Source organism: Desulfobotulus sapovorans DSM 2055 (assembly GCF_059569355.1).
This window is the reverse complement of the sequence record NZ_JCANVJ010000011.1, coordinates 25,677-82,434: the sequence shown is the minus strand read 5'-3', so window position 1 is coordinate 82,434 and position 56,758 is coordinate 25,677. Positions and strand designations below refer to the sequence as shown.

The following is a 56,758-nucleotide window of genomic DNA, read 5'->3' as shown; positions in this document are numbered from 1 at the left end:
GCCAGACGGCCAAGCTGCTGGCAGGCGGTGCGCAGGACAAAGGTGCCCAGGGCGGTCATGAGGCCGGACTGTTCCGCAAGGGGGATGAAACGATCCGGCGGGACAAAGCCGCCATCGGCCGTGCGCCAGCGGAGCAGGGCTTCCATCCCGCTGACCTCGCCGCTGCGGAGATGGATTTTGGGCTGGTACACCAGGAAAAGGTGCTGGGTGTCAAAGGCTTCCCGCAGGCGGATGAGGAGCTGCATCCGCTCTCGCGCGTCCTGGCCCATGGCTTCGGAAAAATACATGGTCGCCCCCCGCTGACGCACCTTGGCCTGCTTGAGGGCCACATGGGCATCCTTGAGCAGCCGCGCGCCGGAACCCCGATGAAGGGTGAGCCGCACAAGTCCGATGGTGGCGGAAATCCGGACACTCTGGCCCAGGGCCTCGAAGCTTTCCGAAAAGATACGGTGCAGATGTTCAGGCTCTACTTCACTGGAGGGGCCGAGCAGGGCGAAGATGTCGCTGCCCAGTCGGGCGATGAGGCTTTGGGGCATCTCCCGTCCCAGTCTCCGGGAAATGGCATGGAGAATGGCATCACCCATTTCATGGCCCAGGGTGTCGTTGATGGCGGAAAAATCGTCTATATCCAGAAGGGCCAGTGTCATGCTGGCCTTTTCCAGAGCCGGATCCTCCAGCACCTCAAGAAGACGGTTCAGGTTGGGAATGCGCAGCATGGGATCCAGATAGGCCTGATCCACCAGCCGTCCATAGAGGATGACATTTTCAAACCCCACAGCGATACTGGCGCAGAAGGCTTCCAGAAGATGCCGCTCCATCTCCTCCAGGGGACGGCGGATATCCAGGAAGGCGGCCAGCCCCCGATCCGCTTCGGTGCCAAAATACAGGAGCAATCCCGGGGTGAAGATATTGCGGCGTTCGTTGAGGCAGCACTCCAGGGCGGCCTGTACCTGGGGGAGGCCCAGCTGATCCAGTGGCTGGTGGACAAGATGCCGGAAGTTTCCGGCAGCCGCAATCACCCGTGCCGGTTCTTGGGTATTTTCATGGCCTTCCCTGGCGCAGATCAGTCCTTCGGGTGCCATCTGAAGCAGGGCGCAGAGCTGGGCCACCACGCCTTCGGCAAAGAGTTGCATTCCATTGAGTTTGTACAGTTCTGTACTGGCTTTTACTACCATTTCAAGGCCGCGTCGCATGTCTTCATGGGTACGCATCTGGAGGTAGGCCCGCACAGCCGTGGTAAGGCTTGTGAAAAGCCGCACCTGGGTCAGCTCGGATTTGGTTTTGTAATCGTTGATGTCATAGTTCCGGATGGTTTCCATCTCCGGCGCATAACCGGGTTGTCCCGTGCGCAGAATGATGCGCAGATCCCTGCGCTGTATCTTTTCCCGTACATGACGTACCACCTGAAGCCCCGCATCCTCGGATTCCATGACCACATCCAGAAGCATCACGGCAAGATCCGGGGTGCTTTCCACAATCCTTAAGGCTTCTCTGCCCGAAAAGGCATGGAACAGCGCGAGGGGACGGCCCTCCACGGGGAGATCCCGAAGCACCAGTTCCGTGGCCCGGTGGACATCCGGATCATCATCCACAACCAGTATTTTCCACGGATCCATCCCCGTAACCGGAGATGGCAGGGCCATATCCTCCTCCACAAAGAGAAGATCATCATCTGCGTCGGGAATCTGCGGGTCTGTCATGGCGACCTCCTCGAGTCGGGATCATGCGGACGGGGCGGATAGGAAAGGGACAACTATATCAGATTCCGGTGGTGGATGCCATGGCCCGGGGCACCTTGAGGGGCAGTGTCAGAATCAGGGTGCTGCCCAGACCCGGCTGGCTTTCCATCTGCACTTCTCCCCCTAAAAGCTCCGTAACCAGGGAGTAGACGATATGAAGCCCCAGGCCCGAGCCTCCCTTCCCCATTCGCGTGGTAAAAAAAGGGTCGAAGATCCGTGGAAGGTTTTCAGGATCAATGCCCCGCCCGTTGTCCCGAACCTCGATGCGTACATGGCTGGCGCCAACCGGTCGCCCCGTAATCCGCACGATTCCGCCATCCCGGCCTTCAAAGCCATGGAGAACCGCATTGTTGACCACGTTTATCAGTACCTGGGTGAGGGGGCCGGGATAGCTGTCCATGCACAGACCGGGACTGACATCCTCTTCCAGATCCACATGGCTGCGCCGCAGCGTGGGACTCAGGGTGAGTCGCAGCTCATGAAGCACTTCCGCCAGCTCAAAGGATCTCCACTGGTAGCTGGACTGATCCACAGCCACCTGTTTGAACCCCGCGATCAGCTCCGCCGCCCGTTGCAGGTTCCGCTCAATCACCTCGCTGGATTCATGAAGACGGGCAATGAACTGCTCCAGAGCGGAACGTTTCAGTCCCTGGGATGCGGCCATGCCAAACTCTTTTCCCAGGGTTTTGAGGGTGCTGGCCACCATCACGGCATTGCCGATGGGGGTATTCAGTTCATGGGCCACACCCGCCACCAGTGCTCCCAGACTGGCGAGTTTTTCGGAACGGATCAACTCTTTCTGTGTGTGTTTCAGATCTTCTATGGCCTGCTCAAGATCCCGTGTCCGCTCCGCAACACGGATTTCCAGCCCCGCGTTGAGTTCCTCCAGCGCTTTCTGGGCCATGCGTTGTTCCGTAACGTCATAAAAGCTGATCATGAGATCCTGTCCCACCATGGCCCCGCCGATCATGAGGTTGCGGCGGACATCATTTTTGCACCGGATTTTCAGTTCTGTGGCCTTCAGCTCCGAGCCTGTCTTCTTGAGATCCCTTATCCCCATCCTCCAGAGATTCCGGACATGGGCGCGATAGTCCGGATCCGGGTAGGCCTGCTCCCACCAGTTTTCGATGTGGGGGATGTCTTCCAGCGTATACCCGAGAATCTGGGTCCAGCGGCGGTTGAGGGAAAGAATCCGGCCATCGGCTTCAATGAGGCAGAGGGGCACGGGCGCCCGCTCAAAAAGCTGACGGAAACGCTGCTCGCTTTTCTGAAGATCGATACCGGCCTGATGGGTGCGGGTGATATCCCGCAGCACCGTGACAAAGCGCTTGCGCATGGAGCCATCGGCAAGCCGGACGGTTTTCGCCGGGTTGATGGTGATTTCAGCGATGAAAGGCTCTCCATCCTCTTTCACATGCTGCCACAGAAAATTCTGGGATCTGCCCGCCATGGCTTCGGCCATGATGCGGTCGGCTTTTTCCATGGAATTTTCACCATCCTGCTGCATTTCAGGCGAGAGCAGGCCAGGATGCTGGCCAATAAGTGTCTCCTTTGTCCGCCCGTAAAGGCGGAGTGCTGCGGGATTGCAGGCAGTGATGCACCCCTCTTCCAGCAGCAGCATGGCGTCGTTGGCGCTCTCCACCATTTCCCGGAATACGAGGAGTTCCGTTTCCGCCTGAAGACGGGCTGCGTCCAGCTCCCGCTGGGCAGTGAGGTCGTGGTAGCTTGAGATGAGAAGTTCCTGCCCCCCCACTTCACTCAAACGGCCGGAAACTGCCGCGATGCGGGAACTCCCGTCAGCGTGTAAAAAAGCCGCCTCCGTGCGGCATACGCCTCCGTCCTCAAGCACAGCCCGCATGAAATTTTGTTGGGTCCCGCCATCCTTCCAGAAAAGGCCCTTTTCATAAAAAAGCTCTCTGAGATTTTCTTCAGCATACCCGAAAAGGCTGCGCCATGCAGGATTGCAGAAGGTTTTAAGCGGTTTTCTTTCCGGACTGAGCAGGGTGCAGGACATGGGAACGGGTGCCTGCTGGAAAAGAATGAAAAGTTCCTCCCGGTTTTGCAGAAAAACCCTGAGTGTTTCCGGGATTTCTGTCATGGATGTTTTCCTGTCGGCGGGCGGGATTTCAGGATGCATGAGCTGCCCCTCCTTTTTTTCAGGCCTTCCCTGCTGTTAAGCGCCTCTCCGGATGGCGATCATTTCCCCGAGAATGCTCACGGCAATTTCCCCCGGTGTCTGCGCCCCAATGGCAAGGCCCACGGGGCAGTGTACTCTGGACAGGGCCTCCTCCCCGAAACCTTCCGCCCGAAGCCTGGCAAAAAGGGCCTCGCGCTTGCGGCGGCTGCCCACCATGCCGATGTAGCGGGCTTCGGTGTTTAAGGCCTGTTCCAGCACAAGGTGGTCATGGCTGTGGCCATAGGTGGCAATGAGAATCCAGGTGGAAGGGGTGACGGAAAGCCCCTCCATGCAGCCCTCAAAACTTTCGATGCTGTGGACGGGAACATTTTCAGGAAAGGAGATGCTCCCAAGGTAGTCTTTGCGGTCATCGAAGATGCCGGGGTCAAAGCCTGCGGCAAGGGCCATGGGGCAGAGGGCCTGGGCGATGTGACCGGCTCCGAAGATCAGGAGACTGGCCTGGGGTTCAAGGCGGATGCAAAAACTTTCCGATGAAGGCGGACTTTCTTCCCTTAAGAAAAAGGCGGGGCCTTCCAGTATGCGGATGCGGCAGGGAAAAACCCTGGAGCTTTTTTCCATCGTCTCTCTTTCATGGGAAAAAGAAACCTGAAAGCCGGTGGCACGCCTTTTCCCCAGATCCTTCACAAGGTTTTCCATAAGGGAAAGCTCCGGGCCTGCCCCTTGTTTCAGGGGCAGAAGAAGGAGAGACGCACTGCCGCCACAGGGCATTCCTGCCATCTCCGGTGTCAGGCGGGCTTCCATGTGGCGGGCTTTTCCTTCTTCCATTGCTTGTCTGGCCTGGGCCATGGCCTCCAGCTCCAGCGCACCGCCGCCCACACTGCCCTGTGTCTTGCCATCCCCTTTTACCAGCATAAGGGCCTTTTCATCGCCGGGCACAGAGCCTGTATGGGAGATGACGGCCACAAGGCAGGCGGGGTCTTTATTTTTAAGGATTTCCATGCAGGCACTGAGAATTTCCATGGCCGTCATGACCGCTCTCCTTTGTCATCAGAATCCCGGTACAGAATCAGCCTTTGCAGGAGGCTGGCGCTCACCTTTTTTCTGTAGTCCGCACTGGCCCGGATATCGCTGATGGGCTGTACCGCTTTTTGGGCGTAAAAGGCCGCTTCCTTGAGGCTTTCTTCCCCAAGGGGTTTTCCCATGAGGGCGGCTTCGGCTTCGGAAGAGCGGATGACCTTCGGCCCCACGCTGCCCCAGGCCAGACGGGCTTCCGTCACAAGGCCCTGTTCCATGCGGATGAGGGCGGCAAGGCTTGCCACGGCTATGGCCATGGCGTTGCGGTTGCCCACCTTCTCAAAGTGCTGGATGGGGGCGTTTTGGGGGATGGGAATGCGGATGCGGTGCAGAAGCTCACCGGGTAACAGTGCCGTACGGCCCGGGCCTGCGATGAAGGCTTCCATGGAAAGGGTGCGCAGGCCCGTTTTCGAAAGAAGATCCAGACGGGCTTCCAGCAGGAAGAGGGCGGGCAGGGTGTCGCCTGCCGGAGAAGCGGTGCAGAGATTGCCTCCGAGGGTGGCCATGTTCCGGAGGGCTGGCCCGCCCACGGATGCGGCTCCCTGACAGAGCAGGGGCAGATGCTGGCGGGTCAGGGGATGGCTTGCCACTTCCCTCAGGGTGCAGGCGGCCCCAATGGAGATCTCCTCTCCTTCTCTTAGGATATCTCCCATGCCCTCCATGCGTTCAAGGCCGATGAGGGGGGGCAGGGCTTTTTGTTTCTGACGCAGGGCCACCAGAAGATCCGTGCCGCCCGCCATGAACCGGGCTTCGGGATACGCCTTTGCCATGGAAAGGAGCATTTCCTCTGTATGGGGAAAGAGAACGGGGTTCATGGCATCTCCTTTGGGGCTGTGAGTTTTTTTGCCGTATCTTCCACGGCATCGAGGATTTTCACATACCCTGTGCACCGGCAGAGGTTCCCCGAAAGGCCTTTGCGGATGTCTTCCCGATCCGCTTCGGGATGCTTTCGCAGGAGGGCCAGAGCCGTCATTTCCATGCCGGGAATGCAGTAGCCGCACTGCACGGCTCCCTTTTCTTCAAAGGAGGTGATGAGCTTTTCTCCCACAGGATCTTTTTCAAGGCTTTCCACGGTTTCTATGTTGCGGCCTTCTAACTGGGCCGCCAGCATGAGGCAGGAGAGCATGGGAAGGCCGTCCACAAGCAGGGTGCAGGCCCCGCACTCACCGGTTCCGCAGCCTTCCTTGGTGCCTGTGAGCTGAAGGTCTTCCCGGAGAAGATCCACCACCCTGCGGCCGGGGGCGATGGGCAGGGAAAGGGGACTGCCGTTCAGAAAGAAGGAGATGGGGGCGTTTTCAGGGGGTGTTGACATGGGAAGATCTCCGGGAAAAGGTTTTTATCGCGTATGTCTGTGGCAGGGAGGTCTCGCTGGATTGCTCCCGGTCTTTTTTTTAAAAAGGACAGCGGCCAGACCCTTTCATTTGATATACACGATAAAGTTCTGATTGCTTTTCCAGTCAACGACCACATTGTTTCTGGTTACGCCCTCCTTGAAGGAGACTCCGAAAGTGGCTTTGTATGCGGGAGGTGCTCCCAGCTCATACACATCGTAATATTTCTGGGAAAAATATCCGGCGGCAGTGCTGTTATTCTGAAAAAGCAGGCTTCCCAGAGCAAGGCAGGTGAGGGTGTACAGAATGAAGGCAATGGGTTTCATGGTCGTTTCTCCTTTTTTTTTGTGTCTGTTTCGTTCCGGATCTTTATCGCTGAAGGGGGCGGACACGTTTGTTTCTATGGCACACAGATCATGCGCTTAAGGTCTGAAAAGCCAGCCTTTCATCCCCCCAGCGGTTAGCGATCACACCACAATGGCTGAATCCTTTTTTTATCAGGAGTCTTTGCATGGCGATGTTGTCTCTATGGGTATCCGCCCGGATATTGCCGTGGCGGTTTAAACACCAGTTGAGGACAGCGGAACCGATGCCTCTGCCATGTTCCAGAACGGCCAGGCGGTGAAGGGTGGCATAGGGATGGGGATTGAGCCAGTTTCCGCTGATCATTTCAGCGTATGTCGGATCCTCTCCCTTCATCAGTGCAAAGCAGCCAAGCAGCCGGTTTCCATCTGTGCAGGAAAAGTGATGCTGCTTTTCAATGTCCATGATCACCACGTTCCTGTCCGGGTAGCCATTGGTCCACTGATGCGGATTGCCATTTTTCAGCATATGCCTTCGGGCGGATTCGTATACGCCAAGGATTTCCAAAAGATCTTCCGGATGGGTTTTTCTGATTTCCATGTCAAACTTTCAGGATGTATGGGAGTGATGATACGGCACGGCAGTGTCACAGGGTTTCAATGCTTTCCACGATGCCTTTCCCCCTGAGTGCATAATCGCGTGTAGGCGCGTGTAGGCGCGTGTAGGCGCGTGTAGACCGCGTGTAGACGTGCATAACCCGCATCTATTCAGGGGGCTGTCGTGGATTGCAGCCCTCATCGGTTTTCCAGACTCCCCAGCACGGCTTCGGCCAGGATGGGCGCTTTGTGGATGCGTCTGCATCCCGCATCCCGCAGGGCATTGGCAATGGCGGGCAGGGGGCCGTTCATGGCCACCTCACCGATGCCCTTCATGCCAAAGGGCCCGCTTTCCTCTTCCTCCACAGGAGGGGCAAGGGAGAGGATGTCCGGCAGATCAAGGCTCCCCGGCATGAGATAGGTGGTAAAATCCCTGGTCTTCACAACCCCTTTTTCTGTGATGAAGTCCTCGTACAGGGCATAGCCGATGCCCTGGGCCACACCGCCCTGCACCTGCTGATCGAACATGGACGGATTGAGCACGGCCCCGCCGTCGGTGAGGGCGAGGTAATCCTTCACCTGCACCCTGCCCGTGAGGGTGTCCACCTCCACCCGCGCAAGGTGGGCGCCGTAGCCGAAAATCACATGGGGAAAGCCGATGAAAAAGCCCCTGGACGTATCCGGAACCTCCCGGCACACCGGCGCGATGAACTGGCCGAGGCAGATCCTTTCCTCAAGGCTCATGAAGGAAGCGAGCTGTTCCAGGGAAACCGAACGACCGGAGGGTTCATGCCGCACCCGTCCCGGTTCCAGCACAAGCCCTTCATCATTCTGAAGAAAGAGGATGAGCCCCGCCCGGTTGATGAGGCGGCCTGCCAGCTCTTCGCAGGCGCTGATGAGGGCTTTTCCGAAGGTGTAGGTGGTGCGTCCTGCGGAGGAGGAACCGGAAGGATAGGCGCTGCGGGTATCGGGCTGGCGCACGCTGAGGGCCTCGGCACTCTGGCGGAGGATGTGGCCTGCAATCTGCAAAAAGGCACTGCTGTTGCCCTGCCCCATGTCCGTTACGGCGTTGTGGACAATGAAGTGCCCCTTGCTGTCCATCTCGATTTTGGCGATGGCCGCGTCCCGTACCCCGCCTCCGTAGCCTGCGGCATTGAAGACGGCGGCAAGTCCGGTTCCCCGGATGCAAAAGGGCGGGGCTTCCCTTTGCCATTGCCTGCGGGTCTGCCAGAGGGGATGGTTCCGGATGCCTTCAAGGCAGGCGGCAAGGCTGGTGGAGGATTCCAGCAGTACGCCTGCGCCGTTGGTGTCTCCCCGGTGAAGGACATTCCGGAGGCGCAGCTCCAGGGGATCCTGCTTCAGTTTTTCCGCCAGCATGTCCATCATGGATTCAAAGGCAAAACTCACCTGACAGACCCCAAAGGCCCGCATGGCCCCCCCTGTGGGTGTATGGGTATGGACGCAGAAGCCTTCGGTGAGGTTGTGGGGGATGCGGTAGGGGCCTGCGGCGTGTTCCATGCCCAGTTCCATGACCTCGGGCCCCAGATGGGCGTAGGCACCGGTGTCATACCAGAGCCTTGCATGAAGGCTGTGCAGGCTGCCGTCGGCCAGCGCTCCCAGACGGTAGTGCATGCGGCAGGCATGGCGCTTGTAGCCCGCCACAAAGCTTTCCTCCCTTTCCCAGACCATTTTCACGGAACGGCCGGGACAGTGCAGGGCCGCAAGGCCCAAGAGACACTGCACGGTGGCCCCGTCTTTTCCGCCAAATCCTCCGCCCAAGGAGGGGGCATGGATATGCACCTGCATGAAGGGAATCCCCAGGGCGTGGCTGATTTCAAAACGATCCCTGAAGGGCGACTGGGTGGAAACCTCCATGCGGAGGGTGCCGTCTTCCAGCAGACAGGCCGTACCGGCTTCCGTTTCCAGAAAACCGTGGGCCTGCACGGGCGTTTCGAACCAGCCTTCCACCACGGCGGCGCAGGCATCAAAATCGGGTTCCCCTTTTTGAATGGTGGCTTTTGCCAGCATATTGCCCGGTTTGTCTTCGTGCACCAGAGGGGTATTTTCCGCCATGGCCTCATCCAGATCAAAGACACCGGGAGAGGGTTCGGCATGGATGCGGATACATGCCATGGCGCTGCGGAGGGCCTCTTTGTTTTCAGCAATGAGGAGGGCCAGGGGATCTCCGCAGTAGCGGATATGGTTCTCCACAAGAACGGGCATGTCCTTATGGATGATGCCCTGACGGTTGGAGCCCGGCACATCCTTTGCCGTGAGAATGGCCACGATACCGGGAATCTGTCGGGCTTCTTCCAGATCAAGACTGAGAAGCCGTCCGCAGGGAAGGCCCGAGCGCAGGGCCTGGGCCAGAAGCAGGTTTTTTGGGAAAAGATCCGCCGCATAGGGTTCTTTGCCGCAGGCTTTGGCTCTGGCATCGCCTCTGGGAAGCGGATGGCCGATGGTCATGGGGGAGCGGGATGGGGGGGCAGTTACGTTGTCGGGTATTTGGGCGGCCATGGTTTCTCCGAAAAAAGGGCTGGAAGGGGGAGGCTGTGGGCTGCGTTGTGATGCTGGAAGATATAGGGGGTTTGGAGGGGTTTGTCCAGCAGGGAGGCGGGTTTTGGGATAAGGGTATAAAAATTAAGCGCAGGGCAGGGGGTGAAAACAAGGGGAGATTCAGCGGGGGGATCCGTTCAAAAAAAAATCACTTCTGTGAAATATCAGAAACCACCGGATGCGGTACCTGCGTTGTTGGTATTTTTTGCAGACAGACAGCTCTTCTGACAGGCTTTGGGGATCAGAACGGAATACGGCGTGTCTGCGTCATGCCGTATTCCCCTGAAATATAGGGTTTCTGCCTGTCTGAGCAGATTCAGGTATCAATGGAATGATTCTTGCTGTCTTTCAAAGGTTTGAAAAGATATTTTTTGCAGTGCTCGGACTTCAGATCAGGTGACAGGAGGAATGCTGGATATGCTGATATTCTGTGATACTTGCGGGAAGGTGAATTTTCTTAAAAAAGAAAGAGTTCCTGAAGGTAGTTCCCGAACCCCATGTGTACACTGCGGAGCTGAAATACGGATCCCGGAATCCTTCAAAAGCGAACCTGAGACGGCTGCCCAGAGAAACAGCAGGGCAACACCGGATACCATGTCTTTCCGAAGGGAAGCCTCAGGGTCGTATTCCAGCCGTCATACCCTCACATTTCGGCTTCTTATGCCTTTCTTCCTGATTCTGATCTGTGTTGCTGTCAGCATTGCCTATTCCTATTACAGAGCTATCCCTGCAATTGTTGAGGATCAGATCAATCAGCGGGCTTTTGCCATTTCCCGGTCTTTCAGTGCTGCCGTGGCTCAGCCCCTTTTACTGAAAAATTATCTTGCAGTGAACCAGGCGGCATCTGCACATACGGATCTGCCCGGTGTTGCCTATATGGTTGTCCAGAACCATGACAGGGCCATTGTTACTGGTATCTTTGGTCAGTTGAGCCGTTTTGATGAGGATTTTGCCAGGGGGGTCACAGCGGGCGGTTTTCCACCAGGACTGGTTCAACTGAATCCCATCGCAGAAAATGAATCCATTTCTGCCAGAAACATTCTTGTCGGAAAGCGCAGGATTCATGATGTGGCCATGCGTATGCGGATTGGTGGAGGCACTGTACATGTAGGACTGTTCATGGAGGATGCCGAAAATGCCGTGCGTCAGAGTCTGCGTCCTCTGATGGTGATTCTGTCGGTTCTGTTTGTTGCAGGCGGTGCTGCGCTTTGGTGGATAACGGCCAGTATTGCAACTCCCATCAAAAATTTGACCCGTGTTGCCCATGCCATTGCCATAGGCGAACTGGACATCCCCGTCCATGTCCGGGGGAAGGGAGAGATTGCGGATCTCGGTCAGGCCATTGAAACGATGCGTATTTCCGTACGATCCGCCATCCTCCGGTTGCGAAGCCGGCAGGTGGGTAAAAATGCATGATCCAGGGAGGAAGACAACCAAGATGAGACATTTTTTACCATTCATCGTCTTTGTACAGCTGCTTTTTACTCCGTTTCAGCCCGCAGGGGCGGAAACCTATCAGATGGCCATGCTGCCCCTTCACGCGCCTGAAGAGGTGCTGAAACGGATCACGCCCCTCGCAGGCTATCTGTCAGCCCAGACTGGCATGGACATCCGTACGGCGATTCACAGGAACTACGGTGACTATGAAAACCGGGCTTTATCCGGAGACATTGCCCTGGGCTATCAGAATCCTTCCGTTTATATCCGGATTTCCCATGTCCATGAAGCTCTGGTCATTGCAGAGGATGCCATCGGAGGTACGCGGTTCCGTGGGCTGATTATCACTACGGCGGACAGCCCCATTCAAAACCTCGCGGATCTGAAGGGAAAACGGATCAGCATCGTCGGACGGACTTCCGCAGGCGGTTACCTTTCTCCCAGTCTGACACTCAGGAAGGCAGGGATGGATCCGGAAAAAGACTGTCGGATTATTGAGGTTACGGACAATACACAGGAAAACGTTATTTTTTCCGTCCATATCGGTGATGCGGACGCCGGTTTTATTCGGGAATCCGCTCTGGATATGGCCAATACCTACATTCCGCCAGGCCGTATAAGGGTGCTTGCTGAAGGAGAGTGGATTCCCAATTACTGCCTTTCTGTCCGCAGGGATCTGCCAGACACTGCAAAACAGACCATAAGGAAAGCGCTTCTCGCTCTGGAGCCGGGTGACCCCGTACTTCAAAGTTTGCACATCCTGCGCTGGCACCCTGCGGCAGATGCCGATTTTGACGGAATCCGATGATCAAGTCAGCACAACCTTCAAAGGATCTGAGGGCAGGCCCAGGGACTCACCTGCGGTTCTCTGCCCTCAGAGATTCTTGAACATGATGAAGGTATCCACATATCCCAGCACAGGATGACGGTAGCCCCCGGGAACGGTTCCCAGGATGCTGTAGCCCAGTTTCAGCCACAGTCTGACGGCCACCTCGTTGGAAGAAACCACCGCATTGAACTGCATCCCCCGGAATCCTTTTGCCCTGGCCATCTCCTGGGAATGGAGGCAGAGAGCTCTGGCAACGCCCTTCCCCCTTGCCTGAGGTGCCACCATGTAGCCGCAGTTGCAGATATGGGAGCCGGGACCTGCTGCGTTGGGCTTGAGGTAATAGGTGCCAAGGATTTCTTCCCCTTCCGCAGCCACATAGCTGGCCAGAGGCAGGGTACACCAGAGGGTATGGGCCTCTTCCATGTCCATATCCGGGTTCAGGGCGTAGGTTTCCCGATCCTTGAGTATTTTCTGAAATACGGGCCAGAAGATTTCAAAATCTTCTTTTGTCATGTCTCGGATCTGCACGTTTTTTCTCCATGAAATTTTTTTTTCAGGCGGCACGGACGGTCTGACCCAGGCCGGGTTCTTAAAGGTATCCCTTTTCTTTCAGCACCTCTTCCAGTGCCGCGGCAAAGCCTTCCATGAGGGGTTTTTCCCTTAAGGTGATGCGGATGTGGTTGGGATAGCGGAAGCCCGTCATGGTGCGCACCATATAGCCTTTGCGGATCAGTTTGCGGTAGGCCAGCTGATCGTTGAAGGGCAGGCCTGCAATCAGATAGTTGCCTTCCCCTGCAATGACAAAAAGCCCCATCCCCTCCAGTCTGCTTTTCAGCCAGTCCTTGGATTCTTTTACCATGAGCCTTGTTCTTGCGATGTGTTCCTGGTCACCAAAGGCGGCCATGGCCGCTTTCTGGGCCGCACTGTTGATGGAATACACGATGCGGGTGCGGCAGATGTCAAAGACCGGGTCTTGCTGGCCGATGAGGTATCCGATGCGCAGGCCTGCAAGGCCATACATCTTGGAAAAAGTCCGGAAGATGAGAAGATTCGGATGCTCATTCAGAAGGGTGAGGGCATCCGGGAAGCTTTCATCGTCCACAAATTCGCAGTAGGCCTCGTCCACCACCACCATGGCCCGGCCATCCACCGCCTCCAGAAATTTTTGCAGCGTTTCTTTGTCCCAGAAGGTGCCTGTGGGGTTGTTGGGATTGCAGATGAAAAAAATCTTGGTGCGTTCATCCATGAAGGCCAGCAGGGCCTCCGGGTCAAAGCCGTGATCTTTCATGGGCGTGAGCCGTGCTTCCACACCGGAAAATTCCGCCACCCACTCATACACGGCAAAAGTTTTGTCTGCGGTGATGATGTTGTCGCCTGCCTCGCAGTAGGCGGAAATGACAAACTGGATAATCTCGTTGGCCCCGTTGCCGCAAAGGATCTGATCCGGGGAAATGCCCAGTTTTTCGGCCATGTGGCAGCGCAGGTCAAAGGCGTCACCGCTGGGATAGATGGCCATGTCTTTTGGGTTGAGAGCCTTGATGGCTTCCATGGCCGCAGGGGGCGGGCCGAAGGGGTTTTCATTGTTGTTGAGGCGATGGAGAACGGGAATACCGTAGGCCGCCATGAGATAGGAATCGGGTCTGGAGGGGATATAGGGATCAATCTCCCGTATGAATTCAGGCACCAGCATGGAGGGATGCGTTTTCATACGAGTTCTCCTTCCTGCCCCATCCGGGCTTCGAGAAGGAGAAGATCCCCGAGGCTGCCGCCTCCGGGAAGAAGCAGGGCGGGAGAAAAGCCTTTCCGGGAGAGGAGGGGCAGGAGAGAGGCCTCTTCTGCCCTTGCAAGATCAAGATGCATGTCACACAAAAAGACCCCTTCCTCCCGGAGCCAGCTTAAGTGGGCTTCAAGGTTGGCTTCCATGTCTTCTCCGGCCATAAGAAGGCGCATGCGGCATTTTTTTTCTTTTCTGTTGAGGGAGCTTGAAAAGACGCTGGGGCCTCTGGCTTCACAAAGGGGGTTTTCCATCAGGATTTTTTTTCTGGGAAGATCCTGCCGGGTTACGGCGGTGTCAATGAAGGCGGCGATGTCGGTCGTATAATAGAGAAGGCCGCCCGCATCATCGGAAAGGGGAAAATGCCAGGCCGTTTTTGTGCCGGGTCGGGCATGGCCTCCCGCAGGGATATAGTATTTTTCGGGAAAGCAGTCTTCATCAAAAATTCTTGTCAGCACACCGGAAAAGGGTTTGCGGCCCACCCGTTCAAAACAGTGGCAGGCCAGGTCCTCTGCCATGCGTTTCCTTTCCCTTGTCGTGAACACAAAGGGGCCATAGCCCCGGAGAAGGCGGCCGGTTTCAGGGATGCAGAAGGCGGCTCCTGCCACCTCACCGGATTCTGTTTCCGCCAGGGCTCCGAAGAGCAGCCCCTTTGCCGTCAGGGCGGCAAGCCTTGCCGGATGAAAGGTTTTTGCATCCGGGCCGAGGCCTTTGATGTGATGAAAAAGCCGCTGTCCGCAGGCCGCCATGGTTTCCGGTGTGGGCCGGATGAGGCGGTAGAAACGGTGATCCGCAAGGGGAGGCGGAAGGGGGACGGGCTGGTCAAAGACCTTTTCCACGGAAAAGAGAAGGTGCAGCCGTCCCCCCGTATCCTTTTCCAGGGAAAAAACATCCACCCAGCGGCTTGCCAGAGCCAGCCCCAGACCGGAGGCATCCCTTTCCAGATCCGGTCGCCAGGCGAGGTTGAAGGCGGCAAGATCCATCCCCTGATGCGGACAGACCAGAGCCAGGGTGACACGGTCTGCCCTTTCCTCAAGCTGTATGGAGACACCGGTTCCCTGGGGCAGGGCAGCAAGGACTTCTTCGGCGGCAAGCTGCATCTTCTGACAGATTCTGGAGGAAAGGGAGTGATCCAGACTCCGGGATGCGATAAAGGCCATGACTTCAGGAAGATGTCGGGTTCCGGCCTGGGTGTGAAGGTTGGGGATGCTGTTCATGGGGACTCCGTATGGGGTTTTCAGGCTCTGTATCGCAGCAGAATCAGGGCCGCGTTATCCTGGTCGGGCAGGTCTCTGGTCTGTATGGTCTGAAGGATAAGGCGGACGGTGTTTTCCAGATCATGGCCCTCCTGCCGGATGAGGGCGGCAATATCGCCTTTCCGGCGGTCACTGAGGGTCTGGATACCATCTGTGGCAAGAAGCAGGAAGTCGTCCGCTTCAAGGTTTCCGGAACGGAGATCAATGTCATCAATATCGCCGCCTGTCACCGCACTGGTGATCTGGTGGCGGGCGGGATGTGTTTTGATTTCTCCCCAGTGCATCCGGCCATCGCTGGCCATTCTTTTCAGTTCTTCCATATAGGAGTGATTGGCATTGATGCGTTCCAGTATCTCCGAATGGAAGCGGTACAGGGGGCTGTCCCCCACACTGATAAAGCTGAAAGCTCCGGTGGCTTCATGAATCAGCAGCCCGATGAAGGTGGTTCCCATGCCCATGAGGTGGGCCTGTTCCTGCAAAATGGTGCAGAGGGCCCTGTTGGCTTTTTCAAGGGCCTGAAGCAGCATCTGTTTCGGGTCTGTGATGTCGGGCTGGCTTTTAACGTATTCGAGAAAAACCCGGATAGCAGTCTGGCTGGCCAGACGCCCTCCCTTTTCCCCTCCCATGCCGTCTGCAATAAGGTGGAGCTGGAAGCCATCGTGTCGTATCATGCAGGCCAGACTGTCCTGCTGTTCCGGACGTTTACCGATACTTTTTCCTGAAGCGAACTGGATCATGGGCCGTTTTCCTGACCGGGGGTAGGGTTTTCATCCTCTTTAAACAGCATCTTCTTTTATAAAGGTTTCCTGACAGGTGGCTGTGTCCATTTCCACCATCAGGCTGTCGGCCAGATCATGGTTCAGGGGCAGCGTTTTACCCTCCCCGGAGTGGAAAGTCCAGAGTTCTCCGGCCGCGTCTCTGGAGCTGAGGAGGAGGGTTTCCCCGATCCGGAGCTGATGGGCAAGGGAGGGGGGAACTTCCCGCAGAATGGCTTTCTGTCCGGGCCTGAGGAGGCTGGCACTGAAAAGGGTTCCGGGCTGATGGAGGCAGGGATCCTGAGGAATTTCACTGCCGTGGGGATCGGTCATGGGGTGGCCCAGAAGATCGTCCAGCCTTCTGAGGGTTTCCGGGTCTTTCAGGTGTTCCAGCTCATGGGCCTTGGGATGGATCTGTTCTTCATCCAGGCCTGCGTGGGCAAGGTAGGATTCCCAGATCCTGTGGGAACGGCGGATGCTTAAGGCGGCTTTGCGTCCCTTTTCCGTAAGCCGCACACTGCCAGGATCCTGACGGATGAGATCTTTTTCTTCCAGAAGACGCAATGCCTGGCCCAGGCGCACCCTGGAACCCGCCGTATCCAGAAGTTTTGCCGGAGCAATCCCCCCAGGGTCTTTTCGAAAGATATCTGCGAGAATGTCCTCGGTGATGTCCTCGGGCAGATGACGGAGTTTTTGGACATAGCGGGTGAGGATGCCGTGCTGTGGGGCCACCATGAGCACCAGCACAAACTGGAAGGTGAGAAAGAGCATGATGGCTCCGCCGCCCGCCACATCCAGGGCATAGGCGAGAAAGAGCCCGCAGACCGCACCGCTTGCGGCAAAGAGGGCTGAGAGCAGCATCATGCGATCCAGCCTGTCCGTGAGCAGGTAGGCCGTGGCCGCAGGTGTGATGAGCAGTCCCACCACAAGAATCACCCCCACCATCCCCACACCCACCACCACCACAAGGCTGACGCAGAGGGTAAGGGCCCCATGGACAAGCCCTACGGGAATGCCGATGGCCGCAGCCATTACCGGATCAAAGGCCGCGGCCTGAAAATGCCGGAAAAAAAGCAGGATGAGGGTCAGCACCCCGGCAGAGACCAGGGCGGCAAGGAGGATATCCCCATCGGAGATGGCCAGCACATCGCCCATGATGAAATGCATGAGGTCGATGTGGATGTACTCCCGGAAAAGGGAAACCATGACAACGCCTAAGGCGAAAACGCCGGTGTACATGATGCCGATGGCCGTGTCTTCCTTGATGCGGGATACGGAAGAGACAAAATGGATGAGTCCCACGGTGAGGACAGCGGCAATGAGGGCACCGAAGAGCATGGCAGGGGCGTGGGCTTCCACACCGAAAACCAGCTTCATGGCGAGGTAGCCTGCGGCCACCCCTGCGATCATGGCATGGGAGATGGCATCCCCGAGAAAGCTCATTTTTCGTAAAATCACAAGGCAGCCCGTCACTCCGCAGACCAAGGCCACAAGAATGGATGCGATGAGGGCCTTGATGAAAAAGGGCTGGGCCAGGGGGCCGGACAGGGTATCGGCGGCAAAGGGCATCATGGGCTTTCCTTCTGGAGGGTTCCTTCCGGGGCTTTCCGTATGCGGGCAAAGCCCTGCATCTGTCCCTCATAGACTTCAGAGAGCAGGGCTTCGGTGAGCACCTCTTCCGGCGGGCCAAAGGCCACAAGGCGCTGTTTGATGAGGGCGATGTGGTCGAAATAGTCCGGCGCTGTGGCCAGATCGTGGTGCACCACCACCAGGGTGAGGCCCTGTTGCCGCGCCTCCCGCAAAACATCCAGAATGGCCCTTTCCGTCACCGCATCCACACCGGCAAAGGGCTCGTCAAGGAGGAGAATCCGCGCTCCCTGACAGAGGGCTCTGGCCATGAACACCCGCTGCTGCTGACCGCCGGAAAGGGCTCCGATCTGCCGTGTGGAAAAGGCTTCCATGCGCACGGCCTGAAGGGCTTTTGCGGCGGCATCCCGGTCTTTTTTGCCGGGGTTGCGGTACCAGGGGATGCTGCCATAGCGGCCCATGAGGGCCACTTCTTCCACGGTGATGGGAAAATCCCAGTCCACACTGCTGCGCTGGGGGACATAGGCCACACGGCCCTTTGCTTTTTCCGAAGGCAGGCCGAGAATTTCCACGGAGCCGACATCCTTTTTCACAAAGCCCATGAGAGCCTTGATGAAGGTGGATTTTCCGGCACCGTTGGGGCCAAGAACCCCTACCAGAGCCCCCTCAGGGATGTTGAGGCTCACATCCAGAAGGGCCGGACGGAGGTTGTAGCTGACGGTGAGGTGGCGGGTGCGGATGGCGGGTGTGTCAGAAACCATGCTCGGCCTCGCTTTCGGAGGAATGGTGAAACTGGAGATCGATAAGGCCGTCCTGGCTCCATTGGGAAAGATCCTGCCGCAGAAGGCCATTTTCAAACACCCGCACCCGCAGGGCCTGGGGCCGCAGGGGGGACTCACCGGCAGAGGCCCGTATCCTGTATTCCACCGAGGCCGCAGCGATCCGGCTTTCAAGGAAAAGGGGGGTGTCTTCGGCCTTCAGTTCGGAGAGGCTTTTTCGCAGTACACCGTTTTCATAGATCTGTAAGCCTGAATCCTGGGAAGGATTCAGGGTAAAGGGGTCGGCTGCCATATCAAAACTGCTTGTGATTTCAAGGCGAAGAGTGCGAAAAGCCGGTGCAGGGTTCAGATCTGTCCGGGGCACCGGGGCGGGGGGGGAACCGGAGAGGACAAACCAGCCGCAGCCCGCCGTGAAGATCCAGACCAGAAGGATGAGCAGAAAACGGTTCACGCTGTTCCCTTTCTTAACGCAGGGCGTCCACGATGGTGAGGGTGTTTTCCCGCATCATGCCGATATAGCTTTCCCCGGCACTGCCCGGAGGCCCCATGGCATCGGAATAGAGGGTGCCGCCCACGCGGATGCCCGTCTGGGCTGCGATTTCCCGGATCTGCCTCGGATTGACACTGGTTTCCACAAAAATGGCCCTGGCTCCCATGGCCCGGATGCTCTCCATCACCTGACGGAGTCTTTCCGGCGTGCTGCCCGCCCCCACCTCAGCGCCCGTGGACCAGCCCACAGGGGCGAGGCTTAAGTAGCTGTTCTGAGGATTGAAACGGTATTCCCGGCAGAAATAGTTGAAGGCATCGTGGCTTGTGACAAGGAGCCGCCCTTCCTCAGGAATCCGGGCCACCTGGGCCCGTATCCAGGCATCCAGTACCCGGAGCTGTTGCAGATAGAGATCCGCCCTGGCCCGGTATCCAGGATCACCTTCGGGGTCGGCTGTGGAAAGGGCGCTCAGGATATTGCGTACATAGACGGCGGCATTTTTGGGAGAAAACCAGGCATGGGGATCGGCCATGGTGTCTCCGTTTTCGGAGATTTCCAGGGGGGGGATGCCCTCCGTGCAGGTGACAAGGGGTTTGCCGGAGGCTCTGGCCAGGGTGGCCATCCAGTTTTTGCCTTCCAGCATCAGACCGTTTTGCAAAATGAGATCCGCCTGGGCCACGCGCTCCGCATCTCTTGGTGTGGGCGTGTAGGTGTGGGGATCGGCCCCCGGTGCCAGGATGGAGAGAACCTCCCAGCGGTCGCCGGTGATGTTTTTGGCAAAGTCCGCAATCTGGGTGGTGGAGGCCACCATGCGGCGGGGGCCTTCGGCATGGGCGGTGATGGCAAAAAGGCTGAGGATAAAAAGGAAAAACAGCCTTTTTTTTGAAAAAACAGACATGGACACCGTCCTTGTTTTTCAGGTTTCATCCAGCACGGCGATAATTTCTCCAAGGCTTGTCTGAATGGCGGCGATGACATCATGGGTGTGGATGCTTTCCAGGCTGTTCGACTGGATATCCACAAGGGTGCTGGCCGGAAGGCGATCCCGGAAGCGCAGCCCCACCTGACGGGCCGTCTCGCGGGTGGTGTCTTCGGCAAACTGGGGTCGGGTATGGGCTTTGAGCACCACCTCGGCCTCGTCCGTGCGTTTCAGGAGATCCGAGGTTACGTGCAGGCTGGCGTTGAGGCAGTCAAAGAGCTCGGAAAAGGAGGGGGTGCTGCCGCTGCGTTCCATGGCAAGCCGGGTGAAGGAGCGCTGGGAATGGGTGATGAGGGGCATCTCCGTGTCCGTTTCAAAGAGCACCCGGTTGTAGGCCTGGGTGCAGGGGCAGGCGGTGATGTGGTGAACCCCTGCGGAAATCCGGACGGAATTCTGGGTTCCGGTGCCTGAAGCCGAAGCCTTGGCTTTGGCGGAAACGTCCAGGGTGTCCACGGAAATTTTCCGGCTGGCCGGGGTCTTCTGGAGGATGGGGAGCTTGCCCCAGAGGTGGACTTCGGCCTGATCGCCCTCCTGGGTTTCCAGCACGCCTTCGGCCAGGGCCAGGGTGTAATCTCCGATATCCGCGAACTCCTTTTCCAGAAGGGCGCTGATGACGGCCTCAATGCGGGACATGTGGATGCCCTTGACCCGTCCGGGCAGGTTTACCCGGATGTCGGCGTTAAAGGGGGTGAGTCCGCTCTGAAGCCGCACCCAGACGGTTTTGTTGCCAATGCCCACGCCGTCGATGGGCAGCCTGAAGTCCGGAGCCTCTTCGGGGATGTCCGTGCAGGTGGCCAGCACACGGATATGGTCTTCGTCGCAGATCATGGGGCCATCTGCCCCGCTTCTTTGGCAGCAGTATAGAAGTCCTGGATGCTTTTCCATGGGTCGCCTTTTTCAGAAGTAAGGGTTTTCAGGAACCGGATATGGGCCTGATCCTCCGGCCCTGCACCGGGAAGGGTTTCAAGCTTGCGGGCCACGGCATCCAGCATGGAGAGGATGCGCAGGGAGATGTGGCTGTCCGCACAGAGGCTCTGGCCGTGAAGGGTGCGCTCCACCGTGATTTCAGGAATGAAGCATAGGTCGGAGCGGGCCGAGAGTTCAAGGAAAAAAATCCAGTCTTCACCCCACCCCAGGTCAGGAAATCCCCCTGCCTCAAAAAAGAGGTCTCTGCGAACCGCCAGGGCCGAGGGCACCATGTCGCACCATTGCTTCAGACGGGCCAGGGTGTTCTGTCCCAGATCCACATCCGTATCCGGAATGGTGAAATCCTTTCCGTCCACCCTGTTGTGGTTGTAGGCCCGGCTGCACGCAAAGCCTGCGCCTTTGAGAAAGCAGGGGGCAAGGCGTTTTACGTGATCCGGTCGCCAGAGGTCATCGGAATCGAGGAAAAAGAGGATCTCGCTCTCCGCTGCCCCTGCGCCTGCATTGCGGGCCGGGCCGGGGCCGATGCCTTCGGTACGGAGAATCCGCACTTCGGGAAAGTCACGGGTCAGAAGATCTGCCGTACCGTCCGAAGAGCCGTCATCCACCACCAGAATTTCAGGGGTGCAGAAAAGGGCGGGATCGGGATGCTGTTCCCGGATGCTTCGGAGGGCGGTGGGCAGGAGGTCTTTTCTGTTTTTTGAGGGCAGGATGCAGCTGATCTTGAGGGGGGGCTGGAAATTTGGAGAGGTCATGGGCTGTCTTTCCTGGGTTGGGTGTTTTTTTAAAGAGAAAGAGAGCAGGGGAGGCTCCGGGAGAGGGGGACTGTCCGGAGAGAACTAAGGGGGAATCTGGATGTGTTTTTAAAATTTGATGCCTGTCCGGATTCTACCCCTGACCAGCGCTGGAGCATGGGAAGGACAGCTGAAGCAGGGCGGCAAGCAGATTTCTGTTGGTCGTCCCCGGAGTTTCCGGATCGCAGGAATGCCTGTTGTGATGGGGATGTAAATACCGCATTTCCCATGGAGAGTGCAATGCAAGAATTCTTCTGAACGGGACGGGCACGGGATAAGAAGCAGGATTCCTGATGCTGCTCATCCCGGTTTGTCAGAAACCTGTGTTTTCCAGGGCGCGGCATCGTGTTAGGATGCCGGGTTGCCATGATGTCATGGGTTTCATGGTGCGGAGGATGAACCTTTTGACATGGGGCAGGGTATGGTGCGTTTATGGCTGGATCGGCGACGGTTTTATGTGTTTGAGGAAGAATGGGTGATTGATGCACCCCTTGCAGCGGTGTGGAAGGGGATGGTGCATGTGGAAAACTGGCCGGACTGGTGGGAAGGACTGCTTTCTGCCGATTCTCAGGATGCCCTGCCTCCGGGTATGGCTGGAAAATGCTACAGGACGCTCTGGAAGGGGGCTTTGCCTTACTGTCTGAATGTGGATGCCAGGATCCGGGACGTGGGGCAGGAGACCTTTATTCTGGCGGACATTGGCGGTGACATTGAGGGGATCTGCATCTGTCGCATAGAGGGCAGTCCCTGGGGAACCCGTGGTTTCTTTTCCCTGCATGTCCGGACAAACCGTTTCTGGATGAGCTTTTTTTCCCTGTTTTTTAAACGCTACCTCAGTGAGAATCATCAGCGGATCATGGCCAGAGGGATGCGGGGGTTCACGCGCTGCCTGGCAAATGGAGCAGGGGCATGAGACATCTGGGCTGGGTCTGGGGCACTCTTTTTTTCTGCCTCCTTGGGGCTGCGGATTTTTCTGTTGCGGGGCAATCGCCCATAGACGGTATGCTGAACCGTTTTGAGGCCCTGACAAATTATACCACCCTTCTTGATTCAGAAGGGGAGGGCGGCCGTAACCGTATTCTCTACACCTACCAGAAACCGGGTTTTATCCGGATGGATTTTCTTGAACCCCACAGGGGGGCACGCCTCATCTACAATCCGGAGGAAAAGCGGGTAAGCCTCCGGCCCTTTTCGTCGGATTTTTTTCACCTGCGCCTTTCCCCTGAAAACAGGCTGATCACAGATCCCAGGGGGCATACGGTGGACAGATCCGATATCGGCTCTTTGCTCCGATCCGTGAAAGCGATTGCGGATCAGGGAACTGTCACCCTTCTGGAGCCGGAGAGGGTGGAGGATCTGCTCTGTCCGGGCGTGGAGGTGGAGGGCGTGGAAATCCTCTATCGGGTGTGGGTGCACCCGGAGCTTGGCCTGCCTGTGAAGGTGGAAAAAAGGTTTGGAAACGGTGACAGGGAAAGGGTTTTTCTGCGTGACCTCGCGGTGGATGTGCCTCTGGACGCCGCTGTGTTTACCCCCTGAACCCTGTGGCGGGAAGTTTTTTTGGGCCTTAACCGATCTTCAGAATCTTTTTCAGGATCAGTCTTTCCATGAGGGCCTTGCGTCTTCCATGTTCTGCCCGGAAGGTCTCCAGCTTTTTTTCAAAATCCTCCGTCCGTTTCTGGCTGGCATAGGCCTCCTTCAGATCCAGGAGATGCTGGCAGGCCAGATCATAGGCGCTGGCATATCCTTTTTTGGCTTCTTTATGGGCGGAGTCCCATACCTTTGAATAATCTTTGGCAAGGTTTTCGAGGAAGGCATCCCGTTTTTTTCTTTCCTGGTTGGCCTTTTCCTTTTTCTTCCGGGCTTCTGCCTCCAGTCGAATCTGTTTTGCCTCCTCAAGGCGTTTTAAAATTTCTTTCAGGGGTCGGGGAGACAAGGGTTTCTCCTGGGGTCTGGATTGGGAGATCCAGGCCCTGTAGGTCTGTTTCAGCGTCCGTTCCACCTTTGCGCCCTGATCACAGAGAAGAAGCCGAAGGTATTCCCGCATTTTCTTTTCAGATAGGGTGTTGAGCCAGTCTTCCAGTGGTTTTTCGTCTCCATGGCTTTCTGTGAGGGGCGGAACGCCCATACCCGCTGCGTTGACAAGATCTTCCTCAAGATTCAGAAAATCGGTCAGAGCCTGCTGGGCCGGGGTGAGCTGCCCCAGCCCCCGCAGCGCCATGGGTTCGGTATCCGTATCTTCCGCATCCTCAAGATATACACCCCGCAGCCAGCCGATATACAGGGAACGCAGATCCCCCCGCAGAAGCTCTTCCCGGATGGGAGCCAGCAGCGCCATCCAGTTTTCCCCTTCAATACTCTGAAAGAAGTCGTAATCCTCTTCTTCCGTGAAAGACCAGGTGAGCAGCCAGTGCTCCGGAAGTTTTTCCATTTCAAGACAGTCATGGACGGCAAAGGCTTCAAGATCTTCCGCTTTGATGCCTTCGGCGGGGAGTTTCAGCATAAAAACCATGGTTCCCCAGTTGGTAAGATATATATGGGCATCAAAGTAATGTTCCATGAGATCTTTGGGGTCAGCCTTGAGAGCACTCCAGTTGTATTCGTTGACAAAGCTCACAGCCGTGATGCGGGCGCGGCTGGAAATTCGCCGGAGTTCTTCCATTTGCTGAGAGGTGAGGGACTGATCCATGGCCAGAAATTCGTAATACTGGTATTCGCTCAAGGGATTGTCTCCGTATTTTTGGGGTCATTGACAGCCATTGCCGGAAAAGGGAGCGGTCTTCTTCCTATAGTCTGCCATCTTCCATTCGCCACTGTCGGCCTTTTTCCGTCAGTCTGTACTGTTGCAGGCGACTGTTGGGCTTGTGGGGAAGGGTCATTTCAATCAGCCCGTCCGTAAGGGCCGGTTTCAGGTAGCGCTCCCTGAAAGATTTCCGATCCTGAAGGCCGAGGATTTTCTGAAGGATATCCCTGCCCATCTCGTGATCGAGTGCCCGGAGAAGATCCGCGATCTGGGGGCTGACTTGGGGGCTGACCTGGGGGCTGACCTGGGGGCTGACTTGGGGGGTGGTGTCGGTTAGAGCTTCCTGAATCATGGTCAGCATGAAGGTGATGAAGGGGGCGGAATCGGTTTTATAGGTGCTTTCCTGAAGGGCTTCATAATAGGCGGCCTGGTGGGCGTACACGAGACTTTCCACGGGAAGATCCGCAAACAGGGGGTTCCAGCGGGCCAGAATCAGGCTTTGCCAGAGTCTTCCCATGCGTCCGTTACCGTCGGTAAAGGGGTGGATAAATTCGAATTCATAGTGAAAAACGGAACTGGCAATGAGGGGGTGGGTATGACCTGCCTTCAGCCAGAAAAAGAGGTCGGCCATGAGCCGGGGTACCCGTTCCGCAGGAGGAGCCATGTGTACCAGGGTATCCCCCGCCATTACGCCTGCTCCGCTGCTTCTGTACATCCCGGCCTCGTCCATAAGTCCGGACATGAGGATGCCGTGTGCCTCCAGAAGATCCTTTTCCGTTTCCGGATGCCAGGTAGGAAAGCGGTCGTAGGCAGCCAGGGCGTTTTTCACCTCCTGAACCTCGCGGGGCGGGGCGATGACCCGCCTGCCGTCAAGGATGGCCGTTATCTGGGCTTCACTCAGGGTGTTGCCTTCAATGGCCAGAGAACCGTGTATGGTGCGGATGCGCTGGATACGGCGCAGGCGCAGGGCTTTGGCCTGATCCGTGAGTACGGTCAGTCGCCCTGTGGTCTCACAGATCAGGGCAACCCGGTTCAGGATTTCGGGGGTGAGGGAGTAGGGGGGCTGGTAGGGGGATTTTATCATACCGTTCTCACAGATATTTTTTCATCTTCTTTTGGGTGGCCCAGATGCGGAAGCGGGTGGCGATCAGACTTTTGACACGGTAACCAGCTGCAATGACAACATCCAGATTGTAGTGGGTCAGCTTGCGCGAAACCTGTCTTGCCCCCTCCTGGCGAACTACCGAGAAATCCTCGGTAGTTGAAACCGGGTCGAGTTCCCCCTCCTCGAAGATGTTTTTCAGATGCAGGGAAATATTGTCTGTAGAGCATTGAAAAAGCTGCGCCATGTCTCCCTGGGTCATCCACAAGGTTTCCCGTTCGAGACGCACGTCCAGCTTGATACGCCCGTCCTCGTACTGGTACAGAAGGATTTCACCTTTTTTGGGATCGTCTTGCATGGTTTCGATTTCCCTGGGTTCTGACATTCTGAGAAAAGGACTTACCCCTTTTCCGCATCCATCCCGGAAAACACCCGTGCCGCTCCCGTCACATCGCCTTCCCGCCGTTTCCGGATGTAGTCCGATACAAGGGGCAGAAGGGCATCCAGATATGCTCCCGTATCCTCTTCCGTTGCTGTTGTGCGGGTCTGGGAGAAAAGGCATTTGCGTTCACCGCCGCCGCTGGAAGGCAGGCCATGATCTTCGAGAAAATGCCTGGAAATGGCGGTGTCTGAGAAGTCCTCATACACAGGAAAGGCGGTTTTCACGCCAAAGCTTTCACTGAAAGCCTGCATACGCGCCATGAAGGCCGGGGTCTGCTCCGGATAGAAGGATTGCTTGAGGGTGTAGCCCGCCACCATGTGGGGGATCGTATGTTCCAGACAGTAGAGGAGGGTTTTTGTGTGCATGGCAAGCTTGCAGGCTACACATACGAGGTTTTTCCCCCCGTAGCGCGGCATCAGGATTTCGTAGCGATCCAGCCAGAGTTCCTGGAAGAGGCGGCCACAGTCCAGCTCCACACGGATAGTGGGGGGCAGGGGAAGGGGACTCTGTTTTTCGAGAAGTTCGCGGGCTGTCTGAAAGCGGTTTTCCGTGAAATGGGGGAAGCGGGACATACCGTTGAGCAGGGTGATGAGGTGTACTGCGGAAGCCTTGGGAATGTCCCTGTGGCTGCCGTAGAGGGCCATGGCGTAGAGGGCCAGGGAATCGCTGCCGCCGGAAAAGAGGATGGCAAGGGGCTTGGGCATGGAGGCTTTCCTTTCAGAGCTTATTCGGAAGGTCTGCGCTGATAGTGCAGAAAGACTTCCCCATGGCGGCCTGCCCTGTATTCCAGCAGCTGCCAGGAGGTCTTTTCAAAAAGTCCGCAAGGGCCGTGGACAAGGGGAACGGCCTGGGAGCTGCCGAGGATTTTCGGGCAGAGGGTCAGGAGGAGTTCATCCACAATGCCCTGTTTCAGGGCCTGGTAATTGAGTCCCCCGCCGCCCTCAAGCAGCAGGGTTTCTGCCCCTTTTTTCCGGAGACTGTGCAGCACATCCCGCAGATCCAGCATTCCGTTCAGGGTGGAAGCGGCCTGCACCCCGGCACGGTTTTCCAGGCGTCGTTGCAGAGAGGCGACGTTGTCCTGAGGGGTAAAGATAAGGGGCGGGGGGCCGTGCAGAAAAATGCGCCGGTTTTCCACGGGGATGTGGCCGGAGGCGGAGACAAAGGCCCGGATGCGGTTTTCCCGCAGCACACCATGGGAGCCGCGCATTTCAGGATCGGCATCCCGGAGGGTACCGGCCCCCATGAGGCTGGCATCGGTTTTGTCCCGCCAGGCTTCCAGATGCCGCCTGTCCTCCGGGCTGGAAAAGGAGAGGGGGCCGATCTGTCCGCAGAGGGTCATGGCGGCGATGAGACGGCAAATCGGCATAGGTCTTCTTTCCCGCCTCAGGAGATAAGGATATCCGAAACAATATCGGCCACATCCTGCCAGGCATCGTTACGGAGGGCGTGCAGTTCCTCATCGGAAAGTCCGATACGGTCGAAGCTCAGGGCGCTGATGGTCTCGCTGGGCAGGCGATCCGGATCCTGCCAGGCAAGGTGATCTGCGGCATGGAGGACATGGGCCAGGGTACTTTGGGCTTTTTCCGGTTCATGGTGCCAGTGGATGGCAAGGGCCTGATCCTGGGGAACCTTCCAGTTCAGGCAGAAGTCATGTCCGATTTCACCATGGTCAAAGCCCATGAGCTGTTTTTCTGCCTGATGCTGGGACAGCCCCTGGGATCGCAGCTGCTGATAGGCTTCTTTTCTTTTCTGGATGTGGGGATCCAGGATCAGCATACCGGCATCGTGGAGCAGCCCTGCGGAAAAGGCACTGATTTCCAGTTCCCGGTATCGCAGGCTGCATATTTTTCTGGCGACAATGGCCACAAAGAGGGCATGGGAAAAGACCGTCGGTGCATCCAGATCATAGCCTTCCAGGCTGTTGGAAAAAAGTCTCGATGTGCTGACCAGGGTGATCATCTGCAAGAGGGTCTGCTCTCCCAGAACAAGGCAGGCTTTGTGGGCGGACTCCACAGGATGGCGGAGACCATAATAGGCGGAGTTGGCCAGTTTCAGAAGCCTTGCGGTCATGGCCTGGTCTTTTTCCAGGATTTTTGCCAGATCCCGGATGTCCGCATAGGGAGAGTCGATAATGGCTTTGGCACGGACAAGGATTTCCGGCATGGGGGGCAGGGCTCCGGCATCCCTGATCAGTTTTTCCTTGCTCATGTAAGGATGTGTTTCCGGAAACAGGGGGATCTTTTCTCCGCAGGCAGGGCAGGGAATCTGCCGGAACCCGGAGGATTTTTCAGGGCTGTCCGGCGGCAGGCTGTAGTGTTTCTGACATGCGGGGCATTGGATGTCCACGGGAAGGGATACCTCCAGTCTGGGGTGATTCCTGGCAGATCTTGGTACAGATGCCGGGAAGGGCATTTTCGGACGCAAAAATATAGCCCATATGGCAGGACTTGACCAGTATCAAAGGCCGAGGATGGCAGAAGGTGGAAAAATTTTTGGGCTGCGTGTTCCATGGCGTTGCATCGGGATCTGTGCTAGAAAATCGGGGACTTCGGCGGTGCTTCTGGCTGGCAGCCCCCTGGGATACGCCGTGCTGTCACAGGATGGGCTGCATTTTTGTAGAAAACCGCTGCGGGAAACCCTTTTCAGAAGGATGGCTGTCCCATGGAAAAAGAGCAGCAGCATATCTGCGGAGAGAGCTGTGAGCATGGGGAGAATGTACGGTATGTCTCCTTGCAGATGGCTTCCGATGGAACCTTGGAGCGCATGGCCGAGCTGTTCAAGGCCATGGGCGATCCGGGCAGGGTGAAGATCCTGGAGGCCCTGAGGATTTCCGATCTCTGTGTTTTTCATCTTGCCGAACTCCTTGGCATGAGTTCTTCCGCCGTTTCCCATCAGCTGAGGGTGCTGCGTGCCGCCCGTATCGTGAAGTTCAGGAAAGAGGGGAAAAATGTGGTGTACAGTCTGGAAGATGCCCATATTGTGGGCCTTTTAAGGCAGGCGGGGGATCATGTGCTGGAATGAGTCCTGACAGGGCGAGGGGAGATCCCGATCAGGAGGCTGGCGGGGCTTTTGGCGGGATGCAGGGGGGGGAACCCCCGTCCGGGCAGGTATTTCAGGGAGAGGTTTTTTTTGTCTTGAACATATGAATATTTTTTCATATGTTCATCTGTAGTGTTCGGATTCCCCTTCAAACGGATTTCAGGGAGAGCAAGATGGATTGGATACCTGCCATTGTCATGGCAAGCTGGCATGTTCTGGTGGCATCAGCCCCTTACATGCTTCTGGGTTTTTTTGTAGCAGGGCTGCTTAAGGCTTTTTTACCCGATACCCTTGTGGCAAGGCACCTTGGAGGGCGATCCTTCATGGGGCTGTTCAAGGCGTCGGCTCTGGGAGTTCCCATGCCGTTGTGCAGCTGCGGGGTACTGCCTGCGGCTGCGGGACTGCGGCAGCAGGGAGCGGGAAAGGGGCCGACCACAGCCTTTCTCATTTCCACTCCGGAAACGGGGGTGGATTCCATTGCCGTGACCTGGGCACTTCTGGATCCTTTCATGGCGCTTATCCGTCCCCTGTCCGCCTTTATCACCGCCATGGTGACGGGTGGAATGGTGCAGATGCTGGATCGGGAAGGGAAGGCCGGGACTAAAGAAGCCCTGACATCCGCCGGGAAGCAGGGGGCAGGGCAGCCCGACTTAAAACTCAGCCCCCTGCACATGGCAGCAGAGGGGATGGAACCGTCCGTTTCCTGCAAGGGGGCCTGCAACTGCGGCGTCCGCTCCGAAAAGCTTTCTTTTTTCCAGCGTGTCCGTTCGGGAATGGCCTTTGCCTTTGGGGATCTTTTCAAGGATATCGCCCTGTGGTTCATGGTCGGGGTGCTCATTGCCGGTGGGATTTCCGTTTTTGTGACACCGGAGATGGTTTCCCTCTGGCTGGGGCATCCTGTTCTGGCCATGCTGGCCATGCTGGTGATTTCCGTTCCCCTCTATGTCTGTGCCACGGCATCCACACCCATTGCGGCGGCTCTGGTTCTCAAGGGACTGAACCCCGGAGCCGCTCTGGTATTTCTTCTGGCCGGGCCTGCCACCAATGCCGCTTCCCTGACGGTGATCGCCCGGATTCTGGGGCGGCGTATGACAGCGGTTTATGTGGCGGGTATCATGATCTGTGCTCTGGGCATGGGGATGGTTGCGGACGGGTTTTACGGGATGACGGGCGGGTTTGAAGGCTGGCATACGGAGGTATCCGAAGACAGCAGCGGGTATTTTGCGGTGACCTGCGCCCTTGTGCTGCTGGGGCTTTTTGCCTGGAAACTTGTGGAAGAACTCTGGCTGCGTTTCCAGCACCGGGAGAGTACCTGCGGCTGCGGGCATTGCCATTGAAAAATTTCAGGGCCGGTGTTCTGAAGGTGCGGGTTTCGGATGGGGGGGAGAAAGTTTTCTGCCTCCCATCCGTTTTTTTTTTAGAGGAAGGAGAGCAGCAGACCCGTCAGTACCGGTGCGATGAGGTTGTCATTGGCCCTGCCTCCCCAGGGAAGGGGGATGGGGATCAGTTCCAGAAGGGTGACGGCAAGGGCTGTCGGGAAAGCAACCTTCAGGGGAAGACGGCCACCCCAGAAATCCAGCACATGGGGAAAGAGGGGAAATACCAGTACAAGGAGAAGAAGGGCGGTGGCAAAGCAGGCCAGGGAACCTTCAAGGGATTTTCCGAGAAAGCGGATTTTTCCCATGGAAATCCCCACAAGTGCTGCTGCGGCGTCTCCCAGAATGAAGATAAAGAGAACGATGAAGGCAATATCCGGTCTTTGGGGAAAGAAAAGGGCGCAGAGAAAAGCCCCCCCGAGGATGTAGGTGGAACCTGTGATGCTGCGGGATTCTTTGGGACGAAGGAGGGCACCGAACAGCCGGGAAAAGAGGGCGTTCAGTTGCGGATACCGGAAACGCAGCATTTCCACCGCAAGGCTGCCTCCGAAAAGCAGGCCGAGGATCAGGGCCGGGAGGAGGGAGGGCATGGGAAGGAAGCGGGGCAGATAAAAAATGCCAAGGGGCATGGCAAGGGCAATGAGGTGCAGCAGCTTTCGGTTGATTTCTTCCCTGGTCAGCGGCATGGGCGTTTCCTGTCTGTGGAGGTTGTCGGGATTCTGCTTGTTACCCAAAGGTTTCAGGCGAATTTTCACGGAGCTGATTTTGACGGAGTCCCTTTTTCCGCAGGGGGGACGGCACAGCATGGCCAGCGCAGGGTAAAGCGGGCCCCTCCCATGGGGGAGGAGCGGACGTGAACTTCTCCGCCATGGCCTTCAATGATGTTGCGGACAATGGCCAGCCCCAGGCCATGGCCTCCGGTTTTTTTGTTTCGGCTGGGATCCAGCCGTACAAAGGGTTCAAAGATTTTTTCCTGGTGTTCAGAAGGAATTCCCTCGCCATCATCGTCAATGTGGATACAGCAGGTTTTTTCGTTAAAGGCAAGATGAATCCCTACGGTGCTGTCTCCATAGCGGGCGGCATTTTCCAGAAGATTGCCCACGGCCCGCGCCAGGTAAAAGGGTTCAAACAGGGCCTTTTTTCCCTGTTCCAGATCCGCATCCACGGAAAGATCCGGGTGCATGGCCTGAAAGTCCTTTATGATTTTTGCCAGCCAGGGCGCAGGCTCCCCTTCCTGCATCTGAAGTGCGGGGGCGGTGCTGCTGAAGCGGGCATAGGTGAGCAGTTCCGAGAGCAGCCTTTCCATTTCATCCACATCCTTGAGCATCCCCTCGCTGTAGCGCAGCCGGTCTTCTTCCGATCCTGCCGTGCAAAGCATCTCCAGCCCGAAGCGGATCCGTGCTGCCGGAGTGCGGAGCTCATGGGAAATGGCATGGATCAGTTCCCTGTGGGATGCAATGAGCCGGGTGATTTTGTCGGCCATGGCATTGAAGGCCATGGCCATGGGAGCCAGGGATGAGGTTTTGGGGATGTTGACCCTGGAGTTGAGTTCGCCAGTACCAAAGGCCAGAACGGCATGGTTGATTTTTGTGAGCTTGATGGCGTAGGGGAAAGTCCAGGCCAGGGTCATGATGCCAAAGCCAAGGGCAAAGGCGAGCCAGACCAGGACGTTCAGGGAGACACCGAAATCCGGATCCGGAAATTTTCCCATGGTGAGTACCGTCTCGCTACCCCGGAGTTTCATGTGGTAGCGTTCCCCTTCTTCCTGAACCAGAATTTCTCCGGCAAGGAGTTGTTCCCGTTCTTCGGGGGTGAGACTCAGGCTGTCCGGTGTGTTAAGGGCAATGGGGTACCCGAAGAAAGGCTGGAGGCTTTCCAGATGGGCGTGCCAGGAATCCTCTGGCCGGCTGAGAAAATCCTGTTCCATCATGTGATAGGCCCCCCTTACCAGATCCTGATAATAGGCGGTGATGGTATCTTTTTTGAGGATTTCCAGCAGGCTGTTGAATCCATGTTGCAGGCCCAGGGCGGTGACCATCACCGTGACAAAGATGGAAAGATAAAAACGGACGAACAGTCTGGTAAAATTGGATTCCGTTTTCGGGATGTCGGGGATGTCCTTGTTGGTGATGTACACAGAGGGGCTCCTCGGGTGTCAGGGAATTCAGGGCGTGGGAATGCCTTTCAAGACGTTTCAGCGTCTTGAACCCACGGAGCACTGTCATGGCCCAAACGCCTGCATGGCATCCGGAAACCGGATGCGTTCCATGTTTTGGCCTGTATCATCGCAGCGCTTCGGGGATGCCGGTCTTTCTGAAAAGGAATGTCTGATGAGGACGGCCTTGGGCGCAGGAGCACCCGGTACAGCGTTCGAACGCTGGAGCATGGGAATCATAGCTGAAGACTCACTCTGCGCCACCATACTGTTTTTCCCGGAATACGTCTGCATAAATGGTGCAGAGTCCGCATTAAAAGGCATAGCCAAGACCGGTGCCTGCAAAGGTGCTTCGGCTGTCAAAAAACGCGTGGTTGGCCTGTACGCTGTTGTGCGCCAGTATCACCATCAGCGTGATTTTTTTGTACCCCATGGGTTCGGGAACGGTGAGGGTGAGGGTGGCAGAGCCTTCTTTTTCCTTTCGGACGTTAGCGAATACGGGGTGTGTTTTTTCAAAATTTTTTACGAGACCGCCCAGGCTGAGGGTCAGCATCCAGCCCTCCATCATCCGGGTGAGAGCCAGGTCTGCGCCAAAGGCCTCGTAGCTGTTGCTTTTTCCTGCAAAATTTCCCCGCTCATATCTGAGACCCGGTGAGAGAACATGCTGTTCGCCCAGAGGAAGACCAAAGCCAAGCTGGAGGTCGTGGGTGTTTCCTTTCCTGAGGAGATCCTGTTTTTCCCTGCCAATGAGGTCGTCCTTCACATGAGTCCAGGTGCTTTTGTAATGGAGGTCAAGGCCGGTTTCCAGAATGTTCTCGAAAAAAAGCCCCAGGGTTTTTTTCCTCTGAGGGGTTTTGAGCCGGTTCGTATCCAGGAGATAAGGGTTTTTCCAGACATCCGAGGATCCCATGCTGCCAAGGATTCCCAGGGTACCCAGTCCGGAAATTTCCTGGGAAATGCCAAGGGTGGGGGAACCTCCGGAGGTCGCCCCGCTTCCGGCGCTCAGGGTGGTGCCTGTGGCAAAGGTGTAGCGCAGGAACGCTTCGCCCATGGGAACCATGGAGGCGATGGTTTTCTGTGCCTGATCCCAGCCTGCAAGGCGGGTTTTGCCGGATTCTGCTTCCAGACCGCTTGACTTCCCCGTGACCCAGCCGCCTCCGAGAAAGAGGTTTGCAGAAAACCCGGTCCTGGAGGCTGCCTGATTGTCCTGGCTGGCAGAGGCAGGGAGGGGGGTATACAGCAGGGCAAGGAAAGCGCAGAGAAGGATCGTTTTTTCCATGGGGTCTCCCAGGGGGGTAAGGGGTGATGTGCTGGCGTTTTTCTAGCAGCTTTCGGCCCTTTGATCTGTTTTGAATGTGTAAGCAATTGTAACAGAGTATGATGGGCTTCCGGCGGCCATGGTCTCTCCCCTGGCCTGCATTGTTTTGGGTGAATCCCTTTGATTTTAAGGAGATGCATCCCATCCCACCCCCATGCGTGGACAGGGGGAAAGGCATTTTTATGCTTGACATATCAGGCAGGCTTCTATAGGTTGCCCTTATTCGTGAACGTTGTTTTTTGCCCGCAACACCGGTTTTGCAATGTGATATCTGCCCTGTGTTCTGCTGCGAGAGCCTCCTCCACGGTCACATTGCGGGGTGCGGGAAAAGTGTCTTTTACCGGAAAACAAAACTGGAATGAGAGGAGCTTGTCATGCAGCGAAGACTGGTAGTGTTGACCCTGGCCGTATCCTTTTTGTTTTGTGCTTTCACCGCAAGTGTACATGCAGCCTATGACACCCGGTACCCTGTGGTGCTGGCCCATGGAATGGCGGCATCCGCTGAAATTATTGGTCTTGTGGATTACTGGTGGGGGATTCCTGCTGCTCTGGAGCGTGCAGGCGTTGAGGTCTATGTGACCTCCGTGAACGGTATGGATACCACGGAAGCCAAGGCCATTGATTTCAGGAATCAGGTACTGAATATTCTTGCTGTGTCCGGTGCTTCAAAGGTCAATATTATCGGTCATTCCCATGGGGGGATTTATTCCCGCTATGCCATCACCCATCTGGGGCTGGCCCCCTTTGTTGCCAGCCATACCAGTATTGCCAGTCCGCACCAGGGGAGTGCGCTGGCGGATCTGATCATGAACGCTCCGCAAAGCATTGTCGGTCTTCTGGCGGGATCCCTTGACTTTGTTTATGCCTGGATCTTTGGAGATACCAATCCGGACACCCTGGGCAACGGGTTCAGCCTGATGACGGATTTCATGAAGAATGACTTCAATCCCAATACGCCGAACATGGCCGGGATTTATTATCAGAGCTGGGCGGGTAAGGCCAAATGGGCGGCTCCCAGCGTGGTCTTGCAGGCCCCCTGGCTCATCATGCTGACCCAGGAAGGGGCCAATGATGGTCTTGTCGGTGTGGAAAGTGCCAAATGGGGCAATTTCAGGGGGGTAGAGCAGGCGGCCTGGTATTCCGCAGGATGTGACCACATCAATATCATCGGGCATCTTTTTGGGGCCACTCCGGGCTTTAATGCTCCTGCCTTCTATAAAAATATTGTGGCAGATCTTAAGAACCGGGGCTTCTGATCTTGTAACGGCATTTTTGACAGGGGAAAACGACCCTTCAGGTTTTTGGATCTGGAGGGTTTTTTTAAGTTTGATAGTCTCGTTAAAAGTCAAAAAAGTGACATTTTCTGACAGGCTATCTTAGTAATATTTTTGGCATAAGCGTTTGTTTTTTTAATAAAATACTTAGTTTTTTATGGGGGGGATGTATGGCAAAAAAAAAGATTTTTTTTATAGTTTTTTTTATGATTTGTGTTTTTATAACAAGTGTTTCACTAGCAGAAGAGTACCATTTCGTGAGTATTGAAAAACTCATCGAACAGGAAATAGGCCGCATTATTATCCCTGAAATATACAAAAAAATGGATATTCAGGTCAGTATTTCGCCCATGCCGGGTAAACGGGCGCAGGAGGAAGCCACTTCTGGTACAAAGGATGGAGAAATCATGCGGATTTATACTTACGGAGAAGCAAATCCCACCATGATTCGTGTTCCAACACCATATTACTATCTTGAAACGATGGCTTTTATCAAAAAAGGCAGCGGTGTCGAAATTAAATCCAAAGAAGATCTGGGGAAATACAAAAATGTAAAAGTCCGGGGTGTCATCCATACCAATAATATCACAGCGGGTCTTCCCAGAGAGAATGTTCATGATATCAACTCAACAGAGCAGATGATGCGTTTTCTTGAGAATGAACGTGCTGATGTAGCCCTTACCAACACAGTCGACGGAGTGCTGGCTCTTAAGCAGCTTGGGTTGGAAAAGGATATTGTACCCGTTGAAAAACCCCTTGCCGTGCTGGAACTTTATCATTACATCCATAAAAAAAACAAAGAGTTGGTTCAGCGTGTGGATGCGGTCATTCGAAAGATGAAGGAGAGCGGCGAGCTGGATACACTCATCAAAAAAGCAGAAGAGAGGGTGCTCCAGCAATTCAGGTAAGGGTTCTATGATGTCGTATTTTTCTGATTTCTGCCCTGTTCAGCCATAATAGACCATTCCAATGAGAGATAAAAACATGCGTAAACGTTATTTTTATGCATGAAGTCATTGTTGCCATGCTGAAGCAAGGTGCTAATCGGTAAAAACGACGATGAGTATCCTTTGTATTCTGCCGGATGAACGGAGAATTTTTGTTCTGAAAGGATTTTTGTAAAATGGTTCGGATTTCACGGAGTATCCCCAGCCCCTTCATTCTGATCTTCCTTTTGTGTACCCTGATGCTTTCCGGTTGCAAGGTCTATGATATTGAGACGGGTATTCCCGATGCGGAAAATATCTTTTTTACGGATACGGGCCGTCTTTTTGTCACTGGAGGTACCAACATCTATGAAGTGACCCGGGAGGCCAGCGGGGATTACCGGAAGGAAGCCCTGACAGCGGAAGGCGGCAATTTTACGGGTATGGCCCAGGTGGGGGATTATCTGTACGCCCTGCGCTCTTCCTATGGATTTTTTCCGGAATCTCTCAGTCTTCAGGCCCTGCTGTCAGATCCCGGCTATCTTTTTGCCTATTTTACCAACCTGTTTCTCTCCAAAGAACTGCTGTGGATGGATCTCAGGGATGCAGACCGCAGTTTTCATGTGGCAGATACGCTCAATGAGTTTCTGATTCCCAATGGTATGGTGGCAGATGCACAGGGCTTTCTGTACATTGCCGATTCCACCTACCTGCCCATGGGCCAGATTGTCCGGGTCAAGGTCACCCATCATCCGGATCATACGGTTTCCCTGGAGCGCAGCCCGTGGCTGCGTCGCTCTGACGGCATTTTTTCTCCCAATGGCATGGCCATCCGGGGGAGGGACATCTATTTCACGGACTTTGTGGCAGGTTCCTTCCAGAGCGCCAGGGTCAGGCGGGTGAGCATCCATCCTGAGAGCGGTGCACCGGAGAATCTCGTCACCCTGCACCAGCGGGCCGGACTTTTTGATGACCTTGCCACATGCCGTCATAAGAATCAGGATGGTGTGGCGGTTGCGGATTTTATGGGCGGTTCCGTTGTGTTTATCGCAGACAGGGGGAACAGCGGTCTTGTGGTGGACGAGACAAGAAAAGGACTCTTTTCCTTTCCCTCCTCCGTTGCCGTGGGCAAGGGACTCGATTTTGATGCAGGCTCCCTCCTGATTACGGAAAAGGGCATCATGTTTGACCATAGTTCGAACATCGGTAACCGCTTGTCCGGTATGGATCTCTGATGGATGAAGGCCTCCCTGTTTTTTGGGGGCAGGCCTTCGTTTTCTGTACACTTTCCATCCCCAGGGTACGCTATCTGTGCCTTACTCCTTGTGTCTTTGTGCATATCTGCAACGTTTATGTGAGAACTGACATTCTGCCGCGATACGTTTACTCTTTTGAGGAGGAACCATGGGAAAAGAGATAAAAAAAACCGTACAGATGGCAGTGCTTTTTGGGGTGTTGCTCTTTTCGGGTAAGGTTTTCGCTGCCGGAACCCTTGTAATGGCTGTGGAAGAATATCCACCCTATGAGTATACGGCAGACGGAATTCCCATGGGGATGCATATTGAGATTATTCAGATTGCATCGGAAAGGTTGGGAATTAAAGCGGATATTCGATTCTACCCCTGGGCGAGAGCCCTGGAGATGGTTAAAACCGGAGAGGTTGACACGATATTTTCCCTGTTCAAAACACCTGAACGGGAAGCCTTTCTCTATTATCCCGGAGAGCCTCTGGCGAATGAAAAAAATATTCTTATCACCCATAAAAACAGTACAAAGGAAGCAAAAAGCCTGGAGGACATTGCGGGGTGGAAGATTGGAATTGTAAGGGAAAGTGCCTACGGAAAGGAATTTGATGCATATCCAAACATAACACGTCATGAAGTCGCCCACATTGAGCAGCTGATTAAAATGGCGGCAGCAGGCAACCGTTTTGACGCCACACCTGTGAACGAATATGTTTTTGCATACAAGGTCAAAGAACTGGGTCTGACTGGGCAGTTTAAAAAACTGGATTTTACCGTAAGCGATGAACCTCTTTATATTGGGTTTTCCAAGGCCAAAGGCCCATCCCATAAAAAACTGGCGGAAGACTACAGCCAGGTTTTGATGCAACTGAGAAAGGAAGGCATCATCGATAAAATTATTCAAAAATACACAACATTTTAAATTTGTCTTCTGACAGAACAACAAAAAACACGTAAACGGAGGAACATGCCATGTATCGAAAGTCCGTACTGCTGACCGCAGTCTTTCTGCTTTGTGTCTTCATGTCGGGTGCGCACGCAAAATATGACACCCGGTATCCTCTGGTGCTGGCCCATGGCATGGGGGCGTCTGCGAAAATTGTCGGTATCATGGATTATTGGGGAGACATTCCCAAAGCCCTGGAGCGTGCAGGGGTTGAGGTCTATGTGACCTCTGTCAACGGCATGGACTCCACGGAAGCGAAAGCCATGGATTTCAGGGATCAGGTTCTTGAGATTCTGGCGGCATCCGGAGCGGAGAAGGTCAATATTATCGGTCATTCCCACGGAACCCTCTATTCCCGCTATGCCATCAGCAATCTGGGGCTTGCTCCCTTTGTGGCCAGCCACACCAGTATCGCAGGGCCCCATCAGGGCAGCAGACTGGCCGATATGATTATGACCGGGGTTCCGGGAGAACTGCACGGGCTGGTGGGGGGAGCCATGAATATGATCTATGCCCTCATTATGGGGGATGAGAATCCCGACAGTCTTGCCAATGGCTGGGATGTCACCACGGATATCGTCAGGAACCACTTTAACCCCAATACTCCGGATGTGGCGGGGCTTTACTATCAGAGCTGGGCCGCCAAGGCCAAGTGGGGAGCCCCCAGTGTGCTGATGCAGGTACCCTGGCTCATCATGCTGGGTCTTGAAGGGCCAAATGACGGTCTTGTCAGTGTGGAAAGTGCCAAATGGGGCAATTTCAGAGGCGTACAGCAGGCGGCCTGGTATTCTCCGGGCTGCGATCACCTGAATATCGTAGGGATGTTTCTGGGGATTACGCCGGGCTTCAATGCGCCGCAGTTTTATAAAGACATTGCCGCCGATCTGAAAACCAGAGGGTTCTGATAAGCTGCCTCCTTCCCTGCCCCCTGTTCCGGGGCGGGAAGGGAGGCCGGGGGGGTAAACATGATGGGAGCACTTTATCGTCCGTCCCGCTGGATCTGGGGAATGCTGCTGGTTCTGCTTGCTGGCTTTGTGCTGTCTCTTTACTCTCAGGACAGAATTTTTGGGGGAAAACTTCCTGCTTTGCAGGGATCCTCCTTCAGAGATGCTCCGGCTGATCCGCTGACAGCAAAGGCCTTGCCGTTGCCCGAGCGGTCTGCCCCTGTGGTTCTGGAAAAAAAGAATACGGAAAGCAGGGATCTGATTGCAGATCTCATGGCCCGGGAAAAGGGGGAGGATGTACGTGCCCTTTTTGCCTGGCTGACCCAGGAGTTCGGCCAGGTGACGGATCTGGTGGCCCATATGGATGCGGTGCGGGCCTGGCTGTTTGCACAGTATGATGCGGAAAGTGCGGAAGCCATTCTGGCTGTCTATGCATCCTATATTAAAAGTGAAATGGAACTGGCGGATTACCTTGCCATACAGGCCTTTCCCCGAACCCGGGAAGCGCGTCTGGCCTTTTGGGAGGATATCCGGAATTTCCGCATCGCCTATCTGGGAGAGTCCCATACGGAATGGCTTTTTGGCCGTGAGATGGCGGAAAGCCGGTATCGCATGGAACGGGTGGAGATTGTGTCAGACCCGGATATGGCTTCCAGTGAAAAATTGCAGGCGCTTGAGGAGCTGGATGCGGCGTATCGGGCAGAACGGGAGGACGGGCCCCCTGTTTCCGGGAATGCGTATCAGCGTTACCGTGAACTGCTGGATGTGCATAAACGGGATCTGGCCCATATGGCTTCTGATGCGGAAAGACAGGAGCGGATTCGTGCCCTGAGGCTGGAAGCCCTTCCCGCAGATGCGGTTGCCAGAATGGAAGCGGTGGAGCAACGCATTGAGGCGGATCGGAAAAGAGACGAAGCCTACAAAAGCCAGCGGGCTGAGATCAGCCGGGATACCGGTCTGAATGCCGAAGCAAAAGAGCGGGAGGTTGCGGCCTTGCAGACCCGGTATTTCGGAGAAGATGCGGAATCCGTGCGCAGGCGGGAACGCATTGCGGCGGCTTTGCAGGAGCGTATGAGTTCCGGGGCACAGAAAGAATAAAAAAACCGCCTTTTGATCCGGAAGTGTGGGGAGAACAGGCTTACCAGGCATCCTTGACAAAAAGGTAGCCTTCTCCCCATACGGTCTTGATGCGACAGGGTTTTGCCCCGTCGTCTCCCAGTTTTTTGCGCAGCCTTGAGATATACATGTCTACGGAACGATCCATGCCATCGTAGGCAACCCCCCGAAGTTCGGCGAGAAGGGTTTCCCGGCTCAGCACCTCACCGGCCTGACCGGCCAGAATGCTGAGCAGGCTGAATTCCAGGGTACTCAGCTCAATGGGGGTGTTTTTCAGGACTACGCTGCGTGCGGCAGGATCAATGCGCAGGCTGCCAAAGGTGAGGCAGGACAGTTCCTTTGCGGGGGTTGGGGACGGGCCGGTTCTTCGCAGCAGGGCGCGGATACGCGCCAGAAGCACCCTGGGAACCACGGGTTTTTTCACATAATCGTCCGCCCCCAGCTCCAGACCCGCCACTTCGTCCATATCCTCTTCCCGAGCCGTGAGAATAAGAACAGGCCCCTGATACTCCCGCCGTATTTCCCGGCAGACGCTCAGTCCGTCCTGGCCGGGGAGCATGAGATCCAGAATGACCAGATCCGGATTTTCTTCCGGAATTTTTTTTGCGGCGAGATCACCCCTCGGAATCACCAGGGTATCGTATCCGTTGAGGGTAAGATATTCGCTGATGAGGGTGGCAAGACGGGTATCATCTTCCACAATGAAGATACGTTGTTGTGTGGAACAGGATGGAAGGGGATGGGATGAAATCTCCACGGGGCTTTCCTTATGCAGAGAGTGGATTTTGTGGAAAGGGCCTGTCTCCATCCCTGAAAAGGGAGGCTTGTCGCTGACTTGAGCCGCTGAGCTTTCCGGATGGAGCCCTGCCTTTTTGAGCCGTCTTTTTGGGGGGAGGGAGTGAGGTCAGGGGATTACTTTAATATGACTTTGTTTCTGCCCGTATTTTTTGCCATGTACAGTGCCTCATCCGCTCTTTTCATGAGGCCTGCGATATCTTCATTTTTTTGATAAAGAGCGACTCCAAAGCTTGCTGTGCATGTCTGAATTTCCGGGAAAATATGGTTTTCAATGGTGTATTTCAGCTTTTCAGCGAGCCTCAGGATGCCTTCCTCACTGCTTTCCGGGCAGATGATCAGAAACTCCTCTCCCCCCCATCTTCCAAGGATATCGGTTTTTCGGATATTGGACAGAATCAGCTGTGAAATACAGACCAGAACGTTGTCTCCTGTCTGATGTCCATATCGGTCATTGATGTCTTTGAAGTAATCAATGTCCATGAGGATGATGCCGAATGTGTGTCCGGATTTTCCCGAGCGATCCGCTTCATACTGAAAGGTTTCGTCCAGTTTGAGACGGTTGTAAAGCCCGGTAAGCTGGTCTGTGACGGCCAGCCTGTTCAGTTCGCTGTTTTTTTCTTCCAGCTGCATTTTCAGAATATTCAGGTCATGAACCAGTTGCTCGATGCGGTTTTTTTCACTGGAAAGTTTTCTGTTCCAGCAGGCAATGATGAAGATCAGAAGACTGGTTCCTGCCAGAATTTTCCATATCAGGGCATAATTCGTCCGGTCCATTTTGATTCTGATCCATTTGTTGTAGATCCGGTTGTGCTCTTCCGGGGAGATTCCTTTAAAAACCTTATTGAAAATGGCAACGGTGTGGGCATGTTCCGGTGGAAGGCCCATGCGGTGTTCAAACACATATTCCGTTTTTCCTGCGATACGGAGATCAAGACCGGATCTTCTGATGGCATCCATGACAACGGCAAGGTGCCCGACAAAGGCATCAATTTTGCCCTGGCTGAGCAGGTGGAGGCCTTCCGTTACATTGGCTGTGGTGATCAGTTCGATGGCCGGATAGGTGTTTCTCATAAAATTGTGGCTTGTATAGCCCTTGCCCACGCCCACTTTTTTTCCTTCCAGCTCATGGGTGTAGGCGATGAATTCCCTGTCCGGCCCTGTGACGATGACCAGGGGAAAGGAAACATAGGGATCGGTGAAAAGTACTTCGGTTTTTACATCATCTTCCAGGGCCAGGGCGGGTATGAGATCAATTTCTTTGTCTTTAAATCTGTCCAGCACCTCCTGCCAGGTTTCGCTCAGGATAAAGTCCATCCTGATGCCGGTGCTGCTGCTGAGAATGTCGAGGTAGTCGGCAATGAGGCCTTTATAAACAGGATAGTCTGAGGTGTAAGAAAGAGGTTGCCAGTCCACCTCGCTGAACCGCAGGGGAGGAATCTCTTGCAGCCAGATCTGGTCTTCAGGGGATAACTCCAGGCCGAAACTCTTTTCTGAAAGAAGGGGGAGAGCAGCAAGGCAGAGTAAAACAACACGGATGAACATCGCTTTTTTCATGTTGTACTCCCTCCTGTTTCAGTGTTTTACGCGGATTTTTCAAGATGCAGGGTATAGGCAATGGCGTTTCCGTAAAAGGCCCGCTCCTTGAACCCCATGCTTTCCGCAAGGCGGATGACGGTCTTTTTTCTCTGGAAATGGGGATCAAAGATAATTTCTGTCACGGAAAGAAGGCCGTCCGGCCTGAGGGCTTTATACATTTCCGCAAGGGCCGGTTTCGGATCCGGAATCTCTCCGAGTACCGTCACCAGAAGAATACGATCGAAGTGACAGCCTGCAAGGGCTTCGGAGCCTGCACCGGCCCTGAGAAATGTGATGTTGTCAAGCCCTTCCGCTGCTGCCTTCAGCCGTGTCCTGTCCAGCATACCTTGCTGAATATCCATGGCGACCACATGGCCTTCTTTTCCCACTTTCCGGGCAAGGGGCAGGGTAAGGCGACCGGGGCCGCAGCCCACATCCGCCACAAGCATTCCCGGACGGATGTCCAGACGGGAGAGGATGGTTTCCGCCCGGTGGGTTCGGGTGAAGGGGTTATCCATTTCCACAAGCCAGCCCAGCCATACGGGGCAGGGGAGATTTTTGCGGCGGGAGGCCAGACGCCAGACGGGAAAACTGAAGAGCATAAGCAGCCCGATGCCGAGCAGGATGTTCATTTTGTACCATACCTGTCGGGTTCACTGAAAAAGGTTATGTCCGCGTAACCAGCGTATATTTTTCCGGAATGTCTGACCCCTGCTGGAATGTGATAGCGGTCTCCTTTCGTGAAAGTCTGCCGGATGCCATCCATGACAAGTTCTATTTTTCCTTCCAGAACAATGCCCACCTGGGCAGCATGGTGATGCTCGGGCAGATCCGTGTCCTTATCAAACTGCATGAAAAGAATCTGATGGGCGTCGGACTGGGACAGGTATGCTGTGACGCCGTTCAGCGGGATATCCGCCTGGGGAAGATTTCGGATGGGATCAGGAAAAATTTCGGCTGCCATACTTCCTCCGGTCTGTTTTGCAGATGAAACCATGGGACTTTTTCTATGTCAGGATATTCTGTACTCCATAAATACGGCATCTGGGTAGGGATTAAAACAGTAAGGTTCAATTTCCTGAAATCCGCAATTTCTGTAAAGCCGCAGCGCGGATGCGAGCCTCGCGACACTGTCCAGACGCACGATCCGGTAACCGAGGCCTGCGGCAGCCTCAAACTGTTCCGGTTGTTCCGCTTCCTGAACTCATCGTTCCCACGCTCCAGCGTGGGAATGCATCTGAAGACGCTCCAGCGTCTTGAGTCCCGGAACACTGTCATGCCCCCCAAAGCCTGTAGGAAGTCCAGAAACCGGAAACACTCCATGTTTTGGACTGGATCATCCCGGCGCTTCGACGCTGCCCATTTCCCAGAAAAGGAATTCCCGAGGATACTGGCCTTGGGCGCAGGAGCGCCCGGCAGGGCGTTCCCACGCTGGAGCATGGGAACGATAACTGAAACAAGATGATAATCAGAAAACTCAATGCTTAAAAGAGGCCACAGCGGCGTCGATGCTGTCAAAAGTTTCAAAAACGGTTATCAATTTAGTGATTTGCAGGATCTCGTGTATTTTGGCGGGAAGATTGCACAGAACAAGTTTGCCGTCCCGGTGTGTCGCTGAGGTATAGCCCGATACCAGCTCTCCGATCATGGAGGCGTCAACGCGGGTGACATTTCCGAGATCTACCACGATATTGAAGAAGCCCTGATCGAAATGATCATACACGGCGTGACGGAACTGAAGATCTCCTTCACCGATGGTGAATCTTCCGGATAGATGTAAAATGACAACCTTCCCCCGTTTTTCCGGCTGGATGGATGCGGCGCAGGCCCTGTTGACGGTGATCAGGCTGCTGACCAGCAGCAGGGTGACCAGAAAGGTCACAGCGAGCAAAAAACGGGGTCTGTTCATGCTGTTCTCCTTTCAAAAGGGGGTGCTTTTTTTCGTTGAGCGCCGGATGCTGCCGTCTGCCCGATCCGGAGCTGGCTTTCGGGGGTTAGTTTCTCTTCAGCATTTTTTTCACAGCTTCTTCCAGAGCGGGGTTGAAGACCTCTGGCCTTGCCAGCATGAGAAAATGATCGGTTCCCTGGATGACGGTGGCCTCAAAGGACGCCATGTGCTTACGATTATTTTCAATATCAATGGGCCAGAGGTCGGCATTGACGGCCATGACGGGAAGGCGGACTTCTTTGAAGATGGCGGCGGACTCCCCGGTGATGAAAAGCCCCATCATTTCCTTTAAGGCACTGAGGGCCACGGTGGGAGGGGCGGCAGCCATGTCGCTGAGAATCCATTCCCGGAGCGGTGCCGGGGTGGCGGGGACAAACATGGGCGCGACAAACTGACGGCTTCCGGCCTGAAAATCCTCTTCCAGGGGGCTGACCATCCCGGCCATGATTTCAGGGGTGAGGGGATGGGCCACGTTGTCAAAGGTGTCCACGCCAATAAGCCCCAGCACACGACCGGGCATGAGGCGCGCCGCCTCGGCGATGACGGGGCCACCCATGGAGTGTCCGATGAGAATTACCTTCTGGCTTCCCACCGCTTCCACCACCGCTTTCACGTCTTCGCCAAAGGCCTTCATGGTGTACGTACTCCGGCCCATGCCCGAGTGACCGTGGCCTGCCAGATCCAGAAGCACCATGCGGTTATTTTTTGAAAAATGGTCAATCTGTTTCTGCCAGTAGCGGGCATCACAGCTCCATCCGTGGACAAAAACCAGGGTGGGCTCTCCCTTTCCGTACACCTCATAGGAAATGGGCACACCGTCTTTGGAGGGTGTCATCCGGGGCCACTGGGCTGCGGCCGGGCTGGCCGCGACGATGAAAAGGAGAAGAAAAAGCCAGCAGGTAAAGGCTTTTACGGATGCGGATTTCATGCTCTGTTTTCCTTGTTGTGGGGTTGCAGGGACAAAGGTCATTTTGTCCCTTTTCTTAAGCCTGAGAGAACGCTCAGGCAAGGGCTTTTTTTTGAACCAGCAGGCAGGCATAGCCGTATTCATCGCCGTACTGCCGGTTCATGGCGATTTCTTCTTTCAAATCCTGAAATGCAGGTCTTTCCCCAAGGGAGTCTTCCAGATCAAGGAGGACTTTTTCCATGTCATCGTAGAAATCCTGCCAGTCCTGCCGGGGCAGGAGGGAAGCGTCCACAACCCGGTATCCGGCCTTTTCTGCCTGAGAACACCGGTCTCCAAGGCGGCGCATGCACACCCGCAAGGCTAAGGGCTGTATCGGCTTTGCCGCAGCCGCAAGACTTTCGCCTGATCGGTGAGTATGGTCAGTCTTCCGATGGCCTTGCCGATCTTGGCGGCCAGAGTCACAACCAACGGGGTGATGGTGTAGGGTGGCTGATATTTCATATGGCCCCCTCTGCTGTTTGAAAGAACGCAAGCCATGCCGTGTAATGCCCCAGTGTGCAAACATTCCATACAGAAGGTGTCTGTTCGATAAGGATGATTGTCTCGGGCATACGGTAAGAGGTCATGGTGCGGCTTCCTCTATTGCAATCGCATCAAACAGACCGGCTCGCTGGCAGCCTTCGAGGAAAGCCAGTTTTAAAAAGTTGCTGTTGGCAACCGGCGCTTTTGCGGTCTGTTGCTGAGCGGTGGCAAGCGAGTTTTCGGGGGTGACACCATGGGTATCACGGAGAATGCGAATCTGCTCCAGCCAGTCCTTGGCATCACTGTCGCAGCATTTTGCTTTGTAACGCTCATCGATGCCATACACCTCTTTCCAGGTCTCGATCTCCTCATGGACGGCAGCCGGGCCGAAGGTGAGTTGAATGTCGGCGCGTGTCAGGCGATCAACATCCGGGGTGTTGAGGTCGATAGTAATTTCGATACCGTGGGCATTGGTCGCATAAGGATAGAAAGCCTTGCGCCGTCCGGCGGTATTGTATGCTGGGTCTTTGCTGAGTTTGTAGGCGCTGTTGCACTCATGGCATGCCGGGGCGAGGTTGCGGAAATTGATCGAATTGAAGGGATAGAGCGCCTTGGGCAGGTAGTGATCATAGGCCTCGCGTCTGGTGTGATGCACCCCCTTGATGTCACCGAGGCCGCAGAACGGACATTTGCCAGTGGAATTCAATTGTATGAATGCCTTGTAGTGCTCATCAATCTGGCCAATCTTTTCCCGCAGTGCCTTCAGATCGAGGAGTTGCTGGGAATAGAGTCCTTTAAAAAATAAAGCCAGTTGATCGCTCAGGTCAGGATGGATGACTGTGATATCGGTATATCGCGCGATTTGGATTGCCGGATCATTGGCACAGACTTTTTCCATGTCGTTGTTGGCCAGATACCACTGTTTGAGCTGATCTATCTGCGCCGGGATTAATGGGGCAAACAGGCTGTAAATCCGTTCCACTTGGCCATAAAAAAAATCTCCGCCTTTCGTATCCCCGTAGTAAAAGGCCTGCATCACATCCTTGAGTTCGGCATTGGTATTGAAGAGTTCAAGCCGAAAGTCGCCATTGCCCGGCGCTTTACACCACACCTCGAAAAAAATGAAATCAATGAATTCCTGCATCTTTTCCATCGTATGGGGAACATAGGTGTAGGCGAACAGCATCAGTCCTTGCCCTCCATGCTGTCGAGAATGGTCTTGATGAGCAGGATTTTTTCCACCGAGTCTCCGAGCTGGCGGTTGATCTCGGTGATGAGCTGCTCCTTGTCCTCGCCTTGCTCAAAACGCTTCCGCAGGCTCTCCAGCATGGCCAGGGCATGACCACCGATGGTCTCGCGTTTGCCGAAGGTCGCCATGGTGATCTTATTGATGGATGCACCCAGGGTGTTATAGTCGGGGGTTGTAACGCTGACCCCGCCTGTTTCCTTATCTTTGCTGAAGACGAGCACCTTTTCCGGTCGGCTGTCGGAGATCAGAAACGGGGTGTGGGTGGTAACCAGCATCTCCTGGCCGTCACTGCCATTGAAACTCTGGCGCAGGCGGGTGACGAAGTTGGCGCGCCAGTCGGGGTTGAAATGGGTCTCCGGCTCGTCGAGCAGAAACAGGCTCTGGGTGTTTTTGAACAGCAGGCAGAGGCCAAGGGTGTGCAGTAGCTGATGTTCGCCATCGGAAAGGTTTTTGAGCATCACCGGCTCAGCCACGTCGGTCTTGCGGAACTTGACGAACTTGAAGCGCATGATGCGCTCGTCCGAGGCCAGGGTCGGCACGGTCTCACTCACGTAGTGGCTCTCTGATTGGTAGAGGTCACTTTTAAGGTTTTCGCTGACCGAGAAAAGATTGAGTGTAAGCAACACCTGGAAGGCCTGAAAGAGTTCCAGCGGATCATTGCTGAAGTTTTCACGAAAGGCCTCTCGGGTCGCATCATTGACAAAGTAGTCGAGATAAAGTGTACCCGTGCTTTCATCCAGATAGGAACAGGTGGCGCACCGTTGCAGGCGAGGAATAATGTTTTTGGACTTCTCATCACCATCCAGCCGTTCAATCAGATTTAGACGTAACGAGCTGCCGCCGAACATGCTCTCGGTTGTCTCCAGCACGTCATGAACGCGGATAATTTCATCGCTGATTCGTTCCTGCTGACGTTCGTTACTCTCGTTCTTGTACTCTGACCGTATGCGATTAGCCCGTGCCGATTTTTCGTCTTCCGTCAGTGGATCGAACTCGGATAGATGCGACTCGTCCAACGGGATGCTGCGCCGGATGATGATGCGGAACTCCTTGAGCTCTTCTATGCCGATGTCTTCGCGAAAGGGCGCAAGGGATTCCGCATCTTGAAACAGGAGGTTGCAGAGCAGAATTGCCTGACTGAATTCATTGTCCAGATATGCCATCCGTGTTTCGGGGCGACCAGGATAGTCTAATCGGTCTTTCAGCTTCTGCCAATACTCGTCGTACTGAACAAACCGCATTTTGAAAAACGGCAGGCTCAGGATCTGGTTTTCACCGGAGGAATAACCCAGCACAAAATCGGGCAGCAGAATGTCGCGCTCATCGGACGTTAACGAACCTTCGCCTTCGGCATAAAATTCAGCTTTATTGACCCATTCGATGCGGGGCGATTCATTCATTTGCTTGATGATGCGCACATGAATCCACGGGAGGTCGGTTTCAAAGCGGACCGAAAAGCTCATAGGAAACTGCGTACCCTTCGGAGGGCGGATCAGATATTCTAGCTGAAAAGCATTGGGTGTGCCTTCGCCATCCTTGATGCCACGCGTAAAAGGATCCGTTTCATTAAAGAAAAAGATGACCGGCAAAAAACTGCGCCGGACACGCAGGATTTCCAACTGGTAAAAAATCGCCGCAAGGGCCTCCAGCAGGTTGGACTTTCCGCTGCCGTTGGGCCCGGCACAGACAAAGGGAGCAAAGCTCTGCTCCTCCTGCAGTTGCCATTCCGTACGGAATTGATACTCAAACCCCGGCTGCAGGCTGCGGAAGCCTTTCGGATCAGTAATTTTGAGGAGCAGGAGTTTCATGGGGTATCACACCTTTTTCAGGATGATCTGGTTCCCGAGCTCCGGCTTGCCGTCTATTTCAATCGGATTACGGGTCTGCTCAATACGCCCGTCAGCAATGGCCTTGAACAGCCACTCTTTGGCCTGATCATATTTCATCAGCCCGGCGGCAGCATACTCACCCTCCAGTTCGTAAAACTTATCTTCCAACAACTGAACAAAAGTATCCAGAGATGGGGCATCTCCGGTTTTAAGCTGCTTCAGGTAGGCATCAAACCAAATCCCCATTTGTGCATGTCGTTTTTTTTCGGTGATGATCCAGTTCGCATCCGGGGTCGGCAATTCGATATTCTTCATGTCGGCAATTTCCTGTTTCTGATCTTCCACCTCTTCAATGATTACAGTAGGATCTTCCTCTGGCAGCGGCACACCCGACAGATCCAGCTCTCCCTTGAACGCCTTCTGACTCAGTGCGCCATAGAGGGTTTCCAGATCGCTCAGGCTTTGCTGGTAACGGGACTTGAGCCCTTCGACCTTTTCGACAATGGCGGCGAATTGGTTTTGGAGGTCGAGAGGTGGAATTGATAGAGTAATTTTATATATATCCAAATTACTTAAATTCGCCTGGCGAATGCCTCGATTCTGTTTTATCAAGGCAGACTTAACTTCTGGCAATGTCATGAACGCATTAATAAAGAATGGGTTCACCACCTTTTTATCACATGTTAGTTTGCCAACACGCTGATTTAACAGGTATTTTTGATGGATGGAATTGTTGGGGACAAAGCAAGTATTCCCGTAATCATCTTTACCAACAGTTCCCGTTAAGGAAATGAGTAAATCACCTGGAATAATCTCATAACGACGAATTTTTTCAGGATAACCTTTAGCTATGAATGAGAGAGTGGAGTAATCAAAGAACCCTTTGTTCACAGTGCCAATTTTAATAATTGGGACACCGTCTTCAATAAACTCAGAGCTCTTAAAAGCAAAACCTTGCTGAATCTTAAGGCAATCGGCTAACGTTGAGTTGCTACCATCCTTTAGAAAATGGCCGAACATCTCCAGAAAGACGCTTTTGAGGAGGTCGTCGAGTTGTTGCAGGTGCTGTTTGCGCAGGGCAATCAGCCCTTCCACCTTGCCGAGCAGATGGGCAATGCGCTTTTGGTCGTCGAGCGGCGGGAGGGGGATTTTAATCTTGCTCAAATTTCCCCTGGAAATTCTTTTTCTAGTAGTACCGGTAGTTTGTCGTTCAATTTGTTTTCTTAATTCATGAGAGTTGATTATACGGCTGATAAATTGAGGGTGATGGTTAGGATCAGAAATTCTAACAATGCACACATCGACAACTGTTACGCACTCATCATCTAATTTAGGGAAAATGCAACATCTTCCTAGCGGGTCTGGCATCCTCGCTATTAGAATGTCGCCTTTTCTTAAAAAGGTACAACGTAACTGAAGCGCCTTTTCTTTTGTTAATCTGCGGTTTGATTTATTTAAGAAAAGACCATCTCCAATGTCCGCAAGTTGAATTAACCTGACGCTTCCACCAGGGTCTTGGTCTTTACTCTCAACCCAGTCTCCATCGGTGAAGATGCCTTTTTCGCCAATTAGCTGTGGAATGGTTAAATGATTCATTTTCTTCATTCCCCACCTCGGATCTGTTTCCGTTCTGCCAGCCGCTCCCGCACCTCAATCAAGGCATTGTGCAGTTTTTCTTCCAGCAGTTTTTTGGGAGGCAGTTCCGTCCAGTATTCGGCCACCAGGATATTGTCTTTCTGCATGTTGAGCAGCTCCACCTGTTCGGTGCCTGCTTCCGCACAGAGGATCAGTCCAATGGGGGCTTCTTCGCCGTTTTGCCGTTCGTATTTGTTAAGCCAGTTGAGATAGAGTTCCATCTGGCCCTTGAAGGCGGCTTTGAAGCGGTCGATTTTCAATTCCACCGCCACCAGTCGCCTCAGCTTCCGGTGAAAGAAGAGCAGATCAAGGTAAAAATCCTCGCCGTCAATAATCATCCGTTTCTGGCGTTCCACAAAGGCAAAACCTTTACCCAGTTCCAGAATGAAAAGCTCCAGCTCCTTGAGAAGGGCGGTCTCCAGCTCATTTTCCAGATACCCCTCTTTCAGTCCCAGAAAATCGAGAAAGTAAGGATCTTTGAAGCTGCCGTTCAGATGCTCCGCCTCGGCCAGGGATCGTTTTGTATCGGCAATTTCGGAGCGTTCAAAGGCCTTGCGCTCCATTTGATGCCGCAGCTCCCGCTTACTCCAGCCGGATTCACTGGCTGAACGGGCATAAAAGATTCGGGCCTCCTCCGATTTAAGCGGTATCAAGGCCAAAAAATGCGACCAGCTCAATTGTCGCGCCAGTGGAACGACAATCTCAAGATCTGGAAAAACCTCAGCAAACTGCATCATCCGCCGCAGATTTTTCGCCTCAAAACTCTTGCCATAGAGCGCGGCCAGCTCCCCGGCCAGTGACACCACCACCTGCTTGCCGTATTCCGCCCGCTCTCCGTGCAACACCTCTTCATTGATGCGTTTGCCCACATGCCAGTAAGTGATGCTTACCGCACTGTTAACCGCGGAAACCGCCTGCTTCCGGCCCTGATCAATCAGGGATTTCAGATCTTGAAGCAGATTTCCTGCACGGGAATCGGGAAAGCTGTTTTGTAGGCTACTGCTCATCCGATCATCTCCCTCAGTTCCAGCAGTTCCCGCACAATCCCACCCTCAACACTTTCCAAAACCTTTTTATGGGTTTCGTGGCTTACAAAATCTTCCCCCAGCTCCGCCACCAGCAAGCGCTCCAGAATCACCCCCGGCTTTTCATACGTAACCTCTTCAAACACATCCTCCTTGTACCGGCTTAGGGACAGGTCATACCCCTCGGTCTCGATGTCGGCACGGGGCACCATAAACCATTTTTGCGTACGGTCGGTATCGGTTTCGGGAGTGCGGGCATGGAAGCGGGAAACAATATCCTGCAAGTCCCCATGTCCTTCCTGCTTGCTGCGCTTGTCATCCAGGGAATAGCCGTCTGCCTGCATCTCATAAAACCAGACATGCTCCGTGGCCGCCTGGGTCACCTTGTCCTTTGGCCCCCAGACCTTGGTGAAAAGAAGGATGGCGGTGCTGACCCCGGCGTAGGGTTTGAAAACACCGCTGGGCATGGTGATGACCGCCTTGAGGTCGCAGCGTTCCACCAGCATCCGGCGCAGGGTTTTGAATGCGGTGCCGGAACCGAAGAGTACCCCTTGCGGCACGATGACACAGGCGGTGCCGCCCTTTTTGAGCAGGCGGTAGATGTTCTCGACAAAGAGCAGCTCGGTCTTGGTGGTGGAAAGTTGCAGGTTTTCGTTGATGTCGCCCTTATCGATGCTGCCGGTAAAGGGGGGATTGGCCATGACGATGTCGTATTCGGCTTCTTCCAGATAACCCTTGGAAAGGGTGTCCCTGTAGTCGATCCTGGGTTCGTCGATGCCGTGCATCATCAGGTTCATCAGCCCCAGGCGTACCATGGTGCTGTCGATGTCATATCCGTAGAGCGAGGCTTGCAGAATGGCCTGCCTTTTTTCGTCGAAGGCGGCTGCAACGGAGGTTCGAACAAAACCGTCTTCATCGGGCTTCAGGTCACTGGTTCCCGCCTTGATGGCCAGTTGGGTGACGATGTACTGATAGGCTCCGAGGAGAAAGCCGCCGGAACCACAGGCCGGGTCTGCGATGCGGTGGCCGAGTTGGGGCCGCACCAGATCGGTCATCAGCTTTATGATATGGCGCGGGGTGCGGAACTGGCCGTTTTTGCCCGCCGTAGCGATTTCGGAAAGGAGCATTTCATAAACATCCCCCTGAATATCCTGAAAGGCCTGTCCCTTCTCCTGCGAGTCCTTCCCCATAATTTCGAAAATCTCGTCGATGGTCTTCACCGCCTCCACTAAGAGGGAAGGTTTAGGGATGATGAACACGGCGTTTTTCATGTGGTGAGTGAAGTTGCTTGCGGTGCCGTTCATGTCCTTGAGAAAGGGAAAAACCTTGCCCTGCACATGTTGCAGCATTTCCTCGGCCTGCATGTGCCTGAACTCGCTCCAGCGTAAGCTGTGCTTGTCGATTTCATACATTTTGGCATCGGCCTGACGTTTGGCCGTTTCTTTTTGGGTGTCGTCTTCCCTTGCTTTGGCGCGGTATTCGGGCGGTATCCATTGCCCTTCGAACCTGGAGGTGTAGGCCTCGCCGGTCCACTCGGCATCGCCCTGTTTCTTCTGATCCAGATCATCGAGCCGTTTCATGAACAGGAGGTAGGTGATCTGTTCTATGGCCGTGAGCGGGTTGGAGATGCCGCCCGACCAGAATTTGTCCCAGAGCTGGCCGATCTTGCTTTTGAGTTCGGGGTTGTTTTGCAGCATGCTATTTATCCTTCAACTGCTTGACGTTTTTGTCCGGCTTGACTTTTAATTGTGGCAAATTCGCCATAATTAAAGTCCGGGTTATGCACCTGTTCCCAGATGCCGAGGAACTCCACGGTATTCCGGTTCCGCAGCCAGTCCGAGATAAAGAAATCTCCGTCCTTGGCACGGAGCATATCGGTCAGGGAAATGAAATCCAAATCGCCATCCGAATAGACCGTTATCTCTGTTCCTTTGACCGATATTTTAGAGTTCTGCTTCATGACCTCTCCATTCAACCGTCTCGAATTCGATGGGATAAAAATCCATGATCAATTTCGTGACATCAGGAAATTGATCCCAGACCATTATGTGCTTTTCGTGTCTTTCTCAGTTCCTATTCATCAGGCCGCCAGACGCTCGGTGAGTTGCAGGATTTCATTGATCTCCGACGGGCTGAACACACCCCGAATCCCCTGGGGGTGAATGACCGTGAAGGGGGCATTGATGAGGTCTTTCTTCTCGATCTTTTCACGTTCGATGATGAAGTCCTTGAGCAGGTTAAGGAACTCCAGCTGGCGGCTGGAGAGATTCGTGTGCTGCTGGATGAACTGATCAAAGGCTTTGCTGACCGTTTCTGGAAAACTCTTCAGAATCTCAATGCCGAGGATGTGGCGGATGAACTGGATGAAGCGGGCCTTGCGGTTTTTGTAGATCTGGCGCAGCAGGTCTTCGGTGATGTGCGGGTGCTCTGCGTGGAGCAGCTCGGCAAGCTGGCTGGCCTCAAGGGGTGAGACCTCTTCTCCGGTTTTAATTTTTTGCAATATGGGATTGTGTGCCGTCAGCTCTGCGATCATGGCCTCGACCATCTCACGGTAACGGCTGATGCTGACCGATTCATGCTGTGGCCCGAACTCCACCCATTCTTTATGGTGCAGCACATCGGTGAGATCAAGGTGTATGGGGCCGGAGGGGGACTGTTGCTCGCGGAATTTCATCAGGGGGCCGAGACGGGTGTTCAGCTCATCAAGGGCATCTTCCAGACCAGCGGCATCCGTTCTCGCCCAGTAGTGCTGGGTCTGGGCGCCACGGATCAAGGCCTCTTCGGCTTTGACAAAGCTGATCGAGAGTGGCAGCTCGCTGATCTGCCCGACGATACCCTCCTTGAGGGTTTTGGCCTTTTCCTTTTCTTCGCACAGTCTGGCCAGCGTGTATTCCAGCAAATCCCGCTCGAAACGCATGGCTTTGAAGTCGGCCTCGGATACGGTGCGAAAGAGGGGCTTGATTTCGTTTCGTAAAAATTCCAGCCGCTGGTGATTCAGGGTGATCCAGAAATTTTCTTCGCTTATCCGGGCCAGTGCGGCGGCGGCCTCCCTGATGATGACGGAGTTTTGTGGCAGCTCGTGGATCTGCTGGCGCAGTTTGGCTATTTCTCGTTCGGCAATGGTTGTCTGCGCAAGATCGATGGCCTTTTCGATTTTATCCAGCCGTAATCCCACCAACCGCACCGGCAGGGGCAGCTGGGGCTTCAGTTCCTTGCCCTTGGGTTGCAGTTTGAAGTATTCGAAGTTGTCCCAGCAGTCGAGGATGAGGAAGACCTCTTTTTCCGTACACCAGGGCTTGGGCTTGCTGGTCTCCAGCAAACGGGTACCGCGCCCGATCATTTGCCAGAATTTGGTGTAGGAGTAAACCGGCTTGACAAAGACCAGATTGACGATTTCACGGATGTCGATGCCGGTGTCGAGCATGTCAACGCTGATGGCAACGCGGGGCATGTCATTGTTGGTGAACTGGTCGAGCAGGCCGCCCTTGCCATAGACGCGCGGGTCTTCCGAGACCAGAACCTTGGCCAGCTCCCCTTTGTATTGGGGAAAGAGCGTGTCGAAGATCCCTTCGATACGTCGGGCATGGGCCTTGGTTGAACAGAAGAAAATTGTTTTACCGGGGAGCACACCGTTTGGGTCTTTGATGCACTCCTCCATGAATTCTTTGACAATGCGGGCGTTGGTACCCTTGTTGATCACCTGCTTTTCCAGCTGCGAACCCTCGAAATTGATTTCCTCGACTTCCTTGCCTTCCAGAATCATCTTTTTCTGGTCTTCCAGCGATATGGTGCGCTTGCTGATGCCCTCCATCTGGAAGCGGGTCTGGATCTTCATCACCTGGAAACTGCACAGATAGGGCGGCACGTTGTTGACCGCCTCTTCAAAGGTGTAGGCGAAGGTGGGGAGGCCGTCTTCACAGTGGAAGAGCTGAAAGGTGTTGTGGTCGATGATGTCGGTTGGCGTGGCGGTGAGGCCCAGGGTAAGGGTCTTGAAATAGTCCAGCACCTCTTTGTAGGTGTTGTAGATGGATCGGTGGCTTTCATCGACCACAATGAAATCAAAAAAATGCGGAGACAGCTGTTGCAACCCGTCCCGGATGATGTTGAGCATGGTGGGATAGGTCGAGACATAGATGCGGCGATCCTTGGCAATGAGCTTCTCACCTGTGTTGGGCCAGCGCGGCTCGTGGGGCAGATGCTCCTTGAATGCGGCCAGCGCCTGTTCGCGCAGGGCAATGCGGTCAACCAGAAACAGCACCTTTTCGGCGTGACCGGCACGCATGAGGGCATCGACCATGGCGATACAGGTGCGGGTCTTGCCGGTTCCGGTGGCCATCACCAGAAGAAAATCACGTTTTTTCTGCTCGATGGCTTCCAGCACGGAGCGAATGGCCCGAATCTGATAATCGCGGCCCGCAATGTCCGTGTTAATCAGCTCCTGGGTCAGTGGCTTGCGGTTGCGGCGGATATACTGAAAGCGCTCAAGGTCATCCCGTGTGGGAAAGCCGACAATCTTGCGCGGCGGATAGTTGTCCAGATCCCAGAAATAGATTTCGTGCCCGTTGGTGTAGAAGCAGAATGGCAGCTCACCGCCCAGTTGTTTCTGGATGTTGTAGCAGTATTGCTTGGCCTGTTCACGTCCCAGCGCAGCATCCTTGCTTGATTTTTTGGCTTCGACCACGGCCAGGGGCTTGCGATCCTTGCCGAGCAATACATAGTCACTGAACTGGTGACCTTCGTAGGGGGTACGTGGTTCGGCAATACCCACAGGAAGCGGAGTCAGGATGTCGAACTCCTCAATGACCTGGGCAGGATCTTTGACGTTCCAGCCTGATTGGGCGAGCTGGCTGTCAATCAGCTCAGAGCGGGTTTGGGCCTCAGTCCTGGTCATGCTTCAATTTCCCCTGTTCTTTCATCTGCACATAAAAGGCCCCGAATTGCCTTTTTGGAGGGGCACCTATTCACTACAGCGAGTGAACGTCCTTTGCTCACTATATTACGTCTATCGGCATAGCAGGTGGCAGCACATGTGGAAAGCGGAAATCAGGCAAACTATTTTTGGATATTCCAACACATCCTGCCGACACCCGGCAAGCAAGAGCCATGGAAACAGGCAGAGAAAAACAGTTCTGCTTTGTGGGGTTTCAGGGGTAAATCGCGTTTCGCCCCTTTTTTTACGCCTCAGAGGACGCTCAGGCAAGGGGGCTTTTTTGAAGCAGCAGGCAGGCATAGCCGTATTCATCGCCGTACTGCCGGTTCATGGCGATTTCTTCTTTCAAATCCTGAAATGCAGGTCTTTCCCCAAGGGAGT

At 54.9% G+C, this 56,758-nt stretch carries 54 protein-coding genes (1 of these 54 running past the window's edge); 12 read left to right on the top strand and 42 right to left on the bottom strand.

The features are described from left to right. The 8 genes from BR04_RS09725 to BR04_RS09690 form a co-directional block, all read right to left on the bottom strand. Window positions 1-1,700, bottom strand: partial view of a putative bifunctional diguanylate cyclase/phosphodiesterase gene (locus BR04_RS09725; RefSeq protein WP_496355810.1) — the 5' portion only. The gene continues 526 nt to the left of window position 1, outside the view; 1,700 of the gene's 2,226 nt are visible here — the first part of the coding sequence; it begins with the start codon at window positions 1,698-1,700; its stop codon lies off the left edge, out of view. Between the two features lie 58 nt (window positions 1,701-1,758). Continuing rightward, the gene (locus BR04_RS09720) at window positions 1,759-3,837 is read right to left on the bottom strand and encodes a PAS domain-containing sensor histidine kinase (RefSeq protein WP_496355809.1); all 2,079 of its coding nucleotides are present in this window, start codon (window positions 3,835-3,837) and stop codon (window positions 1,759-1,761) included. Between the two features lie 75 nt (window positions 3,838-3,912). Next, window positions 3,913-4,905 (bottom strand): XdhC family protein, encoded by a 993-nt coding sequence (locus BR04_RS09715; protein ID WP_496355808.1) that lies wholly within the window; start codon window positions 4,903-4,905, stop codon window positions 3,913-3,915. Continuing rightward, a complete protein-coding gene (locus tag BR04_RS09710; protein WP_496355807.1) occupies window positions 4,902-5,765 on the bottom strand; it encodes an FAD binding domain-containing protein in 864 nt (287 codons plus the stop codon). Before BR04_RS09710 ends, BR04_RS09715 begins: the two co-directional genes overlap by 4 nt. Then, window positions 5,762-6,262, bottom strand: coding sequence for a (2Fe-2S)-binding protein (locus BR04_RS09705; protein WP_496355806.1), 501 nt, complete (start codon window positions 6,260-6,262; stop codon window positions 5,762-5,764). The genes BR04_RS09710 and BR04_RS09705 overlap by 4 nt, the downstream gene beginning before the upstream one ends. A gap of 105 nt (window positions 6,263-6,367) precedes the next feature. Then, window positions 6,368-6,607 carry a hypothetical protein gene (locus tag BR04_RS09700; protein WP_496355805.1) on the bottom strand — a complete coding sequence of 80 codons (240 nt, stop codon included), beginning with the start codon at window positions 6,605-6,607 and terminating at the stop codon, window positions 6,368-6,370. An 88-nt stretch (window positions 6,608-6,695) separates the two neighbouring features. Further along, entirely contained in the window at window positions 6,696-7,184 is a 489-nt protein-coding gene (locus BR04_RS09695) for a GNAT family N-acetyltransferase (RefSeq protein ID WP_496355804.1), read from the bottom strand. Window positions 7,185-7,378: 194 nt separating this feature from the next. Beyond that, window positions 7,379-9,697, bottom strand: coding sequence for a xanthine dehydrogenase family protein molybdopterin-binding subunit (locus tag BR04_RS09690; protein WP_496355803.1), 2,319 nt, complete (start codon window positions 9,695-9,697; stop codon window positions 7,379-7,381). A 633-nt stretch (window positions 9,698-10,330) separates the two neighbouring features. Here BR04_RS09690 and BR04_RS09685 point away from each other — a divergent pair. Beyond that, window positions 10,331-11,152: a HAMP domain-containing protein gene (locus BR04_RS09685; protein WP_496355802.1), complete on the top strand. Its 822-nt coding sequence runs from the start codon at window positions 10,331-10,333 to the stop codon at window positions 11,150-11,152. A gap of 22 nt (window positions 11,153-11,174) precedes the next feature. Continuing rightward, entirely contained in the window at window positions 11,175-11,981 is an 807-nt protein-coding gene (locus BR04_RS09680; protein WP_496355801.1) for a phosphate/phosphite/phosphonate ABC transporter substrate-binding protein, read from the top strand. 66 nt (window positions 11,982-12,047) lie between these two features. Here the strand turns inward: BR04_RS09680 and BR04_RS09675 are convergent, their stop codons facing one another. The 10 genes from BR04_RS09675 to BR04_RS09630 all read right to left on the bottom strand — a co-directional run bounded on the left by BR04_RS09675 (window position 12,048) and on the right by BR04_RS09630 (window position 21,298). Next, window positions 12,048-12,530, bottom strand: a complete 483-nt coding sequence (locus BR04_RS09675; protein WP_496355800.1) for a GNAT family N-acetyltransferase — start codon at window positions 12,528-12,530, stop codon at window positions 12,048-12,050. A 61-nt stretch (window positions 12,531-12,591) separates the two neighbouring features. After that, on the bottom strand, window positions 12,592-13,710 hold the full coding sequence (gene hisC / locus BR04_RS09670; protein ID WP_496355799.1) for a histidinol-phosphate transaminase: 1,119 nt from the start codon (window positions 13,708-13,710) through the stop codon (window positions 12,592-12,594). Next, the gene (locus BR04_RS09665; protein WP_496355798.1) at window positions 13,707-14,993 is read right to left on the bottom strand and encodes an ATP-binding protein; all 1,287 of its coding nucleotides are present in this window, start codon (window positions 14,991-14,993) and stop codon (window positions 13,707-13,709) included. The genes hisC and BR04_RS09665 overlap by 4 nt, the downstream gene beginning before the upstream one ends. A gap of 20 nt (window positions 14,994-15,013) precedes the next feature. Further along, on the bottom strand, window positions 15,014-15,769 hold the full coding sequence (locus BR04_RS09660) for a PP2C family protein-serine/threonine phosphatase (protein WP_496355797.1): 756 nt from the start codon (window positions 15,767-15,769) through the stop codon (window positions 15,014-15,016). A gap of 39 nt (window positions 15,770-15,808) precedes the next feature. Continuing rightward, the gene (locus BR04_RS09655; RefSeq protein WP_496355796.1) at window positions 15,809-17,359 is read right to left on the bottom strand and encodes a metal ABC transporter permease; all 1,551 of its coding nucleotides are present in this window, start codon (window positions 17,357-17,359) and stop codon (window positions 15,809-15,811) included. Beyond that, window positions 17,356-18,135, bottom strand: coding sequence for a metal ABC transporter ATP-binding protein (locus BR04_RS09650; RefSeq protein WP_496355795.1), 780 nt, complete (start codon window positions 18,133-18,135; stop codon window positions 17,356-17,358). Before BR04_RS09650 ends, BR04_RS09655 begins: the two co-directional genes overlap by 4 nt. Next, window positions 18,125-18,604: a flagellar basal body-associated FliL family protein gene (locus BR04_RS09645; protein WP_496355794.1), complete on the bottom strand. Its 480-nt coding sequence runs from the start codon at window positions 18,602-18,604 to the stop codon at window positions 18,125-18,127. The genes BR04_RS09650 and BR04_RS09645 overlap by 11 nt, the downstream gene beginning before the upstream one ends. A 13-nt stretch (window positions 18,605-18,617) precedes the next feature. Then, complete coding sequence (locus tag BR04_RS09640; RefSeq protein WP_496355793.1) at window positions 18,618-19,538, bottom strand: metal ABC transporter substrate-binding protein; 921 nt, start codon at window positions 19,536-19,538, stop codon at window positions 18,618-18,620. An 18-nt stretch (window positions 19,539-19,556) separates the two neighbouring features. Continuing rightward, window positions 19,557-20,447, bottom strand: a complete 891-nt coding sequence (locus BR04_RS09635; protein WP_496355792.1) for a GTP cyclohydrolase, FolE2/MptA family — start codon at window positions 20,445-20,447, stop codon at window positions 19,557-19,559. Continuing rightward, a complete protein-coding gene (locus tag BR04_RS09630) occupies window positions 20,444-21,298 on the bottom strand; it encodes a glycosyltransferase family 2 protein (RefSeq protein WP_496355791.1) in 855 nt (284 codons plus the stop codon). Before BR04_RS09630 ends, BR04_RS09635 begins: the two co-directional genes overlap by 4 nt. Before the next feature lie 460 nt (window positions 21,299-21,758). Here BR04_RS09630 and BR04_RS09625 point away from each other — a divergent pair, with 460 nt between their 5' ends. Both BR04_RS09625 and BR04_RS09620 read left to right on the top strand, forming a co-directional pair. After that, entirely contained in the window at window positions 21,759-22,250 is a 492-nt protein-coding gene (locus BR04_RS09625) for an SRPBCC family protein (protein WP_496355790.1), read from the top strand. Next, on the top strand, window positions 22,247-22,873 hold the full coding sequence (locus BR04_RS09620; RefSeq protein WP_496355789.1) for a LolA family protein: 627 nt from the start codon (window positions 22,247-22,249) through the stop codon (window positions 22,871-22,873). The genes BR04_RS09625 and BR04_RS09620 overlap by 4 nt, the downstream gene beginning before the upstream one ends. A 28-nt stretch (window positions 22,874-22,901) precedes the next feature. Here the strand turns inward: BR04_RS09620 and BR04_RS09615 are convergent, their stop codons facing one another. From BR04_RS09615 to BR04_RS09590, 6 genes are all read right to left on the bottom strand, one after another. After that, complete coding sequence (locus BR04_RS09615; RefSeq protein ID WP_496355788.1) at window positions 22,902-24,056, bottom strand: hypothetical protein; 1,155 nt, start codon at window positions 24,054-24,056, stop codon at window positions 22,902-22,904. Between the two features lie 64 nt (window positions 24,057-24,120). Beyond that, on the bottom strand, window positions 24,121-25,161 hold the full coding sequence (locus tag BR04_RS09610) for a Fic family protein (RefSeq protein WP_496355787.1): 1,041 nt from the start codon (window positions 25,159-25,161) through the stop codon (window positions 24,121-24,123). A gap of 7 nt (window positions 25,162-25,168) precedes the next feature. Continuing rightward, window positions 25,169-25,537: a virulence RhuM family protein gene (locus BR04_RS09605; protein WP_496355786.1), complete on the bottom strand. Its 369-nt coding sequence runs from the start codon at window positions 25,535-25,537 to the stop codon at window positions 25,169-25,171. A 41-nt stretch (window positions 25,538-25,578) separates the two neighbouring features. Then, window positions 25,579-26,325: a hypothetical protein gene (locus tag BR04_RS09600; protein WP_496355785.1), complete on the bottom strand. Its 747-nt coding sequence runs from the start codon at window positions 26,323-26,325 to the stop codon at window positions 25,579-25,581. Window positions 26,326-26,345: 20 nt separating this feature from the next. Then, window positions 26,346-26,987 (bottom strand): RibD family protein, encoded by a 642-nt coding sequence (locus tag BR04_RS09595; protein ID WP_496355784.1) that lies wholly within the window; start codon window positions 26,985-26,987, stop codon window positions 26,346-26,348. A 17-nt stretch (window positions 26,988-27,004) separates the two neighbouring features. Beyond that, window positions 27,005-27,967 carry an HDOD domain-containing protein gene (locus BR04_RS09590; protein WP_496355783.1) on the bottom strand — a complete coding sequence of 321 codons (963 nt, stop codon included), beginning with the start codon at window positions 27,965-27,967 and terminating at the stop codon, window positions 27,005-27,007. Window positions 27,968-28,282: 315 nt separating this feature from the next. On the opposite strand from BR04_RS09590, the gene BR04_RS09585 reads away from it, so the two are divergent. Together BR04_RS09585 and BR04_RS09580 are read left to right on the top strand one after the other, a co-directional pair. Continuing rightward, window positions 28,283-28,642: an ArsR/SmtB family transcription factor gene (locus BR04_RS09585; RefSeq protein WP_496355782.1), complete on the top strand. Its 360-nt coding sequence runs from the start codon at window positions 28,283-28,285 to the stop codon at window positions 28,640-28,642. 191 nt (window positions 28,643-28,833) lie between these two features. Continuing rightward, window positions 28,834-29,997, top strand: coding sequence for an SO_0444 family Cu/Zn efflux transporter (locus BR04_RS09580; RefSeq protein ID WP_496355781.1), 1,164 nt, complete (start codon window positions 28,834-28,836; stop codon window positions 29,995-29,997). 80 nt (window positions 29,998-30,077) lie between these two features. On the opposite strand, the gene BR04_RS09575 is transcribed toward BR04_RS09580, so the two are convergent. The 3 genes from BR04_RS09575 to BR04_RS09565 form a co-directional block, all read right to left on the bottom strand. Continuing rightward, window positions 30,078-30,722: a diacylglycerol/polyprenol kinase family protein gene (locus BR04_RS09575; RefSeq protein WP_496355780.1), complete on the bottom strand. Its 645-nt coding sequence runs from the start codon at window positions 30,720-30,722 to the stop codon at window positions 30,078-30,080. 65 nt (window positions 30,723-30,787) lie between these two features. Further along, the gene (locus BR04_RS09570; RefSeq protein WP_496355779.1) at window positions 30,788-32,173 is read right to left on the bottom strand and encodes an ATP-binding protein; all 1,386 of its coding nucleotides are present in this window, start codon (window positions 32,171-32,173) and stop codon (window positions 30,788-30,790) included. A gap of 331 nt (window positions 32,174-32,504) precedes the next feature. Beyond that, entirely contained in the window at window positions 32,505-33,470 is a 966-nt protein-coding gene (locus BR04_RS09565; RefSeq protein WP_496355778.1) for a DUF2860 family protein, read from the bottom strand. Window positions 33,471-33,883: 413 nt separating this feature from the next. On the opposite strand from BR04_RS09565, the gene BR04_RS09560 reads away from it, so the two are divergent. From BR04_RS09560 to BR04_RS09535, 6 genes are all read left to right on the top strand, one after another. After that, a complete protein-coding gene (locus BR04_RS09560) occupies window positions 33,884-34,765 on the top strand; it encodes an esterase/lipase family protein (RefSeq protein ID WP_496355777.1) in 882 nt (293 codons plus the stop codon). Between the two features lie 188 nt (window positions 34,766-34,953). Further along, on the top strand, window positions 34,954-35,691 hold the full coding sequence (locus BR04_RS09555) for a substrate-binding periplasmic protein (protein ID WP_496355776.1): 738 nt from the start codon (window positions 34,954-34,956) through the stop codon (window positions 35,689-35,691). A gap of 215 nt (window positions 35,692-35,906) precedes the next feature. Further along, window positions 35,907-36,944, top strand: a complete 1,038-nt coding sequence (locus BR04_RS09550) for an SMP-30/gluconolactonase/LRE family protein (protein WP_496355775.1) — start codon at window positions 35,907-35,909, stop codon at window positions 36,942-36,944. 169 nt (window positions 36,945-37,113) lie between these two features. Then, window positions 37,114-37,875: a substrate-binding periplasmic protein gene (locus BR04_RS09545; protein WP_496355774.1), complete on the top strand. Its 762-nt coding sequence runs from the start codon at window positions 37,114-37,116 to the stop codon at window positions 37,873-37,875. A 50-nt stretch (window positions 37,876-37,925) separates the two neighbouring features. Next, a complete protein-coding gene (locus tag BR04_RS09540) occupies window positions 37,926-38,804 on the top strand; it encodes an esterase/lipase family protein (protein ID WP_496355773.1) in 879 nt (292 codons plus the stop codon). Between the two features lie 60 nt (window positions 38,805-38,864). Further along, window positions 38,865-39,941: a lipase secretion chaperone gene (locus tag BR04_RS09535; RefSeq protein ID WP_496355772.1), complete on the top strand. Its 1,077-nt coding sequence runs from the start codon at window positions 38,865-38,867 to the stop codon at window positions 39,939-39,941. A gap of 40 nt (window positions 39,942-39,981) precedes the next feature. Here BR04_RS09535 and BR04_RS09530 read toward each other — a convergent pair whose 3' ends face one another. The 15 genes from BR04_RS09530 to BR04_RS09460 all read right to left on the bottom strand — a co-directional run bounded on the left by BR04_RS09530 (window position 39,982) and on the right by BR04_RS09460 (window position 56,338). After that, a complete protein-coding gene (locus BR04_RS09530; RefSeq protein ID WP_496355771.1) occupies window positions 39,982-40,716 on the bottom strand; it encodes a response regulator in 735 nt (244 codons plus the stop codon). A 155-nt stretch (window positions 40,717-40,871) separates the two neighbouring features. Then, complete coding sequence (locus tag BR04_RS09525; RefSeq protein WP_496355770.1) at window positions 40,872-42,311, bottom strand: transporter substrate-binding domain-containing diguanylate cyclase; 1,440 nt, start codon at window positions 42,309-42,311, stop codon at window positions 40,872-40,874. A 26-nt stretch (window positions 42,312-42,337) separates the two neighbouring features. After that, window positions 42,338-42,964, bottom strand: coding sequence for a class I SAM-dependent methyltransferase (locus BR04_RS09520; protein WP_496355769.1), 627 nt, complete (start codon window positions 42,962-42,964; stop codon window positions 42,338-42,340). Continuing rightward, window positions 42,961-43,296 carry a cupin domain-containing protein gene (locus BR04_RS09515; protein WP_496355768.1) on the bottom strand — a complete coding sequence of 112 codons (336 nt, stop codon included), beginning with the start codon at window positions 43,294-43,296 and terminating at the stop codon, window positions 42,961-42,963. Before BR04_RS09515 ends, BR04_RS09520 begins: the two co-directional genes overlap by 4 nt. A gap of 513 nt (window positions 43,297-43,809) precedes the next feature. After that, window positions 43,810-44,241, bottom strand: a complete 432-nt coding sequence (locus BR04_RS09510; protein ID WP_496355767.1) for an STAS domain-containing protein — start codon at window positions 44,239-44,241, stop codon at window positions 43,810-43,812. Window positions 44,242-44,326: 85 nt separating this feature from the next. Further along, entirely contained in the window at window positions 44,327-45,208 is an 882-nt protein-coding gene (locus BR04_RS09505) for an alpha/beta fold hydrolase (RefSeq protein ID WP_496355766.1), read from the bottom strand. Window positions 45,209-45,281: 73 nt separating this feature from the next. Next, window positions 45,282-45,533 carry a hypothetical protein gene (locus BR04_RS09500; protein ID WP_496355765.1) on the bottom strand — a complete coding sequence of 84 codons (252 nt, stop codon included), beginning with the start codon at window positions 45,531-45,533 and terminating at the stop codon, window positions 45,282-45,284. Between the two features lie 14 nt (window positions 45,534-45,547). Next, window positions 45,548-45,688, bottom strand: a complete 141-nt coding sequence (locus BR04_RS09495; RefSeq protein WP_496355764.1) for a hypothetical protein — start codon at window positions 45,686-45,688, stop codon at window positions 45,548-45,550. Between the two features lie 121 nt (window positions 45,689-45,809). Continuing rightward, complete coding sequence (locus BR04_RS09490) at window positions 45,810-46,895, bottom strand: HNH endonuclease (protein ID WP_496355763.1); 1,086 nt, start codon at window positions 46,893-46,895, stop codon at window positions 45,810-45,812. Beyond that, a complete protein-coding gene (locus BR04_RS09485) occupies window positions 46,895-48,766 on the bottom strand; it encodes a restriction system-associated AAA family ATPase (protein WP_496355762.1) in 1,872 nt (623 codons plus the stop codon). Before BR04_RS09485 ends, BR04_RS09490 begins: the two co-directional genes overlap by 1 nt. A gap of 6 nt (window positions 48,767-48,772) precedes the next feature. Continuing rightward, window positions 48,773-50,392, bottom strand: a complete 1,620-nt coding sequence (locus tag BR04_RS09480; protein WP_496355761.1) for a restriction endonuclease subunit S — start codon at window positions 50,390-50,392, stop codon at window positions 48,773-48,775. Further along, window positions 50,389-51,429: a PDDEXK nuclease domain-containing protein gene (locus BR04_RS09475; protein ID WP_496355760.1), complete on the bottom strand. Its 1,041-nt coding sequence runs from the start codon at window positions 51,427-51,429 to the stop codon at window positions 50,389-50,391. Before BR04_RS09475 ends, BR04_RS09480 begins: the two co-directional genes overlap by 4 nt. After that, the gene (locus tag BR04_RS09470; protein WP_496355759.1) at window positions 51,426-53,144 is read right to left on the bottom strand and encodes a type I restriction-modification system subunit M; all 1,719 of its coding nucleotides are present in this window, start codon (window positions 53,142-53,144) and stop codon (window positions 51,426-51,428) included. Before BR04_RS09470 ends, BR04_RS09475 begins: the two co-directional genes overlap by 4 nt. Before the next feature lie 5 nt (window positions 53,145-53,149). Then, entirely contained in the window at window positions 53,150-53,407 is a 258-nt protein-coding gene (locus BR04_RS09465) for a KilA-N domain-containing protein (protein ID WP_496355758.1), read from the bottom strand. A gap of 120 nt (window positions 53,408-53,527) precedes the next feature. Continuing rightward, the gene (locus BR04_RS09460) at window positions 53,528-56,338 is read right to left on the bottom strand and encodes a type I restriction endonuclease subunit R (RefSeq protein ID WP_496355757.1); all 2,811 of its coding nucleotides are present in this window, start codon (window positions 56,336-56,338) and stop codon (window positions 53,528-53,530) included. Window positions 56,339-56,758: the final 420 nt, after the last annotated feature.

What these genes read in the sequence shown, in the direction of transcription:
- BR04_RS09720 (WP_496355809.1), bottom strand. Translation starts at nt 3,837, where the DNA reads ATGACAGAAATCCCGGAAACACTCAGGGTTTTTCTGCAAAACCGGGAG.
- BR04_RS09715 (WP_496355808.1), bottom strand. Translation starts at nt 4,905, where the DNA reads ATGACGGCCATGGAAATTCTCAGTGCCTGCATGGAAATCCTTAAAAAT.
- BR04_RS09710 (WP_496355807.1), bottom strand. Translation starts at nt 5,765, where the DNA reads ATGAACCCCGTTCTCTTTCCCCATACAGAGGAAATGCTCCTTTCCATG.
- BR04_RS09705 (WP_496355806.1), bottom strand. Translation starts at nt 6,262, where the DNA reads ATGTCAACACCCCCTGAAAACGCCCCCATCTCCTTCTTTCTGAACGGC.
- BR04_RS09700 (WP_496355805.1), bottom strand. Translation starts at nt 6,607, where the DNA reads ATGAAACCCATTGCCTTCATTCTGTACACCCTCACCTGCCTTGCTCTG.
- BR04_RS09695 (WP_496355804.1), bottom strand. Translation starts at nt 7,184, where the DNA reads ATGGAAATCAGAAAAACCCATCCGGAAGATCTTTTGGAAATCCTTGGC.
- BR04_RS09690 (WP_496355803.1), bottom strand. Translation starts at nt 9,697, where the DNA reads ATGGCCGCCCAAATACCCGACAACGTAACTGCCCCCCCATCCCGCTCC.
- BR04_RS09685 (WP_496355802.1), top strand. Translation starts at nt 10,331, where the DNA reads ATGTCTTTCCGAAGGGAAGCCTCAGGGTCGTATTCCAGCCGTCATACC.
- BR04_RS09680 (WP_496355801.1), top strand. Translation starts at nt 11,175, where the DNA reads ATGAGACATTTTTTACCATTCATCGTCTTTGTACAGCTGCTTTTTACT.
- hisC (WP_496355799.1), bottom strand. Translation starts at nt 13,710, where the DNA reads ATGAAAACGCATCCCTCCATGCTGGTGCCTGAATTCATACGGGAGATT.
- BR04_RS09665 (WP_496355798.1), bottom strand. Translation starts at nt 14,993, where the DNA reads ATGAACAGCATCCCCAACCTTCACACCCAGGCCGGAACCCGACATCTT.
- BR04_RS09660 (WP_496355797.1), bottom strand. Translation starts at nt 15,769, where the DNA reads ATGATCCAGTTCGCTTCAGGAAAAAGTATCGGTAAACGTCCGGAACAG.
- BR04_RS09655 (WP_496355796.1), bottom strand. Translation starts at nt 17,359, where the DNA reads ATGATGCCCTTTGCCGCCGATACCCTGTCCGGCCCCCTGGCCCAGCCC.
- BR04_RS09650 (WP_496355795.1), bottom strand. Translation starts at nt 18,135, where the DNA reads ATGGTTTCTGACACACCCGCCATCCGCACCCGCCACCTCACCGTCAGC.
- BR04_RS09640 (WP_496355793.1), bottom strand. Translation starts at nt 19,538, where the DNA reads ATGTCTGTTTTTTCAAAAAAAAGGCTGTTTTTCCTTTTTATCCTCAGC.
- BR04_RS09635 (WP_496355792.1), bottom strand. Translation starts at nt 20,447, where the DNA reads ATGATCTGCGACGAAGACCATATCCGTGTGCTGGCCACCTGCACGGAC.
- BR04_RS09630 (WP_496355791.1), bottom strand. Translation starts at nt 21,298, where the DNA reads ATGACCTCTCCAAATTTCCAGCCCCCCCTCAAGATCAGCTGCATCCTG.
- BR04_RS09625 (WP_496355790.1), top strand. Translation starts at nt 21,759, where the DNA reads ATGGTGCGTTTATGGCTGGATCGGCGACGGTTTTATGTGTTTGAGGAA.
- BR04_RS09620 (WP_496355789.1), top strand. Translation starts at nt 22,247, where the DNA reads ATGAGACATCTGGGCTGGGTCTGGGGCACTCTTTTTTTCTGCCTCCTT.
- BR04_RS09610 (WP_496355787.1), bottom strand. Translation starts at nt 25,161, where the DNA reads ATGATAAAATCCCCCTACCAGCCCCCCTACTCCCTCACCCCCGAAATC.
- BR04_RS09605 (WP_496355786.1), bottom strand. Translation starts at nt 25,537, where the DNA reads ATGCAAGACGATCCCAAAAAAGGTGAAATCCTTCTGTACCAGTACGAG.
- BR04_RS09600 (WP_496355785.1), bottom strand. Translation starts at nt 26,325, where the DNA reads ATGCCCAAGCCCCTTGCCATCCTCTTTTCCGGCGGCAGCGATTCCCTG.
- BR04_RS09595 (WP_496355784.1), bottom strand. Translation starts at nt 26,987, where the DNA reads ATGCCGATTTGCCGTCTCATCGCCGCCATGACCCTCTGCGGACAGATC.
- BR04_RS09585 (WP_496355782.1), top strand. Translation starts at nt 28,283, where the DNA reads ATGGAAAAAGAGCAGCAGCATATCTGCGGAGAGAGCTGTGAGCATGGG.
- BR04_RS09580 (WP_496355781.1), top strand. Translation starts at nt 28,834, where the DNA reads ATGGATTGGATACCTGCCATTGTCATGGCAAGCTGGCATGTTCTGGTG.
- BR04_RS09575 (WP_496355780.1), bottom strand. Translation starts at nt 30,722, where the DNA reads ATGCCGCTGACCAGGGAAGAAATCAACCGAAAGCTGCTGCACCTCATT.
- BR04_RS09565 (WP_496355778.1), bottom strand. Translation starts at nt 33,470, where the DNA reads ATGGAAAAAACGATCCTTCTCTGCGCTTTCCTTGCCCTGCTGTATACC.
- BR04_RS09560 (WP_496355777.1), top strand. Translation starts at nt 33,884, where the DNA reads ATGCAGCGAAGACTGGTAGTGTTGACCCTGGCCGTATCCTTTTTGTTT.
- BR04_RS09555 (WP_496355776.1), top strand. Translation starts at nt 34,954, where the DNA reads ATGGCAAAAAAAAAGATTTTTTTTATAGTTTTTTTTATGATTTGTGTT.
- BR04_RS09550 (WP_496355775.1), top strand. Translation starts at nt 35,907, where the DNA reads ATGGTTCGGATTTCACGGAGTATCCCCAGCCCCTTCATTCTGATCTTC.
- BR04_RS09545 (WP_496355774.1), top strand. Translation starts at nt 37,114, where the DNA reads ATGGGAAAAGAGATAAAAAAAACCGTACAGATGGCAGTGCTTTTTGGG.
- BR04_RS09540 (WP_496355773.1), top strand. Translation starts at nt 37,926, where the DNA reads ATGTATCGAAAGTCCGTACTGCTGACCGCAGTCTTTCTGCTTTGTGTC.
- BR04_RS09535 (WP_496355772.1), top strand. Translation starts at nt 38,865, where the DNA reads ATGATGGGAGCACTTTATCGTCCGTCCCGCTGGATCTGGGGAATGCTG.
- BR04_RS09525 (WP_496355770.1), bottom strand. Translation starts at nt 42,311, where the DNA reads ATGAAAAAAGCGATGTTCATCCGTGTTGTTTTACTCTGCCTTGCTGCT.
- BR04_RS09520 (WP_496355769.1), bottom strand. Translation starts at nt 42,964, where the DNA reads ATGAACATCCTGCTCGGCATCGGGCTGCTTATGCTCTTCAGTTTTCCC.
- BR04_RS09515 (WP_496355768.1), bottom strand. Translation starts at nt 43,296, where the DNA reads ATGGCAGCCGAAATTTTTCCTGATCCCATCCGAAATCTTCCCCAGGCG.
- BR04_RS09510 (WP_496355767.1), bottom strand. Translation starts at nt 44,241, where the DNA reads ATGAACAGACCCCGTTTTTTGCTCGCTGTGACCTTTCTGGTCACCCTG.
- BR04_RS09505 (WP_496355766.1), bottom strand. Translation starts at nt 45,208, where the DNA reads ATGAAATCCGCATCCGTAAAAGCCTTTACCTGCTGGCTTTTTCTTCTC.
- BR04_RS09500 (WP_496355765.1), bottom strand. Translation starts at nt 45,533, where the DNA reads ATGCGCCGCCTTGGAGACCGGTGTTCTCAGGCAGAAAAGGCCGGATAC.
- BR04_RS09495 (WP_496355764.1), bottom strand. Translation starts at nt 45,688, where the DNA reads ATGAAATATCAGCCACCCTACACCATCACCCCGTTGGTTGTGACTCTG.
- BR04_RS09490 (WP_496355763.1), bottom strand. Translation starts at nt 46,895, where the DNA reads ATGCTGTTCGCCTACACCTATGTTCCCCATACGATGGAAAAGATGCAG.
- BR04_RS09485 (WP_496355762.1), bottom strand. Translation starts at nt 48,766, where the DNA reads ATGAAACTCCTGCTCCTCAAAATTACTGATCCGAAAGGCTTCCGCAGC.
- BR04_RS09480 (WP_496355761.1), bottom strand. Translation starts at nt 50,392, where the DNA reads ATGAAGAAAATGAATCATTTAACCATTCCACAGCTAATTGGCGAAAAA.
- BR04_RS09475 (WP_496355760.1), bottom strand. Translation starts at nt 51,429, where the DNA reads ATGAGCAGTAGCCTACAAAACAGCTTTCCCGATTCCCGTGCAGGAAAT.
- BR04_RS09470 (WP_496355759.1), bottom strand. Translation starts at nt 53,144, where the DNA reads ATGCTGCAAAACAACCCCGAACTCAAAAGCAAGATCGGCCAGCTCTGG.
- BR04_RS09465 (WP_496355758.1), bottom strand. Translation starts at nt 53,407, where the DNA reads ATGAAGCAGAACTCTAAAATATCGGTCAAAGGAACAGAGATAACGGTC.
- BR04_RS09460 (WP_496355757.1), bottom strand. Translation starts at nt 56,338, where the DNA reads ATGACCAGGACTGAGGCCCAAACCCGCTCTGAGCTGATTGACAGCCAG.